This is a genomic window from Colwellia sp. Arc7-D, from assembly GCF_003061515.1.
In the GTDB taxonomy this organism is placed as follows: domain Bacteria; phylum Pseudomonadota; class Gammaproteobacteria; order Enterobacterales; family Alteromonadaceae; genus Cognaticolwellia.
This window is the reverse complement of the sequence record NZ_CP028924.1, coordinates 1,268,771-1,326,441: the sequence shown is the minus strand read 5'-3', so window position 1 is coordinate 1,326,441 and position 57,671 is coordinate 1,268,771. Positions and strand designations below refer to the sequence as shown.

The following is a 57,671-nucleotide window of genomic DNA, read 5'->3' as shown; positions in this document are numbered from 1 at the left end:
TCTTTAGCACTAGCCACATTAATAAGAAACTGCCCACCGAACAGCCCTGCCAATACTACTGCATTGTATATTGCCAATACTTGCCCGCGAGTTTCTTTACTCGAACTATCACTTAACCAACTTTCCATAGCCGTAAATGCACAAGCAATACAAAAGCCCATAACTACGCGCATTGCGCCCCAAAGTGCAGCATCTGAATGTAGACTACACAGTAATATACTTGCTGCACCTAATGAAACACAGCCAGCAAACATACGAATATGTCCGGCTCTTTTGATTAAACTCGTGCTGTAAAGTGCGCCGATGAGCAAACCGACATAATAGAGTGATAAAACAATACCAATAACTTCAGTGCTTAAGCCGTCTAAATTCATTCTTACTGGCAATAATACGTTAATCAAGCCAATACCTGACAATAAAATGAAGCAACTTAAAAATAGAGAAAACAGCGATTTAAAGGTTTTTTGCACAGAACTTTCCTTTGATCATGCCTGATAAATTAGCTTGCGGCATTTAATGAAAAAATTAGCAATTTGCCAATTTTTAATTATCGTGAAGGTTAGCCAGTTAGGTTAACTCTCTTGTGAATAAAACACTTACCAGTTAAAGAGTCAACATCAACAATAGTCTATTCAATAGCCAACATTTAAAGCATTGACAAAAAGTCTTGGTCATATAATGATTCCTAGCAAGTAGCTATAATCAATAACGTCGATAAAATTAAACAACATCATAAACAATAGCGTTTTAAATAGTTAATTTTCAGCTATTTTTGTCATATTTTAGTATTAGCAATTATCAATAATGACCACATTCTGGCTATTATTTTACGTTTTATATACCGACTGACAAAGTTAGCCGTCCGCTAAATAAATAAAACAATGCTATTCAATTTTATCTCGCGTATTTAACCTTACGCATAAAAGAGAGTTTACATGTCAAAGTCTACAAAATCATCTCCAGCATATTCATCACCTGCAGGAGGCTGGGGAGCACTAAAAAGCTCGGCTAAGCATATAATCAAAAGTGAGAACGCCGCTAAAAACGTTAAAGCGTTATTACGTGCCAACCAACCCGGTGGCTTTGACTGCCCGGGCTGTGCTTGGGGCGACTCTCCAAATGCAGGTAAAGTAGATTTTTGTGAAAATGGCGTAAAAGCAATAGCATGGGAAGCAACGAGTAAAAGAGTTGATCCGAGTTTTTTTCAGCAACATTCTATATCTGAATTAAAAAAGTGGGATGATCACTCGCTAGAAAAAAGTGGCCGTTTAACCCAGCCAATGTTTTATGACGGTAAAAGTGATCACTATCAAGCCATAACTTGGGACGAAGCCTTTAGCGTAATTGCTGATAACCTTAAACAACTAACGTCACCAAATGAAGCTTTGCTATATACCTCTGGCCGAGCCAGTAATGAAGCAGCTTATTTGTATCAATTATTTGGCCGTGTATTAGGCACCAATAATTTTCCTGACTGCTCTAATATGTGCCATGAAGCATCAGGCATAGGCATGACCAGCAGCTTAGGTACTGGTAAAGGCACAGTGACCATGGCAGATTTCGATGAAGCAGATGCTATTTTCGTTTTTGGCCAAAACCCCGGCACAAATCACCCTCGCATGCTAGGTACGTTACGAAAAGCGAGTAAGCGAGGCGCTACTATTGTTAGCATTAATAACTTGCAAGAACGAGGCTTACAACAATTTTTAGATCCTCAAAGCCCGAAAGAGATGATCCTTTTCACCGGCACTAATATTAGCCAATATTACTTCACACCAAAACTTGGTGGTGATATGGCAATTTTACGTGGCGTAGCTAAATCATTATTCGAACGATTTAAACAAGACAACACCGTACTTGATAGTGCTTTTATTACAGAACATTGCCATAACTTTGAAGCTTATCAGCACAGTGTAGAAGCGACACCATGGCAGCAAATTATCGAACAATGTGGGCTTACAAAAGCCGATATTGAACAAATTACTGATATTTATGCCAGCAATAAAAAGGTTATTTTCACTTGGGCTATGGGCATTACCCAGCACAAGCATTCTGTCGCTACTATTCAAGAACTGGTTAATGTATTACTACTTCGCGGTAATATTGGCAAACTGGGCGCAGGCGCGTGTCCTGTTCGTGGGCATTCTAATGTTCAAGGTAACCGTACCGTTGGTATCAACGAAAAACCGTCAATGGACTTTCTTGACGCGTTAGATAAACAATATAATTTTCAATCACCTCGTGAACACGGCTTAAACACCGTTGAATCATTGCACGCTATGTTGTCAGGCAAGGCGAAAGTATTTATTGCTTTAGGTGGTAACTTTGCTGCTGCAACCCCTGATACAACAAGAACTTATCAAGCATTACAACAATGTGACTTAACCGTGCAAATAAGCACTAAGCTTAATCGAAGCCATGTAATTACCGGTAAAAAAGCTTTAATTCTCCCTTGTTTAGGACGTACTGAAATTGACAGTCAAAAAAGTGGAGAACAATGCATTACCGTAGAAGACTCTATGAGCATGGTACATAGCTCAACGGGTCAAAATACACCTGCCTCAACACATTTACGTTCAGAAACCGCCATTGTTGCTGGCATAGCAACAGCATCTGTTGGTGAAAGCATTGTTAATTGGACCAAGCTAATGAGCGACTATGGCTTAATTAGAACAGATATTAGTAAAGTGCTACCAGACTTTGTAGATTACAACCAACGTATAAAAATTGGCAGAGGCTTTCATTTAGAAAACAAAGCAGCCCAACGTCAATGGAAAACCAGCGCGTCAAAAGCTACTTTTTCAAGTGCCCTATTACCTGAAAAGTTAGCGCACGAAGTCGCTAAAGAGTTTACCGACAAGCCAATTTTAACCCTGCAAACGTTACGTTCACACGACCAATACAACACCTCAATTTACGGTATGGACGATCGCTACCGAGGTATTTATGGCGAACGCCGGGTAGTATTTGTTAATGGTGATGATATGGCTAAACAACAATTAAAAAATGGTGACAAAGTTAAAATCACCACAGTTTCAAACGACAATATAGTTCGCTCGATTACTGACTTTAAAGTGGTTGAATATGCTATTCCAGAAGGTTGTGCAGCAGCGTATTACCCTGAAACCAATCCACTTGTACCGTTAGAAAGTACGGCTGATAATTGCGGTACACCCACTTATAAATCGATTGCGGTTTCTATTGAGAAAATATAATACTGAGCAAACTAGGTCTTACACGTGTGTTCATATTGGCGCACTCTACAGCACTCAATTAGTAGAATGAAAGTTAAGTGGATTTTACTATCTCCAAAAAGCCGATATTGCCAATCCATTCAACGCTGATTTGTTACTCTCATTTATTGCTATCAGAAATAAATGAGAGTAACTGAATGCGTTTATGCAAATTCAACATTAAAAATAACTACACAAAAAGTAGTTTTGCATAGTTACCAAAAATCGGGAAAACTGACTAAGTAATGACTTATCAAAAGCTATAATTCAACCGGCACTCATCAGGGAACCAAGGGTAATTAATTGATATTTCATTCGAATCAAACTAATCTATAGAATATCTAAAATAAGTAATAAGTATTTCTAATGAGTATACTTAATTATACTTTTCGTCAAATGAAAATCGCACGAAAAATCCCCTTATCTATCAGTATCTTTATTATATTACCTTTAGTCATCGCTCTCGTGGCTATGAATTCAACCGATACAATTAATAAAAACGGTCAAAAAATTTATGATAATTATTTAATAAGTTTTGTGAACTTAACCGACGCACGAAAATATCTATATGAAGAATTTGTTTTAATAAAAAGTCATATCATTTCACCTGACGATGAATCAATGAGGCATGCTGAACAACAAATCAATAACGCATCATTCAACTTTCATCAATCACTGAATAAATTTGAGCAAACATTAGATACCGGAGAGGAAACAACATTACTCTATGAATTTAAAACTAAATTAAAAACCTTCGAAGAATTAGCAACACGCATTATCGTCTTAAGTCAAAAAAACCAAGATATCGAAGCAGATCGACTAGCTAATGATGAATATCGCGTTATTTTTGATGACATGCAAATAAATATTGCAGACATGCTCCAAACTAATATTGAAGGAGCTCAAAACCTTTACAGTAACAATCAACAACACTTTCAGGATTCGCGCTCAATTATTATTTTAGTAACAACAATATTAATTACCATAGGTTTATTTATTGGTTGGCTTTTAATCAGAACTATCTTAGAACCACTGCTTAAGATACAGCGCCATATAGCAAGCCTAACAAGTTCAGGTGACCTTTTACAACAACTAGAAATAGAAGGTAAAGATGAAATCTCTGAATTATCTGTGGCATTTAATAAGATGATAGAGTCATTATATCACACACAGAGTAAGCTAATTCAAGCAGAGAAACTTACATCTCTCGGCTCTTTAGTAGCTGGAGTGTCTCATGAAATTAATACACCTTTAGGCATATCAATAACAATGGGGAGTACTATAAAAGATAATTTTCAGAAATTTTCAACTCTTTTAAAAGCAGGTAAAATTAGGCGAAGTGATTTAGAAAGATTAGATAAAGAAATTATTGAATGCTTAAATATTTTGCTACCTTCTTTGGATAGAGCTGTAATCCTAATTCAGAGTTTCAAACAAGTGGCGATTGACCAAACCAATGAGTCAAGACGTACTTTTTTCCTGTCAGATGTCGTGGAAGAAATCGTAAACACTCTTCATCATAAAATAAAAAATACTGACATAAAGTTTGAATATTTAATTGATAATGACATCGAAATGGATAGCTACCCGGGACATTTAGGCCAAATCATTACTAATTTATTTAATAATGCCATTATCCACGGATTTGACAGTATAAATTCTGGCGTTATTTCTATTTCAGCTCAACAGAATAATTCATCATTAATTATCAAGTTCGAAGACAATGGTAAAGGCATATCAAAAGAGTCTATTAGTAAAGTTTTTGACCCCTTTTATACGACAAAACTTGGTGAAGGGGGTTCAGGTTTAGGCCTGAATATCATTTTTAATATTGTAGTAAGCTTAATGGGGGGTAAAATTAAAGTAGATAGTGAATTAGGAAAAAACACATGTTTTACTTTAGATTTCCCCTTAATTTCTCCCCAAAAAGATAACTTGCATATGTAATTTATTCATAAAAGTGTTAGTTCAAAACGCCCAGAGTAATACATTATCTTATAAGAGCGACAAAGATTAACAACACCCCTGAAAAGTTAACATAATCAGCCATAAATACTTGTCCTATTAATCTAACTTTCCATTACAATAAATTAAACCAATCACCCTTTCGCAAGCAAATAATCCAACCAACGCGCTGGCAATAGTCGTTTCAATACGGCAAAAATCTTTGTTGCAGTGGTAATTCTATACCGCAACTTAGGTTGTTTACTTTCTAAAGCATGAATCAAAGCTTGAGTAACATGTAAGGGCTCTAAGGTAAAAGGAGCATTCGATTTTTCACTGCTTAAACGCGCAATTTGCTGTTGATATTGTACTTTATGATCGCTAGCTTCAATATCAATATTAGCTTGAACAGCCAATAATGCATTCGCTCTAAATTGTGTATTTATTGGGCCCGGCTCAAGCAAAACAACCTCAATGTTAGCATTTTTTAATTCTAACCTTAATGTGTCGGTTAATCCTTCAATAGCATATTTTGAAGCATTGTAAGCACCACGATACGCCATAGATACAACCCCTAGCACAGAGCTACACTGAATAATTCGACCATGACCTTGGCGTTTCATTACTGGAATTATTTGTTTGGTCAGTTCATGCCAACCGAAAACATTGGTTTCGAACTGATCTCTCAGTACCTGTGTTGGTAAATCTTCTAATGCCCCAGGTTGACCATAAGCACCATTGTTAAACAGATAGTCTAAACGCCCACCTGTTTGTTCTAGCACTTTCGTAACAGCTTGGGTAATGCTGTCAGTATTTGTAAGATCTAGTTGATACGCTGTTAAGCCTTTGGCTTGTAAATCCGCAACGTCTTGTGCTTTTCGCGCTGTAGCAAATACTTGATAGCCGCGCGCAGAAAGTGTTAACGCTGCGTGCAAGCCAATGCCACTTGAACAGCCAGTAATTAAAATAGATTTTGTGGTCATAAAATAAATTTTCTAAATTATAATAATTGATAAACAGTAGCTTACTTGATTAGATTAGCCATGAGAACGAATAAATACCTGAATAAATACATTAATAAACTTAAGGCGATGACATAGTGAGATAACCACCTGTTCAGATAATGTTAATTTCATAGCTAAAGCACTATATTGATTACAACAAAACTCAAAGCTAATGTTAGAATTACAGCTAGATTAATGCGTTAAGTGAAATAAAATATGTATTTAGGAATAGATTTAGGCACATCAGGTGTAAAGGTAATTATTTTAGATTGCCATGATACTTTGTTAGCACAAGCAAATTGCAGCTTAACAGTGTCTCGCCCTTATCCGCTATGGTCTGAACAAAATCCTCATGACTGGTGGCAAGCTACCTGTGATGCCGTTCAACAGATAAAACTCGAACATCCTGCGTTATTAGCCGCAGTAAAAGCAGTGGGTTTATCTGGACAAATGCACGGTGCAACATTATTAGATACTGACAATAAAGTGATCAGGCCAGCTATTTTATGGAACGACGGCCGAAGTGAAGCACAATGTAAAACCCTCGAAGCAGCGCAGCCTAACAGCCGTAAAATTACCGGCAATATAGCAATGCCTGGATTTACCGCCCCTAAACTTTTATGGGTTAAGGAAAACGAGCCTGAAAACTTTTCTAAAATTGCAAAAATTTTATTACCCAAAGACTATTTACGCTTTTTAATGACCGGTGACTTTGCTTCAGATATGTCTGACAGCTCAGGTACCTTATGGCTAGATGTTGCTAATCGCTGTTGGTCAGCTCCTATGCTAGCAGCCACACATTTAACAGTTGCGCATATGCCAACCCTTTACGAAGGAACAGCTATTACAGGTAATCTTTCAACGAGTGTAGCCCAAGCTTGGGGACTCGATGAAGTGCCTGTTGTAGCTGGTGCCGGCGACAATGCAGCCGGAGCAGCAGGTATTGGCGTTATAAAGCCTAATCAAGCTTTTCTATCGCTTGGTACTTCAGGGGTTTACTTTGCCGCTAATGAAAATTATCTCCCTAACCCTGAGAGTGCGGTGCATACTTTTTGTCATTGTATCGAAAATACCTGGCATCAAATGTCAGTAATATTAAGTGCAGCAAGCTGTCTATCTTGGGTCACTCGTTTAACCGGTTTTGAGAATGAATTAGCGTTATTAAATGAAGTTGAAAAATGCGACTTCACTCAGCCCTGTAATGTGCTTTTTTTACCCTACTTATCAGGTGAACGCACACCGCATAACAACCCTGATGCTAAGGGCCTGTTTTTTGGTTTAGATCACAATACTAATGCAGCAACACTTGGCCGCTCAGTTTTAGAGGGTGTAGCTTTTGCTTTTGCAGATGGACAACAAGCACTTTTAAAATCAGGAAGTTTAATCGACGAAGTATCCGTCATTGGTGGCGGCTCGAAAAGCCCATTATGGGGGAGAATTTTGGCCAGTGTACTTAACCGGCCATTGACCTTTAGAGAAGGTGGAGAGGTTGGGCCTGCTTTTGGCGCTGCGCGCTTAGCACGAATAGGCGTTGAAAACTTATCACCTAAGGTTGTGTGTAATAGCGGTAAGGTAAAGTTAGTCATTGAACCCGACGAAGTAATGCAAAAATATTACCGCTTACAACACAAAAAATACCAAGATATTTATCAAAGCATTAAAGCGCACTTTTAATAAACTCGATAGATAATTATATCGCTACGATAAGTAACGTTAAGTGAACCAAAGGTAAATCAAAGATAAACCAAAGATAAATCGCGGCTAACTTGATTAAGTCAGCCGCGAAAATTTATTAAGGTGATGGTTTGTTAAGAATAACCACAGTGCCCGCCATTTTGTCATGCCAGCCTTGCTTCTTATCATCCCAAGCAACCCAAAGAAAGCCTAAACCTAAGGCAAATATAGACACATAATAACCAAGGTATCGAATAATGTATTGCATAATGGTTGGCTTATTACCGGTATTAGCATCGACTATTTTTGCCGATATCACCATTTTACCTGGCGTTGCTGACTTATAAATCCAGAATAAAATAATCACAGCTATTGGCAAAATATAACTAATAATAAAGTCAGTCGAACCTTGTAGCGAACCATCTGAATCGAAATACTCAGCACCATACATAAAGTATAAAATAGGTAAAGTGAGCATAATAACAAGCACTGAATCAATTATGCTGGCCACAAGTCTTGACCAAAAACCCACATATTGAACCTGTTCATTAATTTCATCTATACCATGTTCGGTTATATCGCTATTTGTCATTTAAATACCTTTAACAGCTACTAATAATATTTGTATGATTATCGAGTTTATTCAATGAACTCTGAAGCGATATTTTCAAAAGCAGTAGTCGACCAAAAATTAAGCGCTTGGCCAATACCATCATACATTACGTTTAATTCTTTTTTACCTAAAGGTTGCTGATAAAAATGTGTATATTGTTCAATTTCTTGCTCGGTTAATTGATCGTAAATAAAATAAGAAACCATGATCATTTGCTGCTCTAATGCAGGTCGCATCATTTGTTCCATTTGTGCCATTTGATTTTTTATTTGCTCATCATTAAGATTTTGACTCGGGTTTGCCACAGTTAAACCTTCAACAGTACCCTTTGCTACAGCCATAACAATTTTGAGTGAATGCTCTACCAAATTAGTTGTTTCAACAAAATTCCTTATCACTTTAACGCGTGATGTGGTTGGCGGCGTAGTTTGTAGTGTAGCGATGTAACTCATAAAGTCTTGATTGAAACTAGGCGCAGAAGCCTTTTCTTCAGCCATTTTTATTCTTTTTGCTAAATCACTGTTTAACCAAATCAGTAGCTTTTCCATTTCAATAGTCGTGAAGTTATCTTTAACGTGCTCTGAAACAACAAGTTTTACATCTTCTAGTTGCCAAGAATTTAATAATATATCCATCACTTTTTGCGCTTGTTCAGGGTCTTTTGCCGTCATCTGCATTTGCTGGTTCATCGCACGCATTTGTGCTGGAATCCCCTCAAGAGCAGAATCAATACCGGAAAGTGCCAAGTATTGTGTCACGTTTTCATCACTTATCGCTTTAGCTGCACTAAGTTGGCTAAATGTTGCGAAAAGTAAAAATATAATAATATTCAGCGAATTAAATTTTTTCATTATCATTCCTTTAACTGTATAAGCTAATTTTATTAGTCTTGTTTTGTTCTTTAAAACCATAACATACAGTATTCTTATTGACGAAAACTATTTGTTTTGCACAATATCAATATACTGATAGTTTTATACTAGCCGATCGAAATATAAAAAATCATCGTAAATACAGTTGATTAACCTCTATAAATTACCTAACCTACTGGTTAAGGTTAGCGTAAAAAATGTATTATCTAACGCCATATCAACTCATTTAATTAAAGGAATGAAAACCGTATGCTGCAAAGTCATTTTTCAACATTCAAGATCTACTTAATCACATTACTCGCATTAGTGTTAACAGGTTGTTTTAACGCTGATCCAGCAGTAAAAGCGGTCAATGCTTATATTGAGCAGCAAAAAATTGATAAGACGCAAGCGCAATGGAAAACCAAACTAGATAAGCCAGAAATAGTAGAGTTTAACCCAGAAGCTCAATATTTCTGGGACTTAGAAACAACCGAAGGAAAACTCGTAGTAAAGTTGTTCCCTGAAACAGCGCCAATGCATGTAACCAGCACCATATACTTAACCAAACTGGGCTTTTATGATGATTTAATTTTTCATCGTGTTATTTATAAATTTATGGCACAAGGTGGCGACCCATTAGGTAATGGTAGAGGTGATCCAGGTTATAAGTATGCTGGCGAATTTGACGGCACGTTAAGTCATGACAAACCAGGGTTATTAAGTATGGCAAATTCAGGACCGAATACTGACGGAAGTCAGTTTTTTCTTACCTTTGCTGCAACGCCTTGGTTAGATGGTAAGCACACTATATTTGGTGAAGTTGTCGAAGGGTTAGATAACACGTTACCTGCCATAGAAAGTTTAGGTAGCCGTTCTGGTCGTACTGAAAAAGAAGTGAAAATTATTAAAGCCACTATTCGAGTAGAATAATTAACTAAATACTATTATTTGGTTTAGATACTAACAGCAGGATGGCGTTTTTTTTATTACCCTGCTGTTAATACTAAATGTTACTGACTATTAAAGCGCTTCTTTATCTAACGAAGCCTTAGCCGCTTCAACTTTCGAAAAGTCGAAGCCCAATTCATTTACTGCTTCTTCAATTAAGCCAGGATTTTGAATTAGCATCATCATTAATGCTTGTAGCTTTTCTGGTGGAATACCCAACTGCTGTACCGTTACCATAGCCATCATTGGATTTTCTGTTAATGCTTGAAATACAGTTTTTGTTTGCTCATCACTTACATTGTGTTCTTTTAAAATTGCAATAATTGGGTTCATAAAACTTCCTACTTTATATTTTATATTTTTACTTATGTAAATTACTTAACTTTCAGCTTAAGCATTTAAATTACTAGCGTTAACCGTGTTGTGTCTATTCTATCATTCCTACTTAGAATGTAAAAAGCGGAGTTATGCTTTTGTTATACAAATAAGTAGAAGTGATTAACTACGTCTATTTTTCGGCACATAATTTAAAATGGAAACAGGTACTATTTTTTTAACGGGAAACGCTTCAAATTCTCTTCGTTCAATAACATGCCCTAAACGACTTTCAATAGCGCACAAGTTTCTAAAGTTATCTTTGGCAACAAAAGACACAGCTTCTCCGTTTTTGCCAGCTCGACCTGTACGACCGATACGGTGAATATAATCATCAACTTGATCGGGTAAGTCATAATTTATGACCCGTGCTAACTCGCCAATATCGATACCGCGCGCTGCTATTCCAGTAGCAACTAAAAAGTTAATTTTACCCGCTTTAAAGTCATTTAATATTTGTTCACGTACCGCTTGCGTTCGACCACTGTGAATTGACTCTGCAGCAATTCCACGCTTTTCTAACTGACTAACAAGCTTGGCGGCTCCGTGTTTTGTTTCAATAAAAATTAACGCCTGCTGCCATTGTTGTTCTTTAATTAAATAACTTAGTAACGCTGATTTATTGGTTTTATCTACAGTTACTAACCACTGTGCAATTTTAGGCTTTGAAGCACTGTTTTGAGCAATTGATATTTCTGTAGCCTGGTGCAGTGTTCGTTTAGCTAGTGCTCTAACATCATCTGAAATAGTGGCGGAAAATAATAAATTTTGACGTTGCTCAGGTAAACGTTCAATAATTTTATTAATATCATCAATAAAACCCATATCTAACATTCTATCGGCTTCATCAAGTACAAAAGCTTCAAGTTGATCAAAGTATACCGCTCTCTGATGAACCATATCTAGTAGTCGCCCAGGAGTTGCTACCAGAATATCGATGCCCCAGATCAAGCGTTGCTTTTGGGGTTCTATTTCTGTTCCGCCATACATCGCCATTGAACTGAGGTTTAAATATTTACTATATTGGGCAACGTTAGCTTCAACCTGAACCGCCAGCTCGCGCGTCGGCGTTACTATCAACACTCGAATACGTTTGCCACGTAAATTACGCTCAGTATCATTTTCACTAGCATGCAATTTCTCTAGCAAAGGCAGAACAAAACTTGCAGTTTTCCCTGTGCCTGTTTGTGCAGCGGCAATTAAATCTTTACCTGATAAAATAACAGGTATGGCGCGTTTTTGAATATCAGTGGGTTGACGATAATCTAAATCAGCTATCGCATTTACTATCGGGTTTGACAACCCAAGTTGGGAAAATGGCATACAGTATCCAAAGCGTATAATAGGTATACAACATGTAATACCAATTAAAATATTTAACAGAAAAATAAAGGTGAAAGTATATCAGTTTTCAGATTGCGCTTGAAGTAATGTGAATAGCCTAAATAGACATTTATATTGAAGAACACTTTTAGCTTAAGTACCTAAAGTAAGTATTCTCAGTTATAACGATTTAAGGTATTAAGCGTGCTATTTTTTCATCAACAAAAATAACTAAATGTTTGACAAAAATCTAATTAAATAAATGCTTTAATGGTCATGGTTATGGTTATGGTTATATAAAATTAATTTTTTAATCTTATAAAAAATGCCAACTAAAGTTCATTAGTTGGCATGGCTTCAAATAAAAATTAATTTGAATTAGTTAGAATATGAGTATGACGAAGTAATATTGAAGAAAGTATCAGCTGATTGACGACCTAACCTAGCTTGATAACAACCGACTTGTTCATCACAAGTTTTGCCCTGTAACTTAGAGCCTGTGGTTTTCTTTCTTCTTTTAAAAGTCACCAGTTGCTCATCAAATAAAGTAGTTAAAGGTGCAGCACTCACCGTTATTATTTCTATATGTGATTTAGGCCAAGCAAAATTATTGTTTTTATTTTTCACTAAAGGTTTATTTTTCATTGCAGCTAAAAGTTTCGGAAATGAAGCGGCATTATTATTTAGTGAATCATTAATCGATTCTAATAATTTAGGTAATCTTTTGTCTTTTTGTTTGTATGCTTTAGTTAAATAAAGATCAGCTTTAGGTAAATCTTTTTCGATTAATTTATCATTAATATACAAAGTGCCTAGGATATAGTTAGCATCTTTATAGTTGTCTTCAGCGACCTTTTCTAAATACTTAACACCTTTATCAACATCTTTGTTTTTCTCACTAATTAAAGAGATTACACCGACAAGATATTGAGATGATGGCTCGCCTTTTTTAGCAGCCTTTTTAAGATACTTTAACGCTTTATCTTCATCTTTTTCAGTACCGTAACCAATATAATAAAATTGACCTAAGGTTGCATTAGCTTGAACATAACCTCGTTTTGCGCCCATTTTAAATTTCTTAAAATAGTCAACGCAGTATTCACTCTGACATTCTACAATCTCTTCTGCTTTCAAATTAACAGAAAGAAATAAGAAGGAAAAAGTCAGTATCACTCCTAATAAATTATTCATATATATCCTTTCGTATTGATGCGAATAAGGTTAATAGCCTTATAATATTTACATTTAATTAACGTAATTAGCATAAATTATGTACAAAAAGTTATCAACTTTATTAATGTAACAAACTTTATAAGTTAAGCTGTTTGTCTAAAAAACATCACTTTAATTGAAATGCATTTATATAAGCTTAGTCATTAAATTTACTAAGCTCCAATGTCTTTATCAAAGGCTTTATCCGCCATGTAATTATCGATTAATAAATATCTTATGGTGTTTTCTCAATCACACTAAGTATTGTTATCCAACTGAATTATAAAACAGTTTTATTAACACCTTTATAAGATTAAACGCACAGAGATCGAATCAAACAAAGCAATATACCGCTAGAAAGTATAGAATTCAGCTTGTTAATATTTAATTTTTATGACGGATTTCAACCAAATGAAAGATTTGACTCAAGGCTCAATCCCAAAACACTTAATCACCATGGCAATGCCGATGATGATAGGAATGTTTGTGCAAACCTTGTACTTTCTTGTCGATTTATATTTTGTTGGTAAATTAGGTGCGACTGCGCTGGCAGGTTTAAGCTTAGCGGGTAATGCCATGTTTTTAATTTTTGCCCTTACGCAAATTATCAATATTGGCACAGCAACACTTATATCTCACGCTGTTGGTTCAAAAGATCAACTTAATGCCAATAATATTTTCAATCAATCCATGATGATCTCAAGTGTCATTGGTGTTGTAGTTTGTGTGATCGGTTATTTAGGTGCTAAAAGCTACTTGAATATTGTTTCTCAAGATCCAGAAACTGTTGCGATGGGCTTAGACTATTTATATTGGTTTATTCCTTGTATGGCGTTGCAGTTTATTATGGTTGCTATCAGCGCTGCACTTCGAGGTACTGGCATAGTTAAACCCACTATGATGATCCAAATGTTGTCTATTTTGGTCAATATTATTCTTTCACCTATTTTAATTACTGGTTGGGGTACGGGTTACGCAATGGGTATTGCAGGTGCAGGATTGGCGAGTTCTATTTCAGTAGTTTTTGCGGTTATTTTATTGGTTTACTATTTTAAAACCTCAGAGAAATATATCAGCGTTAACTTTACTCTTTGGCGAATCGACACAACTTGTTTAAAAAAATTATTTGCTATTGGCTTACCGGCTGGCGGTGAGTTCTTTCTAATGTTTCTTTATATGGCCACTATTTATTGGCTAATTCAGCGCTTTGGTGCCGATGCTCAAGCAGGATTTGGGTTAGGCTCTCGAGTAATGCAGGCATTATTTTTACCTGCTATGGCTATTGCTTTTGCCGCCCCGCTATTGCAGGGCAAAACTTTGGTGCAAAAAACTATCAGCGAGTTAGAGAAACGTTTACCTGGTCTGTAATCATGACTTGCTCATTAATGACCCTGCTGACTATTGTATGTTTATGGCAAGCAGAATTATTACTACTGAGCTTTTCGACGGATAAACAAGTGATTGTTATCAGTGCCGCTTTTTTACAAATTATATGCTGGAACTTTATCCCATCGGGCATTGTTTTTACTTGTTCAGGCATGTTTCAGTCTTTAGGTAATACTTGGCCTGGATTATTAAGTACCGGAGCGCGTTTACTGGCTTTTATTTTTCCGGCACTTTGGTTGTCGAATCAAGCAAACTTTCAGATTGAACAATTGTGGTACATTTCAGTATCAACCGTTTGTTTTCAAGCACTGCTTAGTTATTACTTTTTACGCAGAGAGTTTAAACGTCGTTTACCGGCTGAGCTAACCACACCAACAATAACTCAGCTAAATTGATCTTCAATTGGGCCCATGTATTCCTGCAGTTATAGAAAACATCTGTGCAATATTAACCACTGATTTACACCATCAATGCTCAAGCCTCAATAGGCTGGCATTGCTGGTCGCCATAGTAATTATTACTGTAATTACACTCAACTTCCTGCTTATTGGTATTTGAACTATCTTGATGATTTAACTTCAATAAGTTTTGCAGGTTTACACTAATGTTTACAAATATATTTTTCATTGTTCTTCCTCTTAATTAGATATACCCCATTATTACTTATTAGATTAATTCAGTAAATTTCATTAAATCTATAAAGTAGTTCTAAAAAATAGATGCTTAGTAACACTTATTCACCTACTTAAACCGTCAAGATTAAAATATTAACTGCACTTTTTGGTTAGTTCGGTGTTGAATATATCTTTTAACATCGTTATCTCGTTTGTTCGAACATAGTTAGGGCGAATAATTAATGATATGGTGCGATGTGGTCCCGGCTCATTTAAATGTATCGCTCTAATTTCTGACTCACTGTGTATCAATTGATCTAATGCCATGTGCGGGACTAAAGTTGTGCCCAATTTTCCGGCGACCATTTGAATTAGAGTATGCAAACTTGCTGAGTCAAAATCTCTATCTTGATTTTCATTTTGCAAACTACAGGCTGCCAATGCGTGATCTTTTAAACAATGACCATCTTTTAGCAGCATAAGTTTGTCAATTTCTAATTCTTCACTGGTTATTTCTTTTAGTTGGCTTGGGCACTCATCTTTATGACTCACCCAATAAAAGTCTTCCTGCCAGAAAGTAAAACTCATTAAGCCTTCTATGGGGAATGGCAAGGCCAAAACGGCAGCGTCAATATCTCCTCGCCTAACCATATCGACTAATACCTGAGATTGTTCTTCAATTATTCTCAATTTAAAGCCAGGATGTAACTTCCTAACTTCGGGTAATATTTTCGGCAATAAATAAGGCCCTACCGTTGGAATAACACCAATTGTCATCGGATTAATAAATGGTTGTTTATTCGACTGTGATATTTGTAATAGCTCATCAACTTCAAACTTTACTGATTTAGCTTTGCTTAAAATTAACTGACCATGGTGAGTGATCAACACTTGCTTATTGTTACGCTCAAAAATAGTCGTGCCTAACTGTTTTTCAAGTTCAATAATCGCGGTACTTAATGCCGATTGCGAAACGTTGCAAGCATCTGCAGCCTTTTTAAAATGTAATGTTTTTTCTACGGCAAGCGCGTAATGTAATTGTTTTAGCGAGATCATAAATTTTCCTTACAGTAACTATTTTTCATAATGCACTTTTATAGATAGATAATATCGAACATACATTCTATTTTAATCAATTTTTTGCAATCATGTATGGTTTAGTTATGAATGCCCATTATAAATGGCAAGATAAATACTATACTCAACTGATTTAAAACAAAAAAAACCTCAATTCTAAAAAACAGAAGACTATCTTCCATTCAATCAATTATCCAAAGTCACGGTTGCAAACTAAGCTTACTGCATATTAATTTTTAAAATGAATAACCATCAGAAAATACTGAGGAATTAAAATGCTTAAAAAAACACTCCCACTAGCTGCCGCAATTTCAGTTGCACTTTCATCACTCACTCTTTCAAGTACAGCACTAAGTGCTGATGCTGCCAAAACCAATCAATTTTGGTGGCCAGAGCAATTAAACCTAAGCCCACTGCGTCAGCACGGAGCAGAATCAAACCCTTACGGTGCCAAATTTAACTACGCAAAAGAATTTGCCACTATTGATTTAAAGCAACTCAAAAAAGATATTGAAACAACGTTAACCGACTCTAAAGCTTGGTGGCCTGCTGACTGGGGTCATTATGGGCCATTAATGATAAGAATGGCGTGGCATAGTGCTGGTGTTTATCGAGTACATGACGGTCGCGGCGGTGCCTCAGGCGGACAACAGCGTTTTGACCCATTAAACAGTTGGCCAGACAACGTTAACTTAGATAAAGCCCGTCGATTACTTTGGCCTGTAAAGCAAAAATATGGTCGTAAACTTTCTTGGGCTGATTTAATGGTGCTTTCTGGCAATGTCGCATTAGAGTCAATGGGCTTTAAAACCTTTGGTTTTGCTGGTGGTAGAAGCGATGACTGGGAGCCAGATCTTGTTTACTGGGGACCAGAAACTACCATGCTTGATGACAAGAGACGTGATAAAAAAGGTAAATTAAAAGGCCCGCTTGCTGCTGTTGAAATGGGCTTAATATACGTAAACCCAGTTGGACCTCATGGTGTACCTGATCCATTATTAGCCGCCAACGATATTAGAATGTCGTTTGGTCGTATGGCAATGAATGACGAAGAAATAGTAGCCCTTATTGCTGGTGGTCACACATTAGGTAAAGCCCATGGTGCCAAAAAACCAGAAAACTGTGTTGGTGCAGAGCCTGCTGCAGCTGCTATTGAAGAACAAGGCTTAGGTTGGAAAAACAAATGTGGAACGGGTGTTGGAGCAGATACTAGTAGCAGTGGTTTAGAAGGTGCTTGGACTGTAACGCCTACACAATGGTCATCTAACTACCTAGATAACCTCATGAACTTTACTTGGGTACAAACTAAGAGCCCAGCCGGTGCAATTCAATGGATACCCAGCGAAAAAGCCGCTGTAAATTTAGTTCCTGATGCACATATAGCGAACAAACGTAATGCGCCAATCATGTTTACAACTGATTTAGCGTTGAAAGAAGATCCGAGCTTTCTTAAAGTTGTTGAACGTTTTAGAGCCGATCCAAAAGAGTTCGACAAAGCTTTTGCTAAAGCTTGGTTTAAATTAACTCACCGTGACATGGGACCTCGTGCTCGCTATGTCGGTTCAGAAATCCCGAGTGAAATATTATCATGGCAAGATCCAATACCAGCGCTTAAGCACCCTTTAGTCTCTACAGTAGATATAGAGGAACTTAAACAACAAATTTTAGCTTCTGGCTTAACAACTTCGGCATTAGTCAAAGCGGCATGGGGGTCAGCAGCTAGTCATCGCGTTACCGATATGCGCGGCGGTGCCAATGGTGCACGAATTCAACTAGAGCCACAAAAAAACTGGCAAGTTAATAATCCTAAAGAGTTGAATGAGGTATTAACAAAATTAAAATCTATTCAAAGTGATTTTAATCAGCAATCTGTAAGCGGAAAAATTTCGTTGGCCGATATCATTGTGTTAGGCGGTGCTGCTGCCATTGAACAAGCTGCAAAATCCGCAGGATATGATGTTGACGTACCTTTTAACGCTGGCCGTACTGATGCAACACAAGCACAAACTGATATTAAGTCATTTAATTATTTAAAACCCGATGCCGATGGATTTCGAAACTATTACACTGAAGCGAGTTATATGTCGCCTACCGCAATGTTGGTCGATAAAGCTAACTCACTGGGTTTAAATGTACCAGAAATGACCGTATTGGTTGGTGGTATGCGTGTTTTAAACGCCAACTATGATGGTTCAGCTTTGGGTGTACTAACCAAAACACCAGAAGTATTAACTAACGACTTTTTTATAAACTTACTCGATATGTCAACCACATGGAGAAAAGATCAAAATAACGTCGGTGTGTATCAAGGTTATGACCGCATATCTGGTACATTAAAATGGCAAGCTTCGCCTGTTGATTTAATCTTTGGCTCAAGCTCAGAGTTACGTGCTATCGCCGAAGTTTATGCTTCAGATGATGCTAAAAGTAAGTTTATCAACGACTTTGTTAACGCTTGGGTTAAGGTGATGCAATTAGATCGCTTTGATCTGAAGTAAATTTAATTAAAAATTAATTAAAAATTAATATCTGTTAAGCAACGAGTATGGTGACATTACCATACTCGTTTTTTTATTCAAAAATACGCTTCATTCATACGTTACCAGTGAATAGGATCAACATGGTAATATTGCGTAAGTTGTTGATAAAGTTTAGGGTGCTGTAAATTAAACTGCTTAGATTTCTCAAAAAATACTTCACTCGCGACAGCAAAAAACTCGGCTGGGTTTGTTGCGCCATAATAATCGAATAACGATGGTTCTCCCCTACTAGCTTGTTTTTGTAATGTTTCAAACTGCGTAGAAAAAATTTCTGACCAACACTGGTAGCTTTGCCCTGCTGCTAATATCGGTGCACCATTCGCTCGACCATCTTCTTGATCAAGTTGATGGGCAAATTCATGGATTACCACATTGCGCCCGTCATCCGGTATTTGTGCGCCTTCTAGGGCGTCTTGCCACGACAACACTATTTTACCAAAATCCCAAGACTCACCAGCTAATACCATTTTTTGCGTAAAATAAACTCCGTCGCCACTGCGTGTTTGTTGCTGTTTTACAAAAGCACTTGGATAAACCAATATTGTACGTAGTTTCGGATAATAATTAGTTTTTCGGTTGAGGAGTAACAAACATGCTTGCGCGGCAATCGTGATTTTTATTTCATCCGTTATCTCTACTCCATTACAACCAACAAATTCTTTTTCAGCCAAAAACACCTGAATGTGTTTTTTTAGTTGTAACTGTAAATCCGCCGGCATTTGCCTAAAATAGGGCATTCTTTGCTGAATAATTTTACGCCATTGTTTCTTAAATGGCTTAGCCTTTATTAATTCACGCTTATACTCAAGCCAGTGTGGTTTTCCAGCCAAGTAAACAATAAGCAACACGCCAATAATCACAGGTAGTAAGAAAGAGAACATAATAATTTATACTAAAGAAGCTTTACTATAAGGTGTGGACTAGTTAAGCAAATATCAATTTATTTTCTTAAAAATCAGATGTTAAAATTTAAATACTTAAAATAATATTTTCTTTTTAATTAATTTGAACTTATTACCAAAAGCACCCTCTTACTATATGAGAGACTTACTTCCCTGAGTGTTTTATGTTTATATTTTATGTTTTTTAAAGCGTCTACCTATTTGGTAAGCGCTTTTTTTTTGTCAAAAATTTGATAAAAGACAATTACATCAATTTAACTGCACAATCACATTAAAACTGCCAATCATTATCATCAAGCACTGCCATCAAATATCATTTACTGTAACCACTGAATTGCATTAGGTTTGCCGCTAATAAATTAAGTTAACTTTGTACAAAGCTGTTTTTAGGATATGCGTAACTGATGTTAGCAGATCCGACAAAACAGTCATTAGAGTTAAAGGCAACAACTGCCACAGACTGTGTTGATGGTTAGTCTACTTCCACATATGGCTAGCTGAAGAAGTCTCTAATGGTCACTAGCTTAATGTTAACAAAGATACGAAACCGGACATTCCTCACAGATACAAATATTCATTGTTTGACTATAAATATTATCAGTTAATCGAAAAACCTGACTGGCAACAAAGCCACCATAACGGTCAGTCAGTTTTGAATTATTAATGATAACTTTTTGCGAAAAGAAGAAGCTAGTGACTGTTTCGCTAACTTCGGCTATTTCGACAAAACATCCGTTCTTTCATCTTATATACCTTTATATATTAGATGTTAAAAAAGCACATTACTTTTAGATATAGAAATACTTAAAACCGACATTTCAACACGATAATATTTACCTGAACTTAGGCTATAAACAAGCTATGTTGTAACTTGTTTTTTAACTAAAGGTTATTCTCTATTTTTAAATATTTGTGGAAGATTGACATGTAGAACTCTATAAAGGAAAATGATAAGAATTATCAATTGGTTGCATAGCGATTCAATTGTTTAATAAATAAACTGGTTTGGTTTAAAGGATACCGAATCAATTTGAAATTTATTTTCTATTTGGAGTCAAGGATGACAGGTCGTACCTATTTTTATTCTATATTTGTATTTTTTATTACCTCTTTTCTAGTTGCCTGTGGTGGAGGTTCTAGCACTTCCGACCAAAACAAACAGCCAGAGCCAACTCAGCCGACAAACCAAACATATAAAGTAACTGTCATAGATGGATACTTGCGAGCTGCAACAGTTTGGCTTGATTTAAATGGAAATGGTTTAAAAGATGCAGATGAGCCTAGTGCTGAAACAGCTAATAAAGGAATTGCAGAACTTACATTTTCTTCAGACCTTACTCCAACCGATTATAGCTTGCTTGCTATAGCTGAAGCGGGAAAAACATTCGATGAGTCTTTAAACAGAATGGTGGATCAAGGGTTTGTCTTAGCGTCGTCTAAGGGTGAAAGCGTCATAACACCGTTAACAACTTTAATTTATATTAAAGAACATGAATTAGGTAATATCGATGGTGCGAAAGCTCAGATAGGGATAGCTCTAGATGCTGTAACTGAAAATTTATTTGAAGACTTTATTGCTACTAAAAATACCTACCTTGCTGAAGTTGCGGCTGACCTAGTGAGGCTTTCGCTGATGCCTGAAACGCCAGAGCAGTTAAATAACTTTGGTGAAAATCCAGCTAGTATTATCGACTTGATCAAAGTATATAGTGAAATTAAAAATCGGGGCGAAAGTGGCACATATGTCATGCGTGATAACCAAGGCGAACTGGCAGGCGATACAGACTTTGATGGTATTGCTGACCCGGATGATTCCGATATAGATGGAGATTCCTTTTTAAATGATGATGATGCATTTCCATATGAACCAACAGAGTGGCTCGATTTAGATAATGATGGTATTGGGAATAATACTGATACTGATATCGACGGTGACAATATTGAGAATGAACAGGATGCTTTTCCCTTTGATGTAACAGAGTGGGAAGATTTGGATAATGATGGTGTTGGCAACAATAGCGATCCTGATATTGACGGTGACGGTATCCTCAATGACGAAGATCCTTCACCTTACACGGCAGAATTCAACACATTATTAAACCCAGGGACATTAACTCTAACAGAAGTAATATCTGGCCACATTAAGATTAATGATTGGCAATATTTTACGGTAAACGCACCAGAGAATGTTTTACTTAATATAGAGCTAACCAATTTAACTGGTGATGCTGATTTATATGTGGCAGCTGAAGAGTTTCCAACAAAATTTGATTACCTATGTCGTTCCAACGAAAGTGATAGTCAATCTGAAAAATGTGTTATTCGAAGTGAGAAAGAAGCGACTTACTTTATAGGTGTGTTGTCAAAACAAGATACTAATTTCACTTTATCTGCTAGTACATCTGACATTGTCTACAAAAAAGCCATGCTGTTATTACACGGTTTAGCCTCTAGCCCAGATACCTGGGATTCAATGGTTAACGATGATAGTTTCTTTAATGGACAGTGTTATACACTAACCGTAGATAATGATCCTTTACCTGCTTTAGGCGGCAATAGTGATGGCATTAACTGCTTTAATTTGGAGTTTGGTTCACTAGATAGGGACACAATCTATTCTGCATCAGGCTTAGACAACAAATCCTGTGGGAGTGCTTTAAGCTGCAATGGCGATTATACCACCTTCGAAGGCTTAGGCATTGAAGTTGAATCAGCTATTGCTCGCATTGTTGAGCACTTAGGAGGCGATGTTGAAATATTTTTATTCGGTCACAGTCGCGGTGGCTTAGCGGCAAGAGCTTATTTACAGAACCCAAATGTTAATAATAAAACGCTAGTAAAAGGTTTTGCAACTACAGGTACGCCCCATCAAGGTTCTCCTCTTGGTCGTTTCTACAAATATATGGATGATAATTGCACCCCTAAAAGTGTTTATCGCCAAGATGGCAGTAAATGTGAAGATAACTGGGAAGTAATAGAGTTACTAAATGGGACTCGAACTTATTTTGGTGTTATTGATGTTGATGACTATCAAATGGAATTGCAAGCTCCAAGTATCGATTTTTTGTCTCCAGAGTCTGACAATATTAAAACTTTAAATGAAAATATTGCTCTACTTCATAGTCTTGTTATAGGTCAGCTAGCTTATGAAGGAACAAGGTTTGGGCTTTTAGGTAAGAACGTTAAATTTTTGTTTGACTATGATTTGTATCAATATCAAAGTGGTGTAGGCGACCACCCTCATCCAGACACACTTCGTTATATCGAAAATGGAGTAACCAGAGAATCACTTATTGGTGATGGTATCGTGCCATCATATAGTCAAAAATTAAGTTTGCTATTAGAAAAAGAAGGTATTGCTATAACGAAAGCGGGAACACAAAGCACTGAAAACATTTTACATACTGAAGAAACATCCCAAGTTTCAGATATTAACTGGTTATTTGAAGTTCTTTATCAATCGTTAGAGTGGGAATAACTAACATGAAATACTTTGCTATTGCGACAATGCTGATTGTGCTTATTACTTATTTTATTTGGTACGGCACAGGAAATGTGCAGAGTGATATTTATGTCAATAAGGCTGAAATTATTGATGTACCTGCGCTCCAAGCCAAGCTTCAAAAGATCGATAATAGCCAAAATCTAACGGTGAAGAAGTTAGTAAAGCAAGGAGAGGCTTTATTAACTTCTGAAACAGCAATGCAAGGTCTTACAGCGTTGTTGGATAATGCTAGCAATGGCGCTGTAGTAGATATTCAGTTTGAAAAGTCGCTTATCACCTATTTGAGGAATACTGATGATAAGGATATTTATAACTATATATTGGATATTCTAAATAATGCAGAATTATCGACGCCAGATGGTGACAGTTTAGTGGAATATACCATTAGTTTATTGGCTGCAATAAATACACCCAGTGCAAGTAAATTAATGTTAGATGTCGTAAATACTAAAAAATGGCAAGGTTCAGAAGCTGTTTATTTGGTTAAAAAAGCTATTTCACGATTTAACCGAAGTGGTGATTTCACGGAGTTAGTACAACAAGCATATGCTGAAAGTAGTGATACTAGCCCTTATCTAAATGAACTAGCAACTAGCATTGCCAAAAATGCGAAAGCGGAACAAGTGCAATACTTGTTTGACTATATCGACAGCAAGGAATCAGCAAAAAATATTGCTGCACGTAGTGCTCTGAATACAATTCAAACAGAATCTTTAGTGCCAAATCTCACTCAATACTTATCGAGTGATTCAACAGAAAAAGTTAATGTTGCTTTAAGTTCATTAGCGAATATGGGGCAATATGAAGCCGCCTCGGCATTAATTTCATGGAGCGCTGCTCAATCGTTAGAAGCAAAGTCTACTGTAGCTAGTTTATTTGAAGTTGCGCTTAGAAGAAGCCCATCTACAAAAAGAGCAATCAAAAAAGAAGTGTTAGCTACACAGTTCGCTAACAACGAGATTAAAGGTTTAATATTAAGTTATATGACTGATAAAAATATAGAGGAAAATTAAAGCCAAAGTAACCATTGAAAATCAGCGGCTTAATTATATGAAAGAGCAGGTTTTTCGGTCGGGTTATTTTTAGGTTACTTTAATCCCTTAAATCTTATTGTGTCCACTATTTATTCTCACAGTTGACGTTAGTAACCGAATCGTTAAAGTCAGCAGTGTGGCATCAGTTAGCGTTATTATATCGACTGTCCACCGGCAGCAATGAGCTTAAACCAACCCCACAAATGAGCAGAAAATCTTGCCTAATAGTAACCTAAATATGCTCCTGAATTTGCAAAGGCTTAATGTCCGCAATTGGCTAGTTGACGAAGTATCTAATGATCACTAACTTAATGTTAACAAAGATACGATAGCTGACATTTCAATATCTATTTTAAATTTCTATCGTTTTCCAATTTTGTTGTTCCAACTATAGGTTACAATGTACCTTGTTAACTTAGCGCCTATTGAGTAAGTCATAAAGTATGAAAATGAGTAAAATCTGCCATCGTTTGAACAATAAGTTATTGGCTGTATTAGTCCAAATCAATGAAGAGGCAATGCAAGTCGATGGCTTTAGTCATTTAAGTCACACTGTTCAGTTCGATTGCTTCCCTGCCAGTTTATTAGTACATTGCCATTTTAGTGAAGCACAAAAGCTACGTGTTGCACTAGGCAGTCATACTGAAACCAAATTACAAAAGCAGTTGCATAAATTACTTTTTAAAAAAGGGATCGTGTTAAAAGATCCTAAAATGAATTTAAAACTGCAAGGTCCGGCTTAGAATCAAACAGACTATATTTCACAAGTTGTGTAATACATTTAGCTTGATGGATAATACTCTAATACTCACTGACCAGATATTAACAAAAATACGAAACCGGACGCTAGCCTTGGCTTATCTAACGACAAGTAATCCGACACAGCGGTCGTAACTATTATTACTATGCACGCTAACGATTGCCACTTAGCTGGCTAAATAGAGTACCTACCACTCCCATTGTATAAAAACATTTCTGAAGTAACACCGGACATTAATAAAGCTAATTTGATACATATTATTAAGGATAATCAATACAACTATCAGGTTTCTCTACTAAACTTTATGAGAAGTAATTTCACATACAGCAATAATGGTTTTACCTTCCTTATAAAAATAAGCTAATTGTATTCATATGATAATGAATCAACATGTTTACAAATGTTTAAGCTCTGAACTAAACTGTAAGCAATTAACTGTAAGCAATTAACTGTAAAAGGGAAAATGCCATGTTCTCGATCAAAAACTTATCTTGTTTAATCTTTATTTTCACTTTGGTAGCTTGCGCTTCAATGGGAAGTGGTACTAAAGCAGAGAAACAACAAGAAATTCTAAAAATGAAAGACGCAGTGCTAACACAACTTTTTACTAAAAAGCCTGACACCCGCAGCCAAATCAACTCAGCGCCTGGCTATGCAGTTTTTTCTAATGCTAACATCAATTTGATATTCATGGCTGCTGGAACTGGATATGGCGTAGTTAAGAATATGAGTTCAAGTAAATATACATACATGAATATGGTTGAAGGTGGAATCGGTCTAGGTCTTGGGGTGAAGGATTACCGTATTGTAATGATCTTCCATACTGTAGATGCAATGAACAACTTTGTTAATACAGGTTGGACATTCGGTGGTAACGCAGATGCTTCTGCCAAAGCAAGCGGTAAAGGTGCATCAGCAGAAGGTGAGGCCTACTATGGAGACGTCACTGTATACACTTTTACAGAAAACGGTTTAGCGCTTCAGGCTACTATAAAAGGCACGAAATTTTGGAAGGATAAAGAGCTAAATTAAAGTTATTTATTCGATAGGATTTTTGTAGGAAATACTAACTTTATTTAATGACTATTCTTGAGCCAACTGCAAAAGTAAAACTTAATAATTACTCACTTATGTAATGTTCACAAAGTGATCTTTAAATCTAGGGACTGCAACGACTACTGTAGGCCCAAGTGCCCTTTCGTATAATCAACCAAATGACTGCTTTATAGAATATTTGTCATTTATAACTGGCATCGCTTTATCTAATTATATGACCATAGTCGATGAAAAGAGGTGGGACAGTCCACGTTATTTTCCAATAAACGTTTGGCTGAAATTCTATTGCTTTAATTGATATTATTTACCTTGTTTATGATCGAACTATCAAGGCAATAACTTTGCTTTCTAGTTTAATGTTTCAAAAAAATATAAAAAGTTTTAATCAAATTGAACTTATCCTTAAAAACCCCCTCTTACTATATGAGAGACTTACTTCCCTGAGTGTTTTATGTTTATATTTTATGTTTTTTAAAGCGTCTACCTATTTGGTAAACGCTTTTTTTTCACCTAAAATTTAGTAAATTTTTTTCTAGAATTATTCTCTAGCTTTAACTTATTTCCTTTGGCTTATTTCATTAACCATCAAGAAAATAACTAACCTTTATTACCTAATATAAGTAACTCAATCTACATTCATAAAAAACTTTTGAATCAAATTGAACTTATCCTTAAAACACCCCTCTTACTATATGAGAGACTTACTTCCCTGAGTGTTTTATGTTTTTATTATATGTTGTTTAATGCGTTTACCTTGTCGGTAAACGCTTTTTTTTGCCTAAAATAAAGACAAACCAGATTAATATCACATATAAGCGCTTATAAAAAAAGCCAACACCTATCATTAGGTATTGGCTTTTAAAGTTGTTATAACTGGCTTGTGATCGTTATCGTTTAATTAACTAGTTTAGATTTTATTTATTTTCTGCTTGAATTTTTCGAGCCTGATGAAGCTTCTTGTAGCTGTCGATTAATCTTAAGTGTTTATCTAAGCCAGCTAAATCCATACCTGTTTTAGTAAGACCAAAGAATTTAACCTCACCATATGCCGAGCCAACAACATTATTCATCGTTTCTTCGCCAAACATACTATTTAGGTTAGCTATAAAATCTTCCAGCGCCATATCTTCGTCAATGACGATCTCAAGCACCGCTTGCATCGCTTGATAAAACAGGCGGCGTTCAACGGTGTTGTCGTTAAACTGTAAAAACTCTTCAACTAGTTCTTGTGCGTCTTCCAATGCACCTAGGGCTAAATAAATCAGTATTTTAAGCTCTAAAATAGTGAGTTGTCCCCAAACGGTATTTTCATCAAATTCAATACCTATTAAGGTTCTAATATCAATATAGTTATCTAGCTGACTATCTTCTAAACGAGTCACTAAACTTTCTAGTTCGTCATCATCTAAAATATGAAGGTTGAGGATATCTTCACGGTAATTTAATGCTTTATTAGTATTATCCCAAACCAAATCTTCAACGGGATAAATCTCAGAATAGTCAGGAACTAATATACGACAAGCGGTAGCGCCAAGTTGGTCAAATACAGCAACATAAGCTTCTTTGCCTAAGTCTTTTAAAATAGCGAATAAACGATCGTTTTCTTCTGCACTCGTGCCAGAAAAATCCCATTCGCAGAATTCATAGTCTTGTTTATTACTGAAAAAGCGCCACGAAATTACACCCGTTGAGTCAATGAAATGCTCTACAGCATTTTCAGGCTCAGATACCGCAAGGCTGTTAAATGTTGGTCTTGGTACATCATTGAGGCCTTCAAAACTGCGCCCTTGTAACAATTCAGTTAAGCTGCGTTCTAACGCCACCTCAAAACTTGGGTGAGCACCAAAAGAGGCGAATACGCCACCAGTTTTCGGGTTCATAAGGGTGACACACATCACCGGAAATTGACCGCCTAACGAGGCATCTTTAACAACAACAGGAAAACCTTGTGCTTCAAGGGCTTCGATACCAGCTAAAATGCTAGGAAACTTTTCAAGCACATTTTTGGGTACATCAGGTAAAACAATTTCTTGTTCAATTATTTGTCTTTTTACTGCTCTCTCGAATATTTCAGACAAACACTGCACTTGCGCTTCAGCTAGATTATTACCCGCACTCATACCATTACTTAAAAATAAGTTTTCAATTAAGTTTGATGGAATGTATACCGTTTCGCCGTCAGATTGACGAACATAAGGAATTGCACAAATACCACGCTCAGCATTTCCTGAGTTAGTATCAATTAAATTTGAACCACGTAGCTCATCATCAGGGTTGTAAATATCGAGGCAATAGTCATCTAAAATACCGCTAGGTAAATCATCACTTTCATCTAATTTGAACCACTTTTCATTCGGATAATGTACAAAGTCACTGTTAGCAATGTCTTGGCCCAAAAACTGATCGTTATAAAAGAAATTACAATTAAGGCGTTCAATAAACTCACCTAAGGCTGAACAAAGTGCGCTTTCTTTCGTAGCACCTTTACCATTGGTAAAACACATCGGCGAAGCGGCATCACGAATATGTAAAGACCAAACATTAGGAACAATATTGCGCCATGAAGCAATCTCAATTTTCATACCTAAGCCCGCCAAAAGTGCGGTCATGTTTTTAATAGTTTCTTCTAGCGGTAAGTCTTTACCTAAAATATAAGTACTTTCTCCGCCTTCAGTGCCTGCCATTAACATGGCTTGTGCGTCATCTTCTAAGCTATCTACTAGATCAACTTTAAATTCTGGACCCGTTTGTATGACTTTTTTTACCGTACAACGGTCAATTGAGCGGCGAATACCTAAACGGTCTTTTTCTGAAATGCTTTCAGGTAGCTCAACTTGAATTTGGAATATTTGTTTATAGCGATCTTCAGGATCAACAATATTGTTTTGTGATAAACGAATATTTTCCGTTGGAATATCACGCGAATTACAATACACCTTAACAAAATATGCAGCACACATAGCGGAAGATGCTAGGAAGTAATCAAACGGTCCGGGGGCTGAACCATCACCTTTATAACGAATAGGTTGGTCGGCAATGACGGTAAAATCATCAAATTTGGCTTCAACTTTTACGTTGTCGAGAAAATTAACTTTAATTTCCATTGGTATGGGTCCCACAATTGATTGCTGTAACTGCCAAAATTTCACTTTGAAACTTTGCTAACGAGCGAGTTTATCTTAATGCGGGGAATTATCGTGGTTTTTGCCCCAATAGTCTTGGGTTAATTGCATAAATCACTAAAAATTGAGAAAAGAAAAGGCGAGTAGAAAACTACTCGCCTTTTTAACAAGGTTATTATGTTTTAGGGTTTAGCTATTAAGGACATTCAATTAATAGCGCCTTAAGGGTATTAATTTCAGCTTGCGGTTGATAACGAATATCACTTATTGAAAGCTTAACAGCGCCATGCGTATACAGCGCAAACGGTGATACAATTTTGTCCATCGCAATACCTTTTTTAACAAAGCATTGTAAGTTAATCGCAATATCTTGCCACTGTCCTTGCGCTATTGTTTGCATCTGCTCAGTAATATCAACAGCTGCTCGACAGCTGCCCAATGCGTCACCAATTGATTCACAGTGCATTTCTACAACCACTGGCGCAGTTATGCTTGAGTCACGTTTTACGGTAATAACCAAGGCAGAGTTTTGCTCTAGTTCAAAACCAAGATCTTCACTAAAGCTGCTTGAAAATACAACGCCTGTTTTTGCAGTGCCAGTAGTATCAAGTCGAAATGCATCTTCTTGAACAACTTTATCCACCGTACGATAAGCAATACCTGGTAGTTTGCCACTATTTGAGCGTAGTTCAAATGATTGCTGCTCAGATGACAAGAACATGCGCCATGGCTTAGCTACTTGACCAGAGAATATATTGGTGTTTTTGGCTAGACCTTCATCACTGCTAACTTCTTCAGATAATGTATCTGATAAAAGTACTTGTTCTTTGTTATTTTTGTACGTTAAACCAAAACCGTAAGGTAATAACGGGTCGTAAACTTCGTCAAATCGGTTAACGGTTTGGGTTGCTGTTTTCGGCCAAGAAAAAGACAACTTTCCTTTAAAGTCATGCTGAATTTTCTTGTTCTTATCAGTTAGTAGCACATCAGCTACGGCCTTACCTTCAGAGCCAGGTAACCAAGCAGCAACAAATGCATCACTGGCATTAAGTTCAGCATTTACCCACATAGGGCGACCGCTGATAAAAACACTTACCACTGGAATACCTTGAGCTTTAAGCTTTTTCAATAAGGCTAGATCAGTTTTCATACCGCGCTGATAAGCTAAATTATCTTTATCGCCATGGCCTTCTGCATAAGGTTCTTCACCAAAAACAACAATGGCAACATCTGGTTTTTGTGAAAACTGACCATGTTCACTCAAAGTAATTTTGCCACCTGCGGCTTTAACTTGAGAAGCTAAACCATCATAGATTGATGTACCACCTGGAAAATCTTCATTACTGTTATTAGTGCCTTGCCAAGTAATACTCCAACCACCCGATTGCTTGCCGATGTTATGAGCAGCATCACCAGCAACCAAAATATTTAACTTAGGTGAAAGTGGTAATAAATTATCTTTGTTTTTCAATAATACCAAAGATTCTCTTACGGCTTGTCGAGCCACTTCACGATGTTCTTCACTGCCCACTAATTCTGTTTTACCAGAAAAAAGTCGATTAGCAGGACTAGGTTTATTAAACAAACCTGCACGTAGCTTAACGCGTAAAATACGGCTAACCGCATCGTCGATGCGTGCTTGAGGAATAATGCCTTGCTTGACTTGGGCGATAGTATTTTCCATTAATGGTTTCCAAGCATCTGTTGGCACCATAAAAATATCTAAACCCGCATTGGCCGCTTGTGGACAATTATCATTAGTACAGCCAACAATTTGCCCGTGACCATTCCAGTCACCGACAACAAAACCATCAAAACCCATTTTGTTTTTCAACACATCAGTTAACAGGTAACGGTTACCGTGAATTTTATCACCCTGCCAACTGTTAAATGATGCCATAACCGATTGCGCACCAGCAGTTAAACCACCAACATAACCTTGAGCATGTAGGTCATATAAATCTTGCTCTGATGTTAAGTTATCGCCTTGGTCGTCACCGTTAATTGTGCCGCCGTCACCAATAAAGTGCTTTACGGTACTGATCACACGATCATCACCTAAAAAGTCATTACCCGCATGGCCTTGTAAACCTTTAACCACAGATGCAGCATAAGATCTTACAATTTCTGGATCTTCAGAATAACCTTCATAAGTGCGGCCCCATCGATCATCTCTAACCGTTGCTACGGTTGGCGCAAAAACCCAATCAATACCGGTTACCATCACTTCGGTGGCGGTAATTTTTGCTATTTTTTCGACTAAGGCAGGATTATTTGCCGCACCTAAGCCAATATTATGCGGGAATAATGTCGCACCAATAACGTTGTTATGACCATGAACCGCGTCTGTTCCCCACATAGTAGGAATGGTTGAACCATCAAGTGAATCATCAATTGATGCTTGATACATAGACTCGGCTAACGCTATCCAATCTTTTGGAGTGGCATGTTTGTTATTATCTGGAAAAGCCCCACCACCATTGAGGTATGAACCAAAACCATATTTACGCATATCTTCAGGCGTAATATCACGAATTTCTGGTTGGATCATTTGCGCTACTTTTTGCGCTAAAGTCATCGTTGACAATATGCGCTGTACTTTGCGCTCAACGGCTTCATCAGTTTTAACAGCTGAGTGAATGGTCGGCCAAATTGACAGGTCTTTCTTGGCTGATTTCGATACTTCAACAGCGAGTTGCGGCTTAACTATTGCAGCAGAGTCTGCAGAAGATTGAAGCTCAGTATCTGAATTACAAGCCGCCAAACCCAATGCTGAAATAGTGGAAATAAATAGATAGGACAATTTATTCATTATACTTGTTCCTTCAAGTTCATAGCTGTTGGTTTAGAGCCAATAACACCGTATGTAACAATGTAGATATAACAAACTACCGGTATGATAAAAGATAATTGCACACCAACCATGTCCGCTAATACGCCCTGTAACAATGGCACAATCGCACCACCTACAATGGCTAAACAAAGTATACCTGCACCCTGGCTGGTATGTTTTCCTAAGCTGTTTAACGCCAAACTGAAAATAGTTGGAAACATAATAGAGTTACATAATCCCACTAACAAAATAGACCACATCGCTAAGCTACCACTGGTTAACATAGCAATAGTGACTAAAATCACAGCAAAGAAAGCATTAAAAGCCAAAGTTTTACCTGCATCAATTTTTTGCATTACTGCCGCGCCGATAAAGCGTCCAACCATGGCGCCGCCCCAATAATAAGTCAGGTATTTAGCCGCTTCCATCTCTTCTAAGCCGGCAATATTAGCTTCACCAAAAAAGTTTATTAAAAAGCTACCAATAGAGACTTCAGCGCCAACATAAACAAATATTCCCAATGCGCCTAAAACTAGATGACGATACTGCCAAGCCGAGCCTGAAACAACTTCATCGGCTTCAGTTTCAGCACTGGCAATATGAGGCAGTTTTAACCAGGAAAAAATAGCCGCTAATATCAGTAAAGCCGCCGTTAAAATTAAATAAGGCACTTTAACTGAGTCTGCTGAAGGCTCAGTGGCCATTGAATGTACCGCTTCATTTAGGATAAACAAACCACCTAAATATGGCGCTACTGTGGTACCTAAAGAGTTGAATGCCTGAGTCATGGTTAATCGAGAAGAAGCTGACTCTGTTGGTCCAAGCAAGGTAACGTAAGGGTTAGCCGAAACTTGTAAGATAGTAATACCACTGGCTAAGACGAACAATGCCGATAGAAACATCGCATAACTATGCATTGATGCAGCAGGGTAAAACATTAAACAGCCTAAAGCGGCTACAACTAAACCTACAACAATGCCTTTTTGATAGCCTACTTTTTTCACTAACTGCCCTGCAGGTAAAGAAACAATAAAGTAAGCACCAAAAAAACAAAACTGCACTAACATCGATTGGGTATAAGTTAAGTCGAATATGGCTTTTAAGTGTGGGATAAGAATGTCATTTAAGCAGGTAATAAAGCCCCACATAAAAAACAACGATGTTAATGAGATCAACGCAAAACGATTTTGGTTAGGTGCACCCAAATCAGTCGTGCTATGTTGTTTGTCTAATACGACCGAAGTAATAGCCATAAGATAAATTCCTAAATTGAAGATAACTCTCTGTGGTTTGCGTAAAAGCTATTGTCGCAACACCAACAAGAACGAAATAAAAATGCGCTTACCGCTATCATAAGCGCGTATTAAAACCGTCTATTAATTAAAGCTATTCGGTGCAACACGTAAATAGGGCTATGTTATTGAGTGATTAACCTCACTCTTTTTACAACACAGCCACTGCATACTAGGTATTCAAGCATTGCACCTTAAATAGCGATTAATTATCCATGGTGTATCTAAAGCCAACAGTATATCGAGGGCCGTACTGAGCGGCACTCAAGAACTGACTTTCAAAGCGACTAAATGTACGCTCCGTTTCGTTGGTTAAATTAACGCCTTCGAAAAACACCGTCATACTTTCGTTTACTTCGTAGTTAACACTCAGATCCCACTGAAGATACTCTTCGGCATATTGTGGTGGAGCACCTTGAGCATCAGGTAAGCCTTGACCAATTAAATACTGATCTCGCCATGCACCCGTAACTTTGACAGACAAACCATCTTTTTCGTAAAACCCTTGCAAGTTTGCTGAATCACTTAAACCAGAAAGTACCGCTTGAGAAGCCAATTGGTAGTTATCGTATTCAACGTCACCATCAACAAAAGTGGCATTAAAGCCAGCACCGAAACCAGATTCACCAAACAAATGCTGAATAGACAACTCAATACCGTTAACCTTACGTGCGCCAACATTTTCTGGTGAACTTATTGTCCATTCAATTAACGGATCAGTTGCTGCATCAGGTAAAATTCGATTGTTCTCACCAATACCAACACCATTAGCAACAATTTCATTGTATATTGCTGAATCAGTCGCTTGTTCACCACGACCGGTTATTGCTGCAACGGCACTATTCCAACGTTGTCCAAGGTATACGTCATGTAAACCTTCAAAAGTTGTTTTAACTTCGGCATTATCAATCCAGTCATCAACATCTTTCCAGAACAAACCTATGGCAGCATAACTTGCTTCGTCATAGTAATATTCAAGTGTTAAATCGATATTAGTCGACTTAAATGGCTGTAAATTTGGATTACCACGGCTACCACTTCTTGAATTAAGTTTTGGTGAAGAGGTTAAACTTAGGTTACCAAGCATGTCACCCAATGTAGGTCGAGTGATGGTTTGTCCCCATGACGCTCTTGCCACTAAATCATCACTTAGATCGACTTTAATATCTAACATAGGAAGTAGTAGATCGTATTCACCTTCAAAATCCACTTCAACCAATTCACCACCACTAGCAAACTGAGTGATCCACTCTGAACCACCAGCCCAATATACTTGCTCAGCAACACGACTTTTTGCTGGGCTAACAATGTCAGTTTCTTCATAACGAACGCCAAGGTTTACTTGAACGTCATAGTCACTCACGACAAAATTCCAAGCAGTAGAAACATATAAACTGATAGTTTCTTCTTCGACTTTATTAACAGGGAAACCGTCAAAGCTGCCTATTTCGTAAACGTCACTTCCCACTACATCAGCAGTTAAAAAAGCGCTTTGTCTAGCGAAAGCGTCATCTAAGCTATAGGTATAGGCATAGCCTGGCGCAACACCATTTGAACCAAAAGAGAATTCATCAAGGAAGTCGCTAAGGTCTACTCGTTCAAACATGCTATCAGGGAATATTTCAGCAAAAGTACCATTATTAAAACCTGGCGCGTTTGCATTATTTGAACCACCTGAGCCTTGCAATGTTTGTTTAGTATATGCAGCACCAAATCTAACTGTTTCTAAGCCGAAATTAGTGTCGGTTAATAATTTACCATCTAATTGCACTTGAGAGACTTCAGACTCACCGGGTGTTCTAGTAAAGATACTGAAATTTGATCCAATTTGGTTTGGATTAATTTCTTGTGTACCGTTATTCCAGTTAACATTAAAGCCAGGAACATCACCTTCACGGAACGAATATTCTTTAGAAGCAAGGTCAGCGGAGCCTAGAATGATTCTTGCATTAGCACCAAGACCCGAGTCTTTACCATTATCCGTTGTAGTTTTTGACGTATGAGCATCTAAAGTAAAACTTAAATCGTCAGTGGCATACCACTCAATATTAATACCGGTTGCTTTTGAATCAACTTCACTCGTCTCGCGAAACGAAGTAAAAGAGGCATCATCACCAGCAGAGTTGTAATAAATAGCCGTGCCGTTTTCATCGAGTTCGTAGGCATTAGCGTTACCACCAAATGAGCCATTCCAAATTCCCCAAGAAAGCGAATTGTTGCCTGTTACCGCATTTGAAACGGTGTGATCAAGGGTAAAAATCAAATCATCAGTAGGCGCAAACTGAAACGTTACTTGTGCATTAGTACGTTCACGTTGTATATCGTCTCTGGCAAAGCTTACTTCTTGTGGAAAGAATGAGGCAGAAACGTATTCGCCATTTTCTCCGACGCTTGGATCAAAGAACTGCTTAGCTGGGTTACCCTCAGCATCTGTAGGACGGTTATCAATAATATTTTCAGGATCAACAGTTAAGCTTGGGTTAACTAACCAAGAACGTACATTCGCCGCTTGACGTTGAAAGTCTCTTCGATGGTAAGAGAAATTAGCTGATATACCAAAACGCTCATCATCAAAAGTATTACTATAAATACCGGCAATTTCTGGTGTGACATCATCACCTTCTTTTACCGATGTGTCGTGTATGCCTTTAGCCATAAAAGAGAATTTTTGACCTGGATTTTGTAATGGCTTAGACGTAACAATATTTACCGTTGCACCTAACCCACCTGTTGGCGCTTCTGCACGCGCTGTTTTCATAATCTCTAGCGAACTAACGCCTTCAGATGACAGGTTTTCAAAGTTAAATGAACGGGTAAAACCTGTACCTGCCATTTGGCGACCGTTTAAAGTCACTAAGTTAAAATCAGGACCAAAACCACGCACCGTAATTTGGCTACCTTCACCATTACTTCGGCTAACAGTAACACCGGTAATACGTTGTAAAGATTCGGCTAAGTTAGTATCTGGGAATTTACCCATTTCTTCTGCAGAAATAGCATCTACAACGCCTGACATATCGCGTTTAATATTCATCGAGCGAACTAAGCTGCCACGAATACCGGATACCGTAATAACTTCTACATTGGCTTCTTTTTCTGCTAATGCGTCTTTGTCTGCTTCTTCAGCAAACGCCTGTTGGCTAAAGCCAGAACTTATAATGGCTGATATACACACAGCTAAATGTTTTTTAGAAAATGTTAAATGTTTCATATTAACCCTACTTAGTTAAAATTAGATTAAGCTGGCGACTGTTAGCCGCACAGGCTTTTTTAATTACGTGTTTATGGTGCAGTTATTGCGACATTATCTAGTCGATATACTGCTCCATCACCCGTTCCCCAAGCAGGGAAAACCATAATTACATCAATTTCACTGGTATCTAAACCCGCATCAAATAAGTCAGAAAGACTATAAGTATAGGTTTGCCATTGCCCTAAAACTGGCTCAGCTCCTTCTTGACTTGCCGTTAAGTCCATTTCAACTGCAGAGGTGGTGTCTCCAGCCTCTATTTTAAATTTCCATACCGCTGACGCGTCATTAGGAGCACTAACCATTTTCATATCAAACTTAACAACACCGCTTTGCTGTATACCACTAGCATCATAATAGACGGCATCGTTGGCTAAAAACCCCATTACAGTAGGAGAAGCACCAATAACAAACTCTGCTACCATACCGTGGTCAGCATCATCATTTTCTTCCGTTGGCGTTGAACCCGCACAACAATCCCAAATAGGCCACTCAGGGTTTTGAGCATTGTCATACAAGGTTAGTCCTTGTGGTGCAGGAACACTGGCAGGATCATAGATCATGACGTTATCTAAGCGATACACTGCGCCTTCACCTGTGCCCCATGCTGGGAACACCATAAGAACGTCAATCGCACTTAAATCTAAACCGCCATCAAATAAGCTTTGAAGTGAGTAAGTATAGGTTTGCCATTGGCCAACCACTGGAACTTGCCCTTCGTTGCTTGCACTCAAATCAAACTCAACAGCAGAGGTAGTATCACCGGCTTCAATTTTAAACTTCCACACAGCACTTGCGTCATTTGGTGCACTAAGCACTTTCATTTCAAATTGCACAACACCATTACTTAGTAAACTTGCAGCATCTAAATAAACATCGTCGTCAGCAAGTAAGCCCATAACAGTGGGAGCAGCGCCAATAACAAATTCAGCGGTCATGCCGTGTTCGGTATCGTCATTTTCAAGGGTTGGTGTCGAACCACCACAACAGTCCCAAATGCTCCATTGCTCTTTAGCAGCGTCAGCAAATAATACGTGACCATTAAAACCTGTTGAGGCACTTGGATCATAAATTTTGGCATTATCAACACGGTAAACCGCACCTTCACCAGTGCTCCAAGCAGGGAATATCATAATGACATCGATAGCACTAACATTTAAATCAGCATTAGCTAAATCAGCTATGTTAAAGGTATAAGTTTGCCATTGACCAGCAACAGGAGTTACTCCTTCAACACTGCTCGATAAAGGTAACTCAACCGCTGAGGTATTGTTATCAGATTCAACTTTGAACATCCAAGTGGCGCCAGCATCGTTTGGCATGTTCACAACTTTCATATCGAATTGAATAACACCATTAGAAATAATGGCTGAAGCGTCAAATGGCGCCGGAGTTTCAGTGTTGTCTATGCGAGAAATAAAGCCCATTACCGTTGGATCAGCACCGATTGAAAACTCAGCTACGTTACCGTGTGCGTCATCATCTAATTCAACTGTTGGGGTAGAACCACCACAACAATCCCACATTGGCCAGCTTGGGTTTTCGTTATCTGTAAAAATAACAAGCTCAGGAGAAGCACCCACATCACCTTCAATTTTCATGTTGGTAATTAAATACTCAGCACCTTCACCCGTTTGCCAAGCAGGGAAAACCATCAAAACATCAATCGCACTCAGGTCTAAGCCTTTTTCTTGCAGCGTAGCTAATGAGAAAGTATAAGTTTGCCATTGACCAACTACTGGGTCTAAACCTTCAACACTGGTATTAAGCGCAACATCACCTGTGTTTGGTCCGCCGTCACCCGCTTCTGCTTTAAGTAACCATGTAGTAGCCGATGTAGGAGCAGTCACGACTTTCATTTCAAATGACAATTTGCCGTTTAAGTCGAGTAATGGAGATGCATCAAATGGGGCTGAAACACCGGTAAAGTCAGCAGGAAAATGTCCATCTCTGGTTGAAAATCCTAACACTGTACCGTTATTGTCATTGATATTAAATTGAACTACGTCGCCTTTGTCAGCATCAGCAATAATTGCAGGTGTTGTTCCGCCACAACAATCCCATGCAGTCCAGTTAGCCTCTAAAGAGCCATCAAAAATAGCGATGTTTTTAGCAACACCGTCACTGGGTGGTAATGGCACGGGTGCTTTACCTTCAACAAGTGCATCGTCAAAGCTGTCATAACCAGGTCTCACGGTTTCACAGCCTTTACCTGTTTCAGGGTTAGACTGACATTGATAAACTCTTACATAATCGACTACATATTTGTTTTCAGCATGAAAAGCGCTTGCGTCAATACCTGTTTCGTTGACGCTTTCAGGCCAGCTACCACCAACGGCAAAATTAAGAATTAAATAAAATTCCTTATCAAATGGTGCAGTGTCCCAATGGGTTTTAAGTTCACCAGAAACTTGGTCGAAGTATTCTGTGAACCAACCTCTGTGCGCTAGGCCAACCGCTTCATCTTTACTGTTGTAGCGCACTTTTGATTGGCGCTGTGTCGCATACAAGTAGCCATCCATATACCAACGAATTTCACCTTCTTGCCACTCTATGGCATAAGTATGAAAGTCGTCTGCTGGGCTAACACCGTCAGCTAAGCTATAGGTTTTGCCTGATGAAGAGTTGTCAGGGTAACTTTTACCGTAATGAATGGTACCGTAAATGTGATTTTCTGCGGTGCCATCTTCTCTAGCAGCACCTAAGTTAACCGATTCAAAAATATCAATTTCACCCGAACGTGGCCATTCGCCATATTCTTCATCAGTAGGCATCATCCAAAATGCTGGCCAACTACCTTGTCCTGAAGGAACTTTAGCGCGCATTTCAACTCGACCATATTTAAAGTCTGTTTTATAACGAGTGATCATTCTTGCTGATGTATAAGGCAATGCAGCGCCATCTTCAGCAGGTAAAGCGACAAGGTTTAACATGCCATCTTCTATAAATGAGTTTTCTGCGCTATCGGTGTAACATTGCTTTTCTTGGTTACCACCACCGGCACAGTTAACTTCATGTGTCCAGTTTTGCGCATTGATAGCCTCGCCATCAAATTCGTCACTCCACACCATTGCCCAATCACTGACGGGCTGTTGCGGATCAATTTTGTCCGGTTTAGTTTCGGTTTCAGCACTACTACCGCCACACCCTATTAAAGTGATGGTTGATAGTAAAGCAAGCAACTGTGTAATATTTTTTGCAGCTTTTAACATAATTTGTTTTCCAATTACCCAACTATTTTTGTTGTACTAAAAACTCGTATGATTGTAATTATATTATCTGATACGAATTCATTAGTAACATAGCTCGGCAGCCATAATGCTATTTACATAACAATTACAGACTACCCCCTGCAATCATACTGATTCAAATTACAAATAGTTACAAACGAAATGCGCCATGGTGGTTATAGCATGCGGCATAGAAGGTTTTAACGTTAAAAACGAGACAAGACGAAACAAAAATACGATAAGAGGTTACAGTTGTTTAGATTCAACAATTTGTTGAATGCTAGAGCTGTAATTACGACTGACTTTTAATTGCACATCATCACCCAAATCAAGAATACTTTCACTGTTTCGCAAAGGCTTAATACTCTTAATGCAGTTAACATTTACCAAGGTAGATTTGTGAATTCGAGAAAATATTTTAGGGTCGAGCTGACTTACCAACTTTTTCATGGTTATTCGCACAATATGTGTCTCTTTAAGTGTATGAACACACATATAATCGCCTGCTGCATCAATCCAACGAATATCATTTATCGGTAAAAAAACTTTTTCATGATCGCTGTTTTTAATCACTAACTCTTGGTTAAAAAGCGTAGGTAAAGGTAAGTCTGTTGCTAGCCAGTTTTCTAACTCACTGACTGCGATACCTGAGGTTTTACCTAAGGCACGTAAGAGTTTAAACTTTTCATTACTAGAATCTTCAGGTTTAACCCGTTGCATTATACGTTCTACTGTTTTTTGCAAGCGTCCTAAATTGGCTGGTTTTAGCACATAGTCAATCGCATTAAGTTCAAATGCTTCTAATGCATATTCACCATAAGCACTAACAAAAACAACCATAGGCAAAACATCAGATTGCAATGCTTGTACTACTTCAATACCATTTAAACCGGGTAAGCGTAAATCTAAAAAAAGCACATCAGGACAAAGGGTTTGACACAAGTGAATGGCTTGATCGCCATCGCTAGCCTCTGCTATCACCTCAATTTCAGGTATTTTTTCCAACCTTAGCCTCAAGCCTTCTAGGGCAAGTGGCTCATCATCAACAATTATTGCGGTTAACGGTTTATTTATCATAAATTAATTATTTTTCTCAAATGGAATAGATATAGCAACCATAGTACCGCCCTCGGTGGTATCAGAAATATTTACTTCAAAATCACCATTAAACATAGCACTGAGCCTAGCTTTAGTATTGCTCAAGCCAATGCCGAAGCCATCACTGACTTTGCCTTGGCTTTCTTGACCATTATCGATAACTTTTAGCAATAAACGATCATGAGACTTTTGGGCGCTGATACAAATTTTACCACCAGATTTTCTCAATTCAATCGCGTATTTAATGGCATTTTCTACTAAAGGTTGTAACAACATACAAGGAACTTGGCAAGCTAAAGCCTTACTACAAACATCGATTTCTACATTCAGGCGATCGCCAAACCTGACTTTTTCAATTGATAAATAAAGCTCAATTAACTCCAGCTCTTTTAGTAAGCTGGTTTTACTTTTGTCATTTTTATCTAACGAATAACGGAAAAACTCACACAGTTTATCAAGCATTTCATTAGCGGTTTCATTTTCATTTTTGTAAATTAATGTTGAAATAGCATTCATAGTGTTGAACATAAAATGAGGATTAAGTTGATACCTTAACATTTGCAGTTGTGCATCTTTAGTCGCTGTTTGCGCGCGCAATAACATCTCATGCTCGCCTTGCAATTTAGTGTTATAAAGCATAATAAAATAAATTGAAGTCCAAACAAACATGGTCGTTAATGAAAACATTAACCAGCCACCAAACTCTAAGGTATTCCAAGCCTCATTCCACTGTTGCTGGTAAACCAACATTTTAAAAAAGCTTAACTTAAGTACATTAAATAACAGCCCAAGTGAAGCCGCAGAAGCAAAACTTAAAAATAGGGTTTTTCTCAGTGGCAGGTGCACAATTTTTCGAATAAGTTGCCACTGTAGATAAGATAGAAGAAAACCACTGAGCGTTTCGAGTACTAAATTTATCATTTGGCCTGAGAAATTAAAGCCTTCAAGTCCAATTTGAGGTCGAATAATGGCTAAAAACACCACTACGGCATAACCTAACCAACCGGTAATTTGTAATGTCCAAAACTGATGGCTCTGCTTGGAAAATGCCTGAGGGCCTAGTTCAAGTGTACTTTCCTCATGATTTTCCACTGTTATTTTCATTGTAGATAAGTTACTTAATAGCCAACACAATAACTAAAGATATAACAAATAGCAGTCCACGAGCAAGAAATGAGTCAAGGCGAGATAAATCTGCGACAACTCATGATTGCTTAACTCCCCCATTGCCCATTAACCAAGTTCAACACAAACGTTAAAAATAAGGCTTTTAATTAAATATTGCTTTTTAATAGACGATCGGTCTAATATATAAGCATGAACAAAGATAATATTTCACCAAAGCGTGGCAGGCCTGCTAAATCAGGCCGAGATAGCAACCAAACTAAGCAACTACTTATACAAAGTGGTGTAGAGTATTTTACTGAATTTGGCTTTGCTTCATCAGGAATTGATCTGATCTTAAAAAAAGTTTCTGTGCCTAAAGGCTCTTTCTATCATTATTTTTCAAGTAAAGAAGCTTTTGGACTTGCGGTAATTGATGAATATAGCCGCTACTTTGCTAAAAAATTAGATATACATCTACTTAATGAAGCCAGTAAGCCATTAGTGCGCATAGTTAACTTTGCTAACGACGCTAAAGAAGGTATGTCACGATACAATTTTAAACGCGGCTGTTTAATAGGTAACCTCGAGCAAGAAGTTACCTTATTGCCAGAAAGTCATCGACAGCAACTATTAACTACATTTGATGATTGGCAGCAAAAAATGACTTCTTGTCTACAATTAGCACAACAAGAAAAAGCGATCTCTGCTTCCCTTGATTGCAAAGCCTTAGCAAGCTTTTTTTGGTTAGGGTGGGAAGGCGCGATCGCTAAAAGTAAATTGACACAAAATCTAGCGCCCATCGATGGTTTTATCGATACTTTTCTACAATTAATAGCAAAATAATTTTTATTGTATACAGACAATCAATCTGCACCGGAGAAAAACATGTTTAAGAGTTTAGTCATTAATAAAAATGATAGCCAAGGCTATCACACAAGCATTGAAGAGCTTTCTGAAGATAGCTTAACTGACGGTAATGTACTAATTAAAGTGTTATATAGCACAATTAACTATAAAGATGCTTTAGCTATTACGGGAAAAGCGCCGGTAATTAGACGTTTCCCGATGATACCGGGCATCGACTTAGTCGGTGTTGTGGAACAATGTGACAATGATAAATTTAACATTGGTGATCATGTTTTGTTAAATGGCTTTGGTGTTGGTGAAAAATACTTAGGTGGCTTATCTCAAAAAGCGCGAATTAAAAGCGAATTTCTTATTCCATTACCAGAAACCATAACACCATATAATGCCATGGCTATTGGAACCGCAGGCTATACAGCCATGCTATGTGTTATTGCATTAGAAAACCACGGTATTACACCAGAAAGTGGTAATATTTTAGTGACTGGCGCCACCGGCGGAGTTGGTAGTTTTGCAATTAGAATTCTTGCTGAATTAGGCTATAGCATTACGGCATCAACTGGCAGCGACGAACAAGCTGCGTATTTGAAAAAATTAGGCGCCAAGGAAATTATTGACCGTGCTGAATTATCAGCACCTGGAAAACCACTAATGCCTGAACGCTGGGCTGCTGCCATTGATTCTGTTGGTAGCACAACACTCGCAAATGTTTGTGCCAGCATAAATTATGGTGGCTGTGTTGCCGCATGTGGCTTAGCACAAGGTATGGACTTTCCTTCAACGGTAGCACCTTTTATCTTAAGAGGCGTTTCGTTGTTAGGCATAGATAGTGTTATGCGCTCTCAAGAAGACAGATTAGAAGCCTGGAGTCGCCTTGAACAGACAAAGCTAGCAGACAAAATAGAGCAAATCTCTACAACGGTAGGATTAGATGAAGCTACTGCTATTGCTGAAAAATTATTAAATGGTGAAATAACCGGACGTGTTGTTGTTGATGTTAACGCGTAAATAACGAAGCGACAGATATAACGTTTATCTTTATGTCTGTCGTTTTTTTTTGAATATATCAACTACAGGGTAAGAACTGAGTCTGCTAACTGTTATCAATTACTTGCTCAATATCCATTAGTTTTTCTGCTCAATTACTCAAAATACGAGTACTAGTTACATTTCAATAGTTCTAATGAGAAAGTAGCTAGGCCAAATTTCTCGAACTTCTCTTTCCCAATTTGGATCTACTTTACCGTTAGGTAATTGTAACAACCAAAATTTAGCCCATTTTTGTACATTTTTACCCGACTTACTGAGCTTTAATGGCGAATAACGGCGTTTGTATTCATTACCTTGATACTCAAATACCGTATTATTTTTTGCGCCTTTATGCAGCATATCTAATGCTGTCGTAATTATTTCAACTTCAGATAAAGGTAAATAGCCTTGCACTTTTAAGCAGGCTAATGCCTCAGATTTCTTTAAACAAACCTGCATATAAGCATCTATATGTGGAGTGTAAACCATACCTGTTAAGCCATAAATAGATGCAAGCTCTCGGTCGGCTAATGCCTTAAGTGGCTCTAACTCTAGGTTAATGTCGGTTAGATCGCGCATAACATGAAGCTTTTTAATCAACTTTTTTGACAATGTATTTCCTTAATCTTAAATGCGCTTTATCAACTTAACTTTAACAAGGTGGATCAATATTATTAGCAATACTGGTGTTTAAACGAAACCAACCTGCAATGGCATATCTGTCTCGTGTCGCAGGTAATACTTCATGTGGAAATTCTTCACTTAAAAATACCACAATAGTGCCAAAACTTGGTGTTATTGATATTTTACTGTTATCAATTAATGAACCCTTTGCTTTTGTTTCAGGATAAAGAACAAGTTCACCGCCATCATCCCCAGTCCAGTTTTGATTAAGATACACCACCACAGATAACACTCGATTCCCCTCGCCCTTAAATGCATCCTTATGCTTTTTATAAAAATCGCCTTTAGCATAATGAGAAAAGTGACTTTCAAAGGAAAATAACCCCAAAAATAAGCGTTTGTTCAAATAACGTTGTAACCCTGCAGCCCAATCTATCCAAGTAGAGCCTGCTTCACTGTTACCGGTTATCCAACAAATTTCATCTGTTCGAATAAAGTCATTAATAACATGATCTTTTGCTCGACCAATACCTGCACGTTTAAAGTTTGACTCGGGCATTTCAGTAATATGCCTTGCTAACAAAGACGTTAAGTTTTCAGGTAAGGCATATGGGCGAATACTGTAGCCCTTATCAATAATATCATGTGCGATAAACTCAAAGAGCGATTCAAATAATGCGGGATCATTAGCAAGATTAACTACGGGAGTTGTGTTCAATATATGAATAATTTAAAAAGGAAAACTAACATTTAGGCGATAATCTAATAAATGAAATATGCGCCATAATAGCATTATGTGTCTGCATAAGCGTTAGCTTTCGCTCCCAATTGTTTATATAACAAATTACCGAGCTAATTTAGCTGTTGCCTGTAATGGCTAACTTCAAACCTTACAGTTTATGCAGTTAATGCTCAGCCAAGTGGTCTGATATTGTTTTATCTAAATTATCTAACCAAGTGTTAGGCATTCTGTTTAAAACTTGTCCTAACAGTTCCTTTGCTATCACTTTATCTGAATCTAGTTCTGATTCGGTTGAAGCTATTTTAGCCCTTAAATAGCTTTTTGCACAAAGTCGCTCTTGCTTACTTTGTGCATTTCTAAACACCTGCCAGTACAGTAAAACGGTTGGCATATAGGCTGACTTATATTTACCTAAATCTCCCTAACGACTAGACATAAAAAAAGCGAACCTAAGTGGTTCGCTTTGATAATTATTTAGCTCTTTTAATAAATATTAAATATTTTGACTCTACGCTATTTTTTTCATTTGCGCTTGGCTATCAAGGTATTCATCTAATGAGCCTTGAAAATCAATTAATTTTTTATCTTTAATGTCGATAATACGTGTCGCTAAGCTAGAAACAAACTCGCGGTCATGGCTAACAAAAAGTAACGTACCTTCAAAGTCTTTTAACGCATTATTTAGTGCATCAATGGCTTCAATATCCATGTGGTTGGTTGGCTCATCCATAATCAATACATTGATATCAGCCATCATTAACATGCCAAATAACAAACGGTTCTTTTCACCACCTGAGCAGTTACGCGCTTTTTTATTCGCATCGTCATCAGTAAATAACATACGACCTAACATGCCACGAACGCTTAAATCGTTATGACAAGGTCTACGCCATTGTGACATCCATTCCATTAACGTTAAGTCATTATCAAAAAATGAACCGCTATCTTGTGGACAATATCCAACAGAAGCATTTTCAGACCACTTAACAACACCCTCAAGATGATCTAACTCGCTCATTAAACAACGTAACAAGGTAGTTTTACCTACACCATTTTCGCCAATAATAGCTAACTTAGCACCAGCTTCTAATAATAAGTCGCCTTTTTCAAATAATACACTGCCATCAAAACCATGACTTAGGTTTTCAAGTTCTAATGCTTGGCGGTGCATTTTTTTGCCGGGAGCAAAAGCAATTTTTGGGGTTATACGGCTTGATGACTTTACATCATCGAGTTTAATTTTATCCATTTTCTTAGCACGCGAACTTGCTTGTTTTGCTTTTGAAGCATTCGCACCAAAACGGTTTACAAAGTCTTGTAGTTCAGCAATTTCAGCTACTTTTTTATCATTACCCGCTAATAGTTGCTCACGTAATAAGCCAGATTGAGCTAAGTAAAACTCGTAATTACCTGGATAAATGCGTAATTCACCGTAATCAATATCAGCCATATGTGTACATACAGAGTTAAGAAAATGTCTATCATGCGAAATGATGATCATGGTGCATTTACGCTTGTTCAATTCGCCTTCTAACCAACTAATGGTATGAATATCCAAGTTGTTGGTCGGCTCATCAAGTAATAAAATATCAGGATTAGCGAACAAAGCTTGTGCTAGTAGTACACGCAACTTCCAACCTGGCGCAACTTGCTGCATAGAACCGTAATGAAAAGACTCATCAATACCCGCTTCTAATAATATTTCACCAGCACGACTTTCTGCAGTGTAACCGTCCATTTCTGCAAATTCGCTTTCTAAATCGCCAACGCGCATACCATCGGCTTCGCTCATTTCAGCTTGAGAGTAAATAGCATCTCTTTCTTGCTTAACTTTCCAAAGCGGCATATCGCCCATGATCACAGTATCAATTACATTATGTGCTTCAAAAGCGAACTGATCTTGGCCCAAAGTACTGACTTTGTTACCTGTACTAACCGACACATTACCTGAGCTTGGAACTAAGTCACCACTTAGTATTTTCATAAATGTAGACTTGCCACAGCCATTTGCACCAATCAAACCGTAACGGTGACCGTTGCCAAATTTAGCCGAAATATTTTCAAATAACGGCTCTGCGCCAAATTGCATGGTAATGTTCGATGTAGTGATCAAAAGGTAATCCTATTTTGTGTTAACTAAAGCCATTAACTGGTAAGTGCTAGCCCAGTGGTTTAAGTGATAGTTAATACTGTAATTGCTGTAGCCAAGCAGGATTAATATCAACCCTACGCTCAGTCACCATAATAAAGCCGCGCATTATACAGTAATAACGCTCTGATCCCCACCGAAACTTTACTTTTAATTGATTATTTTATCATCACTAGCTTCTTGGTTTATCTCATAGCCATTTGCTTAAATACATAGAATAAATACAGCTGACTAGCTAAGGAACAATTGGATTGATAGGCAGTTAGGTATATAGGCACTAGTCATTGAAGCGGGTTTAATAGTAGTTAGTATCGTTAATTGAGCTATACCGGATTAACTGGATTAACTTCGCTCATAAAGTTAAATAGTGTAAAATCTAGCAATAGTCCTCTGCTCTGCCATATTATCTATTCTCAATTAAAATGAGTTTGCCACTTTAATTTATAAAAGTATTATGGAGAAGTTCGTTCTTACATTGTCTATAATTAACAGTTACAAGTTAACGTGAAAGTGACTAACTGGTTTAATTTTATTTTATTTTATTTTATTTTATTTTATTAAGGAATATTGATGAAAGCATTTAAGATGTTGCTTTTAACATTTGGCTTTTTGGTTGCTGCTCAAGCCAAGGCTGGTTTTATTACCATTAATGAATCCGAACTTGATGGAATATTTTCTCAATCAAGTTTTGAGAATAAACCTATCGACATTCGTATTGGCAAAGCCACAGAATTGGTTTTCCCCGATCTTTTAAACATTACGACTAGTGAGGAAATTACTCAACTATTTAACCAGCATGTAGGCCCTACCGATTTAGTTAACTTTTATTTTATAGACTTCATCAGTGCATGTGGCAGCTTTACCGGAAATAATATCGTTGGCTGCGGTGAGCTTCCAGGAAATGATTTTGTCGTAGAATCGTCATTTGCAGCGAGTGGTTTTGGTGGCGAGTTGTTGGCACATGAATTAGGTCATAACTTAGGCTTGAGTCATTTAACCGGCAGTTTTCTTATGAACCCTTCGCTAAATAACAGAACAACGTTAACTTCTGACGAAGTTACCACTATTCGCAAAAGCTCTTTAGTGCAAACCGATGGCCAAGGCTTTTGGATTGATATTAACCCTGTGCTGATTGTCGCTAAAGCTAGTACGCCTGTACCTGAACCAAGCACATTGGTTTTATTACTACTTTCTGTTGGTTTTTTAGTTAGAAAAAATATCAAAAAATAGCATTATTCTTTCATATAAATAACATTAAAACCTGCACTTTAATTAATGTAGGTTTTTTAACTAATGGAGCTATTATGCGACTTAGTAAATCCGTTTTATTCACCGCTTTGCTTAGTTTATTATTTATAAGTTCAGCAAACAGCCATAGTACAAAGCAAGTTGATAATTGGCTTGAGTTTTGTCCAAATATCCAACTGTGTTTTGACGGTCCTACCAGTTTACAACCCACTGATGTACAAATGATAGATTCGCTTGCGGGACAATTAGAGAATGAGCATTTAACTTTATATTATGATTTAGGTCTATATTCATCAAAATTTACCGAACTAACATCGGCAGTCAAAAAGCCGGTAGTAGTTAATGGCCATAAAGGCACAATACTTATAGTTAAAAATAAAATGGCACTTACTATCCCACATGTTTCAGATAATGTGCGGTTTTCTATGTTGATCGAGTTTAAAGAGTCTTTGCAACAAGAAAAAGGTGAGCGAATTTTTAATTCAATTAAGTTTAACCTCTAAACTCTAATTTCTAATTTCTAATTTCTAATTTCTAATTTCTAATTTTAGGTTTAAGGTTTGTATTAACAATTAAATTTCGATGGCGCTATCAATCTGGCTAATTATATAACACCCACTTATTATACCTGCACAATTGCATGTTAATTAATCTAAAAGCACCCAACCCCTGAAAGTATTATTAATCAGTAGCTTTAGCTATTTTCAATAATATAAAAACGGTCAATATAATCTTAAAATGCAACTCTTTAAGGCTGAACTAATCACTAAAATGGTATTTTATCAAAAGCAATTAAACAAATAAGCTACTGGCTTCAGGGTGCTTTTGCTGGTAATTAACAATATAAGAACACTTAGCTACGGCTTTCTTATTATCCTTTTTTATTTGTTGCAGCACCGCCTCGAGAAGAGTTTTAGCCAAACCTTTACCTGCAAGTGCGTCTGGTACAATAGTATGAGTTAAATGCATATCTCCATTTTGATCATCGTAAGTTATATAAGCAATATGCTCTCCAATATGAAATTCATACTTAAATTCTTCAACGTTGTGTTCCAATGTATAAGTCATGCTTTTCCTTTTAAGATCAATTAAGTTAGGTGAAATTTATTTCTCCTGAAAATAACACGAAATTTCACTGTATACATGTCATAATTTACTTCAAGTGTCATATAGCTGACATTACTCATTTTCTCTTGTACTTATACTAAGATTATAAAATTATTATTCGTTAATGATTTAAACATTGAATTAATCATTATCGACTTTTTCTACGCAAACTATATTAAGCAATATATACAAATTAATGACTATAATTATCAGCAAATTATAGCTAGGAGGTCAGTGTGAATTATAAAGACTACTATAAAATTATGGCCGTTGATAAAACCGCAACTCAAGATGAAATTAAAACGTCATACCGGAAATTAGCGCGCAAGTTTCACCCCGATGTTAGTAAAGAAAAAGATGCGGAAACGCGTTTTAAAGATATTAACGAAGCCTATGAAGTGCTTCGTGATAAAGAAAAGCGCGCAGCGTATGATCAACTTGGTAGTAATTGGAAAGCAGGTCAATCTGGCTTTACACCACCGCCTAGTTGGCAAGATCAATATCAACAAGGTGGCGGTAACTTCAATGCCGGTGGCCAAGGCGACTTTAGTGATTTTTTTGAGTCATTATTTGGTGGCGGTTTCGGTGGTCCTCAGCAAGCGACTCGTGGTCGTCGGTCTATGCAAGGTCAGGATAGTAATGCAAAAATATTGATCGATTTGCAAGACGCATATTCTGGTGCAACCCGAAACTTTACCTTACAAGATCAAGTCATTGATCAACAAGGAAGAACACAAACTAAAGATCGTACATTAAAGGTCAGTATTCCAAAAGGCATTAAGCCGGGTCAAAAAATACGTCTGAAAAAGCAAGGGCAAGCAGGCGTTGGGGCGCACCTAATGGCGATTTGTATCTTGAAGTTGGCTTTAACCCAGATCCGTTATACGTTATTGATGGTGCTGACATTACAACAGAACTTAGTATTAGCCCATGGCAAGCAGCGTTAGGTGAAAAAGTAAAAGTACCCACACCCACTGGCCATATTGATTTAAGCTTACCTAAATTAATCAGTAGTGGTAGTAAAATGCGTTTAAAAGGCCGAGGACTACCTAGTAAAGTTGCCGGTGATTTTTTTGTAAAACTTAAAATTGTTTTTCCAAAAAGTTTATCCGCAGAAGAAGAGGCACTTTATCAGTCAATGAAAACTCTAGCGACTAGCGAAAATGACAATACAAGTGGCGACACTAAGCAAAAAGTTAACGCTTAATTTTTTAACTATAATTCGTGTTATTTCTTTTATTGCGCATAAGCTGTTTATCTTCAATACACAGCTTATGCTATCCCTCTACCCCTCTATATTTCTGCTTAATTTTATTTCGACGGTATTTATTCCGGCTTACGCAAAGGTGCGTTAGTTAGAGAGTCGGTATATTTTGCAGCTTTTTCTAAGGCTTCTAAATCTTTAATAATCAGCTGATTACGCTTTTTATCGATAATGTCTTGTTTTTTCCAATGCTGTAATTGCTTGTTAATCACTTGCCTGACAGAGCCAGTCATCCGCGCTAAGGTTTCATCGCTTAAACCATTCACTAAATGATGCTGATGTTCATGGGCTTTTGTGCCGGTATAAAATTTAATTTTGTTAATGTGCTCTAAAATAATACGACTCAAACGTGTGGTGACATCGTGTAAAACTAAACTGCTAGCCTGCTGTTCTTTTTCGCGCATCTTTTGCGCTAAGTAAGGCATAAACTGTTGATTAAATTCTGGATAACTCCATAGCCAATCTCGCATAGTGGCAAGTTTTACCGACAACAGTTTAACTGCTGTTAATGGCGAAACAATCACATCATGAGGCTTATCATCTAATAGCACCATTAAATCAAAACAATCACCAGCATAAAGCATATCTACAGTCGCTTCTCTGCCAGTCTCAGGATTACTTTGTTTGATTTCTATGCTGCCATCAAGTACCACAAAAAATCGTTGGGTTAATAAGGTTGAATTAAAATAATCGCCCTTTTTCCATTCACTAAGTTGAAACTCTTGTTGAAAGTCTTCAATTAATTTTGCTGGTAAGTCGGCAAAAATATTCGCTTGTTTAACCAATGTTGGGCTGGCTTTTTGCGGTAAGTGCGTAACATTTTTATTCATAGGTACAAAGGTTTGAACTATAGCGTAAGCATGTGGTTTTATTCTACTGTATTGTGGCTATATAGCAAAAATCAATCTTGCCCTTCACTTGATTAAACTTTATAAAAAATAACAATTAATTTATTGATTTTTATATTTAAAATAACATTACATTTTATGTAAAAGAAAAAGTCATCACAACTGTCATATTTGTGACAGAAGCATTTTCCCACCTTCCGTATTATAGCCCCACTAACCAAACAGCTTGCTTTAAACCATTAATACAAGTTTGTTTTTACGGTCAAATTGCTTACTGGAATATAGCCATAAAGCATCAGACCTTTTTATGAAGTTCTTAAAAATAGGTGATTATTATGTCTAAGACTATTGGTATTGATTTAGGTACAACAAACTCTTGTGTAGCAGTTATGGAAGCTGGTGTTGCAAAAATCATTGAAAACTCAGAAGGTAGCCGCACTACACCATCGATTGTTGCTTATGCCAACAATGAAACATTAGCGGGTCAACCGGCAAAAAGACAAGCGGTGACAAACTCAGCAAACACTTTATTTGCCATTAAACGTCTAATTGGTCGTAAATTTGATGATAAAGAAGTGCAAAAAGATATTAAACTTGCGCCTTATAAAATCATTAAAGCAAAAAATGGCGATGCTTGGGTTGAAGTGAATGGTAAAGCCTTATCACCTCAAGAAGTATCAGCTCAAATTTTACGTAAATTGAAAAAAGATGCCGAAGCTTATTTAGGTGAAACAGTAACAGACGCGGTAATTACCGTACCTGCTTACTTTAATGATTCACAGCGACAAGCAACCAAAGACGCGGGTAAAATTGCGGGGCTTAATGTTAAGCGTATTATTAACGAACCAACGGCTGCTGCATTAGCGTATGGCGTTGATAAAAGCAGTAAAGTCGACCAAAAAGTAGCGGTTTATGACTTAGGTGGTGGTACATTTGATGTCTCTATTATTGAAATAGCCAATATTGACGGTGAAAAACAGTTTGAAGTGTTAGCCACCAATGGTGATACCTTTTTAGGAGGTGAAGATTTTGATTTACGCCTAATAAATTACTTGGCTGATGAATTCAAAAAAGAAAGTGGTATTGATATCAAACAAGATCCTTTAGCACTACAGCGCATTAAAGAAGCCGCTGAAAAAGCTAAAATCGAGTTGTCATCAGCACTACAAACAGACGTAAATTTACCTTACGTAACGGCTGACGCAAGTGGTCCTAAGCATTTAAAAGTGCAAGTTACCCGCGCTAAATTAGAGTCATTAGTTGATGACTTGGTAAAAAGCACTATCGCCCCTTGTGAACAAGCATTAAAAGATGCCGGTTTAAGCAAAAGCGATATTAGCGAAGTTATTTTGGTTGGTGGTCAATCACGTATGCCAAAAGTACAAGCAGCGGTTAAAGATTTTTTTGGAAAAGAACCACGTAAAGATGTAAACCCTGATGAAGCTGTTGCTATGGGTGCAGCAATTCAAGCGGGTGTATTGTCAGGAACCGTTGGTGATGTGCTATTACTTGATGTAACACCATTATCATTGGGTATTGAAACCTTAGGCGGTGTAATGACCAAGCTTATTGATAAAAACACTACAATACCTACTCGGGCTTCTGAAACGTTTTCAACGGCGGAAGACAATCAACCTGCGGTAACTGTGCATGTGTTGCAAGGTCAGCGTGAAATGGCAACCGATAATAAATCGTTAGGACAATTTAGCTTAACGGATATTAGCCCTGGCCCACGCGGTTCAGTACAAGTTGAAGTTACCTTTGATATTGACGCCGATGGCATTTTAAATGTTACCGCAAAAGACAAGGCAACCGGTAAAGAGCAAAGCATTAAAATTACCGCATCAAGTGGTTTAACGGAAGATGAAGTTAATCGTATGGTAAACGATGCAGAAATGCATGCTACTGAAGATAAGCAAAAGCGTGAATTAGTTGAACAACGTAACCAAGCAGATCAATTAATTCATACCGTGCAAACTTCAATGACTAGCTTGAGCGATGATCAACAAGGCGAGCTTAAAACCTTGATTGAACAATTAAAAATGGCTGTTAATGGTGATGATAAAAACGCTATTGAAATGCGACAAAAAGCATTACAAGAGGCTTACACTAGCATGACACAAGCGCAGCAATCACAAGAACAAACGCAACATCAAGGCGAAGCTGCAAATGACGGAGCCAGCAACGATGATGTTATTGATGCTGACTTTGAAGATGTTAGCAATGGCTAACCAGTATTGATTAATCGAAAATGGTTAATCAGAAATGGCTTGTCATTAACTGATAAATGCTGATAACAAAACCCTGATATTTTTATCAGGGTTTTTTATTATTTTTTCCAATAAAAACAAACCATCTAGTCAACTGCCTCACAATTACCGTTTTCCTCCACCAACATTTACTTTTAATAACATAACTTTTGAGGCACTATGCCTGAGCAAAGTTGTAACATTTTGTAAATAAAAACCAACAAAACGTAAACTTTACAATAAAAATAAATCTTAACTAATTGGTTAAATATTTTTATAAATAGACGGTTATTTCAATTAATCGTTTGTAACAGCTATTAAAAAGAAGGAACATTCTTTGAAACATAATAAAAAATTACTACTAACTTTACTCAGTAGCCTCAGCTTTCTAGCGAATGCAGATGTACTAAATGGCAACTTTGAAGCCTGGTCAAATGCCAGCGCCGACAATTGGACTACCGTTGACTCTGGCATCAGCGTTAACCAAAATACCAATATAATTAAAACGGGCACCAGCTCCGCAGCCATAACGGTTAATACCGTGACACAAAGCTCGACCGACTTTTTACAAAATATTGCGGTTACTGCAGGGCAAAGTTATGATTTTTCAGTTTGGGTATATCACACCGAAGGCGGCGTAAAAGCGAGACTTTTCGCTGACGGCTATCGAGGCTATTCGAACCCAAATTTAGTCAATCAATGGCAACAAGTTAGCTATACATATGCAGCAACTACCACAAAAGAAATAGCGATTGGCTTACGCTTTTATGACTCCACTGGGTTTGATGGTGCTGAAACCGTATATATTGATGATTTTGAACCCACCACTAGTGCAGGAACAGGTGGCTCAGCTTGTTCAAGTAATGATATCGCGTTTAGTTTAACTACCGATCAATACGGCTATGAAACTAGCTGGTCAATCACTAACAGTAGCAACGTAGAGCAAGCTAGTGGTAGCAACTTAAGTAACTCTACTAGCTACAGCGAAAATTTTTGTTTAGCTGATGGCGACTATACCTTCACCATAAACGACAGCTATGGCGATGGAATATGCTGTACTTATGGCAATGGCTCGTATGATATTTCACTTTCGGGTACATCCCTTGTTTCAGGCGGTACGTTTACCCAAACAGAAAGTAAAAACTTTACCCTAGGTACTACGGGTGGTGGTTCAGGCGGTAATGAAGGCACTTATTATCAAAGCATTACCACACAAACTGGCTACAGCTTAAAAACCGCTTTACACAATCTAATTAACAACCACACGGCTCAAGGTTATGGCGCGATTTGGACCTTTTATGCTAATAACGCCTTAGATACCTACTATGATAACGATGGTTCAATTTTAGATATTTACTCAGAAAAACCTTTTGGCAGCGATAGTTATACTTATACAAAAGTGACTAATCAATGTGGTTCTTATAGCGGTGAAGGTGATTGTTACAATCGAGAACATTCATTTCCTAAAAGTTGGTTTGGCGGAAAAATTGAGCCAATGAATTCAGATATTCATCATATTTTTGCTACCGATGGTTTTGTAAACTCAAAGCGCAGTGGCTTCCCTTATGGTGAAGTAGCTAGTGCAACGTTCACTTCTACCAACAATAGTAAACTCGGCTCAGCCACTGCAGCATTAGGTTATAACGGCACAGTATTTGAACCTATTGATGAATTTAAAGGTGATTTAGCACGCGCTCAACTTTACATGGCAACTCGCTATCAAGATGTAATTTCAAATTGGCAAACAAATAGCACTTACGGCGATGCTATATTAGACGGCAGTAGTAATAAAGTGTTCGAAACATGGCAGCTAAATATGCTATTACGCTGGCACGCTAACGACCCAGTAAGTCAAAAAGAAATTGATAGAAACGAAGCCGCTTATTTACATCAAGGTAACCGTAATCCGTTTATTGACCACCCTGAGTATGTAGAGAAAATTTGGCCGTAAACTCATAATACCTTTACAAATGAGATGGTGTTACAAGCACCATTTCATTTTATTTACTTCAGCACACTAGTACTTCAATAAAGATAAAAATCCTCCCTAAGTGTTATATACACATTTTATAATTCCTTTAAAGTAACTAAACACTATCGCTAAAGGCCTTTTAAAATGCATAAATACATCATACTTTTTCTCGCCTTGCTTACATTATCCTGTGTTACACAACACGATCTTATTCAACCGGATAACTTTTACCAAGGCACAAAAAAAATACATTTAGTTGATAATAAGGGAGATAAATATTTTATCGGTACAGTTACTTTCTCAAATAAAGCAGAAAAAATTCATTATCAAATGGATATTGAACACCAAATATTTAAAGATTATTTTTTGTCGATGAAAGAAATGAAATGCTTAGAAGGGCCTGAATTATGGTGCCATCTTGCTTACCCATATAGTAGCCCGAGAAATATCACCACAACAGATTTTAATTGGCTTTCACATGACCTATTATTCATGTACAAAAAAGCATCTCAATTTGGCGCTAATTTTTATCAAGGTATTTATTATAATTTTAAGCTCAGCTCAGATAAATTAATTGGCACCGCTATGGCCGTTGACTTAAATCTTTTGGCAGCGCCGCCACAAAATACAACATTACCCCCTATTACTTCGCATGACATTGACGACCTAGAGCCAGCCAATCGTTGGTTACCAATAATAGAAATTAAATAAAAATGTGAATTGTGAATTGATAAAATTTATACAGTCGCATTTTTAAAGTGCGACCTCCCTTCATATTTATCAAATAAATCGAAAGTAAATATCTCGAATAATAATCAACCAAGCCACCATTATAAAAATCAAATTTTAGCTAGGCAGTTACAGATTAAAAATCAGCTGTTTTTATACGCGCTATTCGTATAGAATCCCACTGTAGTTTTTACGGTAAAAAGCGTTTATTAAGCTGGCTTTTAAACCCTAAATTAACTCACATCACCTACTCATTCCTTTCAAAAATGACCCTATATAAATGACTCAATTGAATAATATAACGATAGTAACTCACAACGGTAACTTTCATGCTGACGATGTTTTCGGTATTGCCGCACTTAAGCAAGTATTCCCTGCTTTTAACCTAGTTCGTACCCGTGACTTAAGTGTAATAGCTCAAGCAGATATTGTTATTGATGTAGGTGGTGAATATGACGCTGATGCTGGTCGTTTCGATCATCATCAACGTGGCGGTGCAGGTGCCCGTGAAAATGGTATTCCTTATTCATCATTTGGTTTAATTTGGCAAAAGTATGGTTTACAAATATGTAAAGGTAATCAAGAAGTTGCTCATTCAGTTGATGCAGGTTTAGTGTCAACTATTGACGCCATAGACTGCGGACATGTTGAAGGTGTTGCTCAAGGTATTAGTCTTAGCCAGACCATCTCAATGTTTAATCCAACTTGGCAAGAAGAGAGCCACTTTGATACTTGTTTCGATGAAGCCGTAGAGTTTGCCTCGCGAGTATTAGCGCGTTTTATCGCCTCTGCTGACGGTGGTATCAGTGCTAAATCAATCGTTGCTGAAGCAATTGAGAAAGCTGAAGATCCACGTGTGA

The 57,671-nt window shown here is 37.3% G+C and carries 43 protein-coding genes and 1 pseudogene (2 of these 44 running past the window's edge); 21 read left to right on the top strand and 23 right to left on the bottom strand.

Features of this window, described 5'->3' with window-relative positions; genetic code table 11:
• Window positions 1–470: the start of an MFS transporter gene (locus DBO93_RS05765; RefSeq protein WP_108455474.1), read on the bottom strand. It extends 1,051 nt beyond the left edge of the window; 470 of the gene's 1,521 nt are visible here — the first part of the coding sequence; its start codon is at window positions 468–470; the stop codon falls past the left edge of the window.
• Window positions 471–935: 465 nt separating this feature from the next.
• Here DBO93_RS05765 and DBO93_RS05760 point away from each other — a divergent pair, with 465 nt between their 5' ends.
• Together DBO93_RS05760 and DBO93_RS05755 are read left to right on the top strand one after the other, a co-directional pair.
• Window positions 936–3,215, top strand: coding sequence for an FdhF/YdeP family oxidoreductase (locus DBO93_RS05760; RefSeq protein ID WP_108455473.1), 2,280 nt, complete (start codon window positions 936–938; stop codon window positions 3,213–3,215).
• A 384-nt stretch (window positions 3,216–3,599) separates the two neighbouring features.
• Window positions 3,600–5,180 carry an MCP four helix bundle domain-containing protein gene (locus DBO93_RS05755; RefSeq protein ID WP_108455472.1) on the top strand — a complete coding sequence of 527 codons (1,581 nt, stop codon included), beginning with the start codon at window positions 3,600–3,602 and terminating at the stop codon, window positions 5,178–5,180.
• 152 nt (window positions 5,181–5,332) lie between these two features.
• Here the strand turns inward: DBO93_RS05755 and DBO93_RS05750 are convergent, their stop codons facing one another.
• Complete coding sequence (locus DBO93_RS05750; protein WP_108455471.1) at window positions 5,333–6,160, bottom strand: SDR family oxidoreductase; 828 nt, start codon at window positions 6,158–6,160, stop codon at window positions 5,333–5,335.
• A gap of 237 nt (window positions 6,161–6,397) precedes the next feature.
• Between DBO93_RS05750 and xylB the strand changes: the two genes are divergently transcribed.
• On the top strand, window positions 6,398–7,855 hold the full coding sequence (gene xylB, locus DBO93_RS05745) for a xylulokinase (protein WP_108455470.1): 1,458 nt from the start codon (window positions 6,398–6,400) through the stop codon (window positions 7,853–7,855).
• A gap of 118 nt (window positions 7,856–7,973) precedes the next feature.
• On the opposite strand, the gene DBO93_RS05740 is transcribed toward xylB, so the two are convergent.
• On the bottom strand, window positions 7,974–8,447 hold the full coding sequence (locus DBO93_RS05740) for an RDD family protein (protein WP_108455469.1): 474 nt from the start codon (window positions 8,445–8,447) through the stop codon (window positions 7,974–7,976).
• A 47-nt stretch (window positions 8,448–8,494) separates the two neighbouring features.
• A complete protein-coding gene (locus DBO93_RS05735) occupies window positions 8,495–9,319 on the bottom strand; it encodes a hypothetical protein (RefSeq protein ID WP_108455468.1) in 825 nt (274 codons plus the stop codon).
• A gap of 270 nt (window positions 9,320–9,589) precedes the next feature.
• On the opposite strand from DBO93_RS05735, the gene DBO93_RS05730 reads away from it, so the two are divergent.
• Window positions 9,590–10,252 (top strand): peptidylprolyl isomerase, encoded by a 663-nt coding sequence (locus tag DBO93_RS05730; protein WP_108455467.1) that lies wholly within the window; start codon window positions 9,590–9,592, stop codon window positions 10,250–10,252.
• A gap of 90 nt (window positions 10,253–10,342) precedes the next feature.
• Here DBO93_RS05730 and DBO93_RS05725 read toward each other — a convergent pair whose 3' ends face one another.
• The 3 genes from DBO93_RS05725 to DBO93_RS05715 form a co-directional block, all read right to left on the bottom strand.
• Window positions 10,343–10,603 carry a DUF2999 family protein gene (locus DBO93_RS05725; protein WP_108455466.1) on the bottom strand — a complete coding sequence of 87 codons (261 nt, stop codon included), beginning with the start codon at window positions 10,601–10,603 and terminating at the stop codon, window positions 10,343–10,345.
• 165 nt (window positions 10,604–10,768) lie between these two features.
• Complete coding sequence (locus tag DBO93_RS05720; RefSeq protein WP_108455465.1) at window positions 10,769–11,968, bottom strand: DEAD/DEAH box helicase; 1,200 nt, start codon at window positions 11,966–11,968, stop codon at window positions 10,769–10,771.
• A gap of 378 nt (window positions 11,969–12,346) precedes the next feature.
• Window positions 12,347–13,159 (bottom strand): SEL1-like repeat protein, encoded by an 813-nt coding sequence (locus tag DBO93_RS05715; RefSeq protein ID WP_108455464.1) that lies wholly within the window; start codon window positions 13,157–13,159, stop codon window positions 12,347–12,349.
• Window positions 13,160–13,591: 432 nt separating this feature from the next.
• Here DBO93_RS05715 and DBO93_RS05710 point away from each other — a divergent pair, with 432 nt between their 5' ends.
• Together DBO93_RS05710 and DBO93_RS18900 are read left to right on the top strand one after the other, a co-directional pair.
• Complete coding sequence (locus DBO93_RS05710; protein ID WP_239059126.1) at window positions 13,592–14,548, top strand: MATE family efflux transporter; 957 nt, start codon at window positions 13,592–13,594, stop codon at window positions 14,546–14,548.
• On the top strand, window positions 14,440–14,961 hold the full coding sequence (locus DBO93_RS18900; RefSeq protein WP_239059180.1) for an MATE family efflux transporter: 522 nt from the start codon (window positions 14,440–14,442) through the stop codon (window positions 14,959–14,961). The genes DBO93_RS05710 and DBO93_RS18900 overlap by 109 nt, the downstream gene beginning before the upstream one ends.
• A 79-nt stretch (window positions 14,962–15,040) precedes the next feature.
• On the opposite strand, the gene DBO93_RS18685 is transcribed toward DBO93_RS18900, so the two are convergent.
• Both DBO93_RS18685 and DBO93_RS05705 read right to left on the bottom strand, forming a co-directional pair.
• Complete coding sequence (locus tag DBO93_RS18685) at window positions 15,041–15,193, bottom strand: hypothetical protein (RefSeq protein WP_162533732.1); 153 nt, start codon at window positions 15,191–15,193, stop codon at window positions 15,041–15,043.
• 140 nt (window positions 15,194–15,333) lie between these two features.
• Window positions 15,334–16,236, bottom strand: coding sequence for a hydrogen peroxide-inducible genes activator (locus DBO93_RS05705; RefSeq protein ID WP_108455463.1), 903 nt, complete (start codon window positions 16,234–16,236; stop codon window positions 15,334–15,336).
• Window positions 16,237–16,532: 296 nt separating this feature from the next.
• Here DBO93_RS05705 and katG point away from each other — a divergent pair, with 296 nt between their 5' ends.
• On the top strand, window positions 16,533–18,755 hold the full coding sequence (gene katG, locus DBO93_RS05700; protein ID WP_108455462.1) for a catalase/peroxidase HPI: 2,223 nt from the start codon (window positions 16,533–16,535) through the stop codon (window positions 18,753–18,755).
• 101 nt (window positions 18,756–18,856) lie between these two features.
• On the opposite strand, the gene DBO93_RS05695 is transcribed toward katG, so the two are convergent.
• Window positions 18,857–19,678: a M90 family metallopeptidase gene (locus DBO93_RS05695; RefSeq protein ID WP_108455461.1), complete on the bottom strand. Its 822-nt coding sequence runs from the start codon at window positions 19,676–19,678 to the stop codon at window positions 18,857–18,859.
• A 1,081-nt stretch (window positions 19,679–20,759) separates the two neighbouring features.
• Between DBO93_RS05695 and DBO93_RS05690 the strand changes: the two genes are divergently transcribed.
• The 4 genes from DBO93_RS05690 to DBO93_RS05675 all read left to right on the top strand — a co-directional run bounded on the left by DBO93_RS05690 (window position 20,760) and on the right by DBO93_RS05675 (window position 26,030).
• The gene (locus tag DBO93_RS05690) at window positions 20,760–23,177 is read left to right on the top strand and encodes a pre-peptidase C-terminal domain-containing protein (RefSeq protein WP_108455460.1); all 2,418 of its coding nucleotides are present in this window, start codon (window positions 20,760–20,762) and stop codon (window positions 23,175–23,177) included.
• Between the two features lie 5 nt (window positions 23,178–23,182).
• On the top strand, window positions 23,183–24,217 hold the full coding sequence (locus tag DBO93_RS05685) for a hypothetical protein (protein WP_108455459.1): 1,035 nt from the start codon (window positions 23,183–23,185) through the stop codon (window positions 24,215–24,217).
• A gap of 470 nt (window positions 24,218–24,687) precedes the next feature.
• On the top strand, window positions 24,688–24,981 hold the full coding sequence (locus tag DBO93_RS05680; protein WP_108455458.1) for a hypothetical protein: 294 nt from the start codon (window positions 24,688–24,690) through the stop codon (window positions 24,979–24,981).
• Window positions 24,982–25,466: 485 nt separating this feature from the next.
• A complete protein-coding gene (locus tag DBO93_RS05675) occupies window positions 25,467–26,030 on the top strand; it encodes a YSC84-related protein (RefSeq protein ID WP_108455457.1) in 564 nt (187 codons plus the stop codon).
• 938 nt (window positions 26,031–26,968) lie between these two features.
• Here the strand turns inward: DBO93_RS05675 and DBO93_RS05670 are convergent.
• From DBO93_RS05670 to DBO93_RS05640, 7 genes and pseudogenes are all read right to left on the bottom strand, one after another.
• On the bottom strand, window positions 26,969–29,158 hold the full coding sequence (locus tag DBO93_RS05670) for an OsmC domain/YcaO domain-containing protein (protein WP_108457764.1): 2,190 nt from the start codon (window positions 29,156–29,158) through the stop codon (window positions 26,969–26,971).
• Between the two features lie 214 nt (window positions 29,159–29,372).
• Window positions 29,373–31,988, bottom strand: coding sequence for an exo 1,3/1,4-beta-D-glucan glucohydrolase (locus tag DBO93_RS05665; RefSeq protein ID WP_108455456.1), 2,616 nt, complete (start codon window positions 31,986–31,988; stop codon window positions 29,373–29,375).
• Window positions 31,988–33,157, bottom strand: a complete 1,170-nt coding sequence (locus tag DBO93_RS05660) for a sugar MFS transporter (protein ID WP_239059178.1) — start codon at window positions 33,155–33,157, stop codon at window positions 31,988–31,990. The genes DBO93_RS05665 and DBO93_RS05660 overlap by 1 nt, the downstream gene beginning before the upstream one ends.
• Window positions 33,158–33,506: 349 nt before the next feature.
• Window positions 33,507–36,512 carry a TonB-dependent receptor gene (locus DBO93_RS05655; protein ID WP_108455454.1) on the bottom strand — a complete coding sequence of 1,002 codons (3,006 nt, stop codon included), beginning with the start codon at window positions 36,510–36,512 and terminating at the stop codon, window positions 33,507–33,509.
• A 587-nt stretch (window positions 36,513–37,099) separates the two neighbouring features.
• Window positions 37,100–39,763: pseudogene (locus DBO93_RS05650) on the bottom strand (family 16 glycosylhydrolase); the annotation flags it as partial.
• A gap of 264 nt (window positions 39,764–40,027) precedes the next feature.
• Window positions 40,028–40,858 (bottom strand): LytTR family DNA-binding domain-containing protein, encoded by an 831-nt coding sequence (locus DBO93_RS05645; protein ID WP_108455452.1) that lies wholly within the window; start codon window positions 40,856–40,858, stop codon window positions 40,028–40,030.
• A 3-nt stretch (window positions 40,859–40,861) separates the two neighbouring features.
• Entirely contained in the window at window positions 40,862–41,983 is a 1,122-nt protein-coding gene (locus DBO93_RS05640; protein WP_108455451.1) for a histidine kinase, read from the bottom strand.
• Between the two features lie 213 nt (window positions 41,984–42,196).
• Between DBO93_RS05640 and DBO93_RS05635 the strand changes: the two genes are divergently transcribed.
• Window positions 42,197–42,829: a TetR/AcrR family transcriptional regulator gene (locus DBO93_RS05635; protein WP_108455450.1), complete on the top strand. Its 633-nt coding sequence runs from the start codon at window positions 42,197–42,199 to the stop codon at window positions 42,827–42,829.
• Window positions 42,830–42,871: 42 nt separating this feature from the next.
• A complete protein-coding gene (locus DBO93_RS05630; protein ID WP_108455449.1) occupies window positions 42,872–43,858 on the top strand; it encodes an MDR family oxidoreductase in 987 nt (328 codons plus the stop codon).
• Window positions 43,859–44,014: 156 nt separating this feature from the next.
• On the opposite strand, the gene DBO93_RS05625 is transcribed toward DBO93_RS05630, so the two are convergent.
• From DBO93_RS05625 to DBO93_RS05610, 4 genes are all read right to left on the bottom strand, one after another.
• Window positions 44,015–44,491 carry a hypothetical protein gene (locus DBO93_RS05625; RefSeq protein WP_239059125.1) on the bottom strand — a complete coding sequence of 159 codons (477 nt, stop codon included), beginning with the start codon at window positions 44,489–44,491 and terminating at the stop codon, window positions 44,015–44,017.
• Window positions 44,492–44,531: 40 nt separating this feature from the next.
• Entirely contained in the window at window positions 44,532–45,221 is a 690-nt protein-coding gene (locus tag DBO93_RS05620) for a 2OG-Fe(II) oxygenase (RefSeq protein WP_182255033.1), read from the bottom strand.
• 187 nt (window positions 45,222–45,408) lie between these two features.
• Window positions 45,409–45,636: a hypothetical protein gene (locus DBO93_RS05615; RefSeq protein WP_108455447.1), complete on the bottom strand. Its 228-nt coding sequence runs from the start codon at window positions 45,634–45,636 to the stop codon at window positions 45,409–45,411.
• 117 nt (window positions 45,637–45,753) lie between these two features.
• Window positions 45,754–47,358 carry an ABC-F family ATPase gene (locus DBO93_RS05610; RefSeq protein ID WP_108455446.1) on the bottom strand — a complete coding sequence of 535 codons (1,605 nt, stop codon included), beginning with the start codon at window positions 47,356–47,358 and terminating at the stop codon, window positions 45,754–45,756.
• A gap of 606 nt (window positions 47,359–47,964) precedes the next feature.
• Here DBO93_RS05610 and DBO93_RS05605 point away from each other — a divergent pair.
• Both DBO93_RS05605 and DBO93_RS05600 read left to right on the top strand, forming a co-directional pair.
• Window positions 47,965–48,624 carry a PEP-CTERM sorting domain-containing protein gene (locus DBO93_RS05605; protein ID WP_108455445.1) on the top strand — a complete coding sequence of 220 codons (660 nt, stop codon included), beginning with the start codon at window positions 47,965–47,967 and terminating at the stop codon, window positions 48,622–48,624.
• Window positions 48,625–48,698: 74 nt separating this feature from the next.
• Window positions 48,699–49,145 (top strand): hypothetical protein, encoded by a 447-nt coding sequence (locus DBO93_RS05600; RefSeq protein ID WP_108455444.1) that lies wholly within the window; start codon window positions 48,699–48,701, stop codon window positions 49,143–49,145.
• Between the two features lie 289 nt (window positions 49,146–49,434).
• Here DBO93_RS05600 and DBO93_RS05595 read toward each other — a convergent pair whose 3' ends face one another.
• The gene (locus DBO93_RS05595; RefSeq protein WP_108455443.1) at window positions 49,435–49,710 is read right to left on the bottom strand and encodes a GNAT family N-acetyltransferase; all 276 of its coding nucleotides are present in this window, start codon (window positions 49,708–49,710) and stop codon (window positions 49,435–49,437) included.
• 275 nt (window positions 49,711–49,985) lie between these two features.
• On the opposite strand from DBO93_RS05595, the gene DBO93_RS05590 reads away from it, so the two are divergent.
• Both DBO93_RS05590 and DBO93_RS19105 read left to right on the top strand, forming a co-directional pair.
• Entirely contained in the window at window positions 49,986–50,696 is a 711-nt protein-coding gene (locus tag DBO93_RS05590; RefSeq protein WP_204100654.1) for a DnaJ domain-containing protein, read from the top strand.
• Window positions 50,597–50,956, top strand: coding sequence for a DnaJ C-terminal domain-containing protein (locus tag DBO93_RS19105; RefSeq protein WP_204100653.1), 360 nt, complete (start codon window positions 50,597–50,599; stop codon window positions 50,954–50,956). Before DBO93_RS05590 ends, DBO93_RS19105 begins: the two co-directional genes overlap by 100 nt.
• 119 nt (window positions 50,957–51,075) lie before the next feature.
• Here the strand turns inward: DBO93_RS19105 and DBO93_RS05585 are convergent, their stop codons facing one another.
• Complete coding sequence (locus DBO93_RS05585; RefSeq protein ID WP_108455442.1) at window positions 51,076–51,843, bottom strand: Crp/Fnr family transcriptional regulator; 768 nt, start codon at window positions 51,841–51,843, stop codon at window positions 51,076–51,078.
• 353 nt (window positions 51,844–52,196) lie between these two features.
• Between DBO93_RS05585 and dnaK the strand changes: the two genes are divergently transcribed.
• The 4 genes from dnaK to DBO93_RS05565 form a co-directional block, all read left to right on the top strand.
• Window positions 52,197–54,092, top strand: a complete 1,896-nt coding sequence (dnaK, locus tag DBO93_RS05580; RefSeq protein ID WP_108455441.1) for a molecular chaperone DnaK — start codon at window positions 52,197–52,199, stop codon at window positions 54,090–54,092.
• 355 nt (window positions 54,093–54,447) lie between these two features.
• The gene (locus tag DBO93_RS05575) at window positions 54,448–56,061 is read left to right on the top strand and encodes an endonuclease (RefSeq protein ID WP_108455440.1); all 1,614 of its coding nucleotides are present in this window, start codon (window positions 54,448–54,450) and stop codon (window positions 56,059–56,061) included.
• A 165-nt stretch (window positions 56,062–56,226) separates the two neighbouring features.
• Complete coding sequence (locus tag DBO93_RS05570; protein ID WP_108455439.1) at window positions 56,227–56,793, top strand: hypothetical protein; 567 nt, start codon at window positions 56,227–56,229, stop codon at window positions 56,791–56,793.
• 307 nt (window positions 56,794–57,100) lie between these two features.
• A protein-coding gene (locus DBO93_RS05565; RefSeq protein ID WP_108457762.1) for an MYG1 family protein crosses the window boundary here: on the top strand, window positions 57,101–57,671 show its 5' portion. Its footprint extends 302 nt past the window's final position; only the first 571 of its 873 coding nucleotides appear in the window; the start codon lies at window positions 57,101–57,103; the stop codon falls past the right edge of the window.

Bases quoted from the DNA above. Each gene is read 5' to 3' on its own strand.
- DBO93_RS05570 (WP_108455439.1), top strand. From the start codon at position 56,227: ATGCATAAATACATCATACTTTTTCTCGCCTTGCTTACATTATCCTGT.
- DBO93_RS05585 (WP_108455442.1), bottom strand. From the start codon at position 51,843: ATGAATAAAAATGTTACGCACTTACCGCAAAAAGCCAGCCCAACATTG.
- DBO93_RS05600 (WP_108455444.1), top strand. From the start codon at position 48,699: ATGCGACTTAGTAAATCCGTTTTATTCACCGCTTTGCTTAGTTTATTA.
- DBO93_RS05655 (WP_108455454.1), bottom strand. From the start codon at position 36,512: ATGAAACATTTAACATTTTCTAAAAAACATTTAGCTGTGTGTATATCA.
- DBO93_RS05695 (WP_108455461.1), bottom strand. From the start codon at position 19,678: ATGTTCTCTTTCTTACTACCTGTGATTATTGGCGTGTTGCTTATTGTT.
- DBO93_RS05630 (WP_108455449.1), top strand. From the start codon at position 42,872: ATGTTTAAGAGTTTAGTCATTAATAAAAATGATAGCCAAGGCTATCAC.
- DBO93_RS05760 (WP_108455473.1), top strand. From the start codon at position 936: ATGTCAAAGTCTACAAAATCATCTCCAGCATATTCATCACCTGCAGGA.
- DBO93_RS05670 (WP_108457764.1), bottom strand. From the start codon at position 29,158: ATGGAAATTAAAGTTAATTTTCTCGACAACGTAAAAGTTGAAGCCAAA.
- DBO93_RS05640 (WP_108455451.1), bottom strand. From the start codon at position 41,983: ATGAAAATAACAGTGGAAAATCATGAGGAAAGTACACTTGAACTAGGC.
- DBO93_RS05690 (WP_108455460.1), top strand. From the start codon at position 20,760: ATGACAGGTCGTACCTATTTTTATTCTATATTTGTATTTTTTATTACC.
- DBO93_RS05635 (WP_108455450.1), top strand. From the start codon at position 42,197: ATGAACAAAGATAATATTTCACCAAAGCGTGGCAGGCCTGCTAAATCA.
- DBO93_RS05740 (WP_108455469.1), bottom strand. From the start codon at position 8,447: ATGACAAATAGCGATATAACCGAACATGGTATAGATGAAATTAATGAA.
- DBO93_RS05660 (WP_239059178.1), bottom strand. From the start codon at position 33,157: ATGTGGGGCTTTATTACCTGCTTAAATGACATTCTTATCCCACACTTA.
- DBO93_RS05750 (WP_108455471.1), bottom strand. From the start codon at position 6,160: ATGACCACAAAATCTATTTTAATTACTGGCTGTTCAAGTGGCATTGGC.
- dnaK (WP_108455441.1), top strand. From the start codon at position 52,197: ATGTCTAAGACTATTGGTATTGATTTAGGTACAACAAACTCTTGTGTA.
- DBO93_RS05595 (WP_108455443.1), bottom strand. From the start codon at position 49,710: ATGACTTATACATTGGAACACAACGTTGAAGAATTTAAGTATGAATTT.
- DBO93_RS05665 (WP_108455456.1), bottom strand. From the start codon at position 31,988: ATGAATAAATTGTCCTATCTATTTATTTCCACTATTTCAGCATTGGGT.
- katG (WP_108455462.1), top strand. From the start codon at position 16,533: ATGCTTAAAAAAACACTCCCACTAGCTGCCGCAATTTCAGTTGCACTT.
- DBO93_RS05715 (WP_108455464.1), bottom strand. From the start codon at position 13,159: ATGAATAATTTATTAGGAGTGATACTGACTTTTTCCTTCTTATTTCTT.
- DBO93_RS05605 (WP_108455445.1), top strand. From the start codon at position 47,965: ATGAAAGCATTTAAGATGTTGCTTTTAACATTTGGCTTTTTGGTTGCT.
- DBO93_RS05710 (WP_239059126.1), top strand. From the start codon at position 13,592: ATGAAAGATTTGACTCAAGGCTCAATCCCAAAACACTTAATCACCATG.
- DBO93_RS05705 (WP_108455463.1), bottom strand. From the start codon at position 16,236: ATGATCTCGCTAAAACAATTACATTACGCGCTTGCCGTAGAAAAAACA.
- DBO93_RS05615 (WP_108455447.1), bottom strand. From the start codon at position 45,636: ATGCCAACCGTTTTACTGTACTGGCAGGTGTTTAGAAATGCACAAAGT.
- DBO93_RS05735 (WP_108455468.1), bottom strand. From the start codon at position 9,319: ATGAAAAAATTTAATTCGCTGAATATTATTATATTTTTACTTTTCGCA.
- xylB (WP_108455470.1), top strand. From the start codon at position 6,398: ATGTATTTAGGAATAGATTTAGGCACATCAGGTGTAAAGGTAATTATT.
- DBO93_RS05725 (WP_108455466.1), bottom strand. From the start codon at position 10,603: ATGAACCCAATTATTGCAATTTTAAAAGAACACAATGTAAGTGATGAG.
- DBO93_RS05685 (WP_108455459.1), top strand. From the start codon at position 23,183: ATGAAATACTTTGCTATTGCGACAATGCTGATTGTGCTTATTACTTAT.
- DBO93_RS05675 (WP_108455457.1), top strand. From the start codon at position 25,467: ATGTTCTCGATCAAAAACTTATCTTGTTTAATCTTTATTTTCACTTTG.
- DBO93_RS05755 (WP_108455472.1), top strand. From the start codon at position 3,600: ATGAGTATACTTAATTATACTTTTCGTCAAATGAAAATCGCACGAAAA.
- DBO93_RS05720 (WP_108455465.1), bottom strand. From the start codon at position 11,968: ATGCCATTTTCCCAACTTGGGTTGTCAAACCCGATAGTAAATGCGATA.
- DBO93_RS05645 (WP_108455452.1), bottom strand. From the start codon at position 40,858: ATGATAAATAAACCGTTAACCGCAATAATTGTTGATGATGAGCCACTT.
- DBO93_RS18685 (WP_162533732.1), bottom strand. From the start codon at position 15,193: ATGAAAAATATATTTGTAAACATTAGTGTAAACCTGCAAAACTTATTG.
- DBO93_RS05730 (WP_108455467.1), top strand. From the start codon at position 9,590: ATGCTGCAAAGTCATTTTTCAACATTCAAGATCTACTTAATCACATTA.
- DBO93_RS05680 (WP_108455458.1), top strand. From the start codon at position 24,688: ATGAGTAAAATCTGCCATCGTTTGAACAATAAGTTATTGGCTGTATTA.